The organism is Synechococcus sp. MIT S9504 (assembly GCF_047497135.1).
Classification (GTDB): Bacteria; Cyanobacteriota; Cyanobacteriia; order PCC-6307; family Cyanobiaceae; genus Synechococcus_C.
The window spans coordinates 815,853-869,955 of the sequence record NZ_CP138942.1; the positions used below are offsets into that span (position 1 = coordinate 815,853).

Here is a 54,103-nt window from a genome sequence, read left to right on the forward strand (position 1 = left end):
TGATGGATCTGAGGGACCGACCTCTTTCTGCCCTTTCCGGCGGTCAGCGCAAACGCGCGTTTCTGGCCCGGGCGATTGCTCAGAGAGCATCAGTGCTTCTGCTCGATGAGCCCTTCAACGGCGTTGATGTGCGCACAGAGAAGCTCATGGCGGAATTGTTTCTGCAATTGCGCAACCAGGCTTGCTCAATTCTGATCTCAACCCATGACCTCAGTCATGTCCGTGATTTCTGTGATCTGGTGGTGCTGATCAACAAGACCGTGTTGGCCTATGGGGAAACATCCGAGGTCTTCACCCCAGAAAATCTGTCGCTGGCGTTTGGCGGTCTTCCTCCTGATGTGCTGCGGGGTTCGGAGGGACCGAAGTAACCACACTTCTCTCCAACTCCAATGTCAAAAGAACTGGTTCTGGCCTGCTTCCCGCTGCTCCCGAACCTGCCTGAGCCGCTACGAGCAGCTGCTTTCCGCTCGAAAGGCAGCGCGTGGAATGGCCCTAATCCATTGATTTTTGGCGCATTTTGATCATGAGACAGCCCGCCTGGGTCTGTATGAAACCAGCTCAGCACTGGGAAATGTTTTGTTGAGATCTGCAATGCGGAGCCGTTTGGACTGGCCCCAGGCCTGTCTGGTCTCAGAAGTTTTCTCCTACTCGATTGTCAGGCACTGATCGATGCCACCTCTCATCGGGACTGGTTCAATCCCCATCGCTGAATTCCGCTACCCAACAATGCGAGCCGCTTCAACGAAACGATCAGTGGCTTTGAAGCGTTCTGCCAGTGTCTGGAGGCTGTTGCAATCAGTGCAAAACGCTTGTAGGTCGTGCTCGGGATGTGTTTATAAATTATGGTTTAAGACCAACCGCTTAGGCCAGCACTTCAAGGAGCTGGGCTTTCAACTGACTTTGGAAAATGGATTAGATGCTTACTAAACGCCAAGAGGAGCAGTTATTCAAGCTAGGTGCAGTGATTAGCTTTGTACCTTTTTTTCCACTGGTGGTCCATGCGTATGAACTTGCTTTCGTCAGCAGGTCTCGCCCACACCTGGCGCTGGTCATGTTTTCTTTTTTGCTTGTAATGAATATTTCCCTAAGGCTTCCCTATTTGCGAAGTACAAACAGGCTCGTCTTTGCACAGGTTGCATCTGTATGGGCTATGAATATTTTAATTCTTTTCTTTTACTTGATAGCGTTCTTTATTGATTGAAGGAAAAGCGGTGATGGATATTCTGTCAATATCTCATGTGGATGCTATTGGGAAGAGTTCTCGCGCCTCTGGCGTCAACGTTTCGTTGCGCCGTATGTCTCTATCGTGTTGTTTCTTTTGTCGGCTATACGTTGACTACTTTATTCAGTGTGGACTTCGATTGAACCCTCTAGAAGCCTTTCATAAAAGGTTCGCAGTGAGGCAATGTCTTGGTTCGCAGGGTGTAAATGGAAGTATTTGCTGCAATAAAAAGTGTTCGCCAATCTGCGCCTCCCCAGTGAAAGTTGCCAACATTCTCAGGGGTCTCGATGATGCCCAAAAATTCTCCCAGGTCGTCGAAAATCCAGATCCCGCCCGGCCCCGTGACCCAAACGTTGCCTTGTTCGTCGCATTTCATTCCATCGGGTATTCCCTGTTCGAGTTGGCCGTTGCCGATATTCTTTGCGAAAGATCTTCGTCCTGAGAGACTCCCGTCGGGACTTACGTTGTAGACGTCGATGAGTGCCTGAGTTGAATCATTGATATAAAGCAATGACTCGTCTGGGGAGAAGCAAAGACCGTTAGGTGCTGTGTAGGCATCTGGCTCTACTGCAAGCTGAAGATCTTGGTTGGGGGTGAGTCGGAACACTCCTTGAAAGCCCAGGTCCTGTTCGCGCTCTTTCCCAAATCCAGGCATGCGTCCATAAGGGGGATCTGTGAAATAAATTGATCCGTCCTGCCTAACGCATATGTCATTAGGGCTATTTAATTCTTTGCCTTCAAAGCTGGAGGCCATTACTTTGCGATTTCCATCCTGTTCGATCAGGACCACGCTGGAACTGAGGTGCTCACAAGCTAAGAGGTTTAAATGCTTGTCATAGGTCAGGCCATTGGATTTTTGCGAGGGGTTTCTTGCTTCGCTGATCTGGCCATCTGGTGTCAATTTGCGACAAATATTTGCCGGAATGTCTGAAAAGAGAAGGTGTTGTTCTTTTGGATTCCATATGGGTCCTTCGGTAAAGATGAATCCAGTGGCAATACGTTGAACTTCTACCTCTTTCGATAGAAGATCCCAGACTTTGTCGGATTGAGCTTTGATCAATTCGGACCTTCTTGAGCAGAGCTAATGATTTCGGGCTTTTCGTAGCAACGCTCAGGGCCATGTTGTCTCTGGCTTTTAATCTTCTTTATTTTTTAATGAATTCCAAGGTTCGCCTCGGTCTTTTTAATCTGAAATCCTGGGTTGAATCGTGCCGCTGAGTGGGCTCGCTATTGGTTGCTAACCCTCACTAAGGCTCGTTCGGCGGTAACGATCAATTCGCATTCCCTGGTGTCTGTGAGCCAAGGTGTCATCGCAACGCGCTCGGCGCTCTTTGGTCCCTGGCTCCGGTCGAGTGGATCAGCAGCCTGGCTGGGTTTCTACCACCGCCGTTGCTTAGGTGGAGCGCGCCATCAAGGGCAGCCGGGTTGTGTTTGGTTCAGCCGGATGATGATCACCATGTCGATGCTGCCCTTGCTTGCAGTGGGTTCTGTTCGGGCCAGCCGTGTTGTGCCCCACTGCCAAGATTGATCAATCGCTTGGGATTGCAAGGTTTTGGCTGGCAGCAGCGTTATCAAGTCGCGAGTTGATGCGCGGCAGCCTGCGCCTGCTCTTCGCAACAGATGCCTGCTTGTGCATCCAAAGCAACACGACCCGCCCGTCTTCCTCTGTGCCTCTGTTGTGTTTGGTATGAAAGGTATCGATTGGCCATTTCGTGCTGAGGAGCAGACCCAATGAACGTCGGGGGCTGCTCGATCACTTTTGTGTTGAAAACGCGCACGCATCAGAGGGAGTGCAATTTTGCCTGACTTTTTGCTGGAACCCTTGCGTCATGACTTCATGGTGCGCGCATTGATGATCAGTGCCCTGGTTGGAGGCGTCTGCGGGCTGCTCTCCTGTTACATGACTCTCAAAGGCTGGGCCTTGATGGGTGATGCCGTGTCCCATGCCGTTCTTCCCGGCGTGGTGCTGGCTTATGCCCTGGGTTTGCCTTTTTCCCTGGGAGCCTTCGTGTTCGGTGTGGGCTCGGTGGCGACCATCGGATTTGTGAAGCAGAAGTCGAGAATCAAGGAAGACACCGTGATTGGCCTTGTGTTCACAGGCTTCTTCGCACTTGGTCTGGTGCTGGTCTCGAAGACTCGCAGCAATATCGATCTCACCCAGATCCTGTTCGGCAACGTGCTGGGGATCTCCGCGGCTGATATCCAGCAGACCTGGATGATCTGCCTTGTCGTCGTGGCGCTGCTTCTGTTGTTTCGACGGGATCTTCTGTTGTTCTGCTTCGATCCCACCCACGCCCGCTCGATTGGCATCAACACCGGTTTGCTCCACTACCTGCTGCTGTCGGTGCTATCGCTCGCGGCGGTCGCAGGATTGCAGACCGTCGGCATCATTCTTGTGGTGGCGATGTTGGTGACACCCGGCGCCACGGCTTACCTGCTCACCGACCGCTTTGATCGGATGACCTGGCTGGCCATCGGCAGCAGTGTGATCTCCAGTCTTCTAGGCGTCTATCTCAGTTACTGGACCGACAGTTCAACGGCAGGCTGCATCGTTCTTGTTCAGACCGGTCTTTTCCTGCTGGCATTTCTGCTGGCGCCGCGCCACGGAATCTTGTGCCGCCCCCCGTCATAAGCGTCTGTCCGATTGTTTACGCATTTCAGTGCTTTGGCTAGGCAGAGCTCAGTAACAATCTTTTCCATGTCTCTGATGCATCGTTCCTCAGCTGCTGCTGTCGCTTTGGCAGCTTCATCACTGATATGTGCACAGGCTCAGGCCAAGCCTGCCGTTCAGGTTTTCAGTACTGGCATCACTGAGGCTGAAGTCACTCAGATGCAAAAAGGTTGGTGCGATGCAGTCCTGGCCATCAGTGCCGCCTACCAGAACGGTGGTTACGACGCGGCAAGAACCAAGGCGGCGGCTGTGATTGATTCTGCATACGCCTACGACTATGGGCCTGTGGCGTTCAAGCCCACTTACGCCATCGGTGATGAGACTTTCCGCACCACCCGTGATGGTGCACTCGCCTACTTCGTGGGTCCAGATCCCACCATCCCTGAGTTTAGGAACAAGAAACTGGGATTCGCCACCTATCGCCACTGGGTCAAATGTGAGATCAAGGACTATGTCGTGCAGTTGTTGGGTAACACCGCGAACACCATGGGGATGGTGATCCTCACCGATTCGCAAGGCCAGACCGCTGAACCTGAGAAGACCTGGACCTTTCTTCGCCAAATAGATGGCTCTGTTCGCATCGTGCTGCATCACTCCTCAGCACCATTTGATGCGCGCTAGTTCGTAAAGGGTTTCCATTGGCTGGGCTGATGTTGGAGAATGGGAGAAACACATCTGCGTAGTCCAGCCTGATGCTCCTCTCCAACCGATCCGTCGTTCGGGGTTCCCTGGCCGCACTGGCCGCAATCACGCTCGTGGGAGCACAATCGGCCCGTGCCCACCATGTCCCTGGCGACGATCACACCGGCACCCTTCTTTCAGAAAAGTCCACCAGCACTGCCCAGGGAATGAAATCCATCTTCAGCACCCAGGCTGAAGCTGAGGCCGCTGCCCCGGACTTCAATTGCTCGGGAGCTCACAAGATGGGCAATCAGTGGATGCCTTGTTCATCACATTGACAACGCGCTCACTGATCGGCTGCTCTGCCTCAGGCCTTCACAGCAATGATGGTCTGAGGCGACTTGGTCGGTAACTGAGCAGAAATGTCTGATCCTCGGCCCTGACCGCAGTGATGCAGTCATCTTCTGTGTTCCAGATCCAGATCTGTTGAGGGATCTGATCGGTGTGATTGATTGTCGTGCTGACGGGCGACCCGTAACGGGTTCTGAGCCCTGCCAGTACCTCCGTCATGGCATCGCCGGGAAGGCTGTAAACCAGCTGTTCCAACCCTTGCCGACCGAAGCGCAGATCCAGTTGTTCAACGGGGAGTTCACCGATGTGCTGGTTGCTGACGCGATAAACGGCAGAGGAATCCGCTCTCAGAAATCGGACCGTTTCCAGAGAAATCTCCAGACGCTGTTCAACCGTGGTGCTGTCCATTCCCCACTGGAGACCAGGGACGCAGGCCATGACCTGTGCTGGAGCCGAGAACACGGCGGCTGCAATCAGCAGATGCAGCAGCCATTGCAGCGAATGTCGCACCATGAATTCCAAGACGACATCACCTCCCGGACGTTAGTGGTGATGGTCGCCGCTGTCTGTTGTGCTCCTGTACTGCACTCTCCAGGCAGAGAGGTGTCGACATCCCTGCGGCTGATCCCTACGTTGATTGTCGGACTCATCACGGATGGGCGTGAACTGCCCTGGGCTGAATGACGCGTCTTGCCACAGCCTGGGCCATCTTCCAAGGTCTTCTGATCGAGGCACTTCCCTTTCTGATGCTGGGAGTCACCATTGCCGGCGTCGCCCGCTGGCTGGTTCCCCAGTCAGCCTGGGTGCGTCGTCTGCCAAGTAATCCTCTGCTTGCACCAATCGTGGGGGCCTTACTCGGGTTTGCACTTCCAGCCTGCGAATGCGGCAATGTGCCTGTGGCCCGTCGCCTCCTGGCCAGCGGAGCCCCGCTCGGTACGGGATTTGGTTTTCTTTTTGCTGCGCCGGTGCTCAACCCCATTGTTTTAGCCAGCACCTGGGCGGCATTTCCCGATAAGACCTGGTTGCTCTGGGCGAGGCCTGCAGGGGCTTTTTTGATTGCTCTTGCTCTGAGCGCACTGCTGGGGTTGATTCCTGAATCCCGTCTGCTCCAGGCGGCATTGTTGGAGGAGCGCAGGCTCAGTCAGCCCCTGTCCAGCATCGGGCTGCTGGAACGTCGCACAGGAATGGTCGGAGCAGGCCCTGCCAAGCCTGAAATGCAAGCTCGATCATCGGCGCCTCAGCCGCGTGAACTTCTGTCCCACAGCACCCGGGAATTCCTCAGCCTGCTCACGTTGCTGGTGCTCGGCAGTGCTCTGGCTGCCGTGGTGCAGACCTGGTTGCCACGAAGCTGGCTTCTGGCGCTTGGCAGTGCGCCGACGCTCTCGATCCTTGCGCTGATGGTGCTGGCGCTGGTGGTCTCGGTGTGTTCCAGTGTGGATGCTTTTCTGGCACTCGGATTTGCCGCCCAGGTCACTCCAGGAGCATTGCTGGCTTTTCTGTTGCTGGGGCCGGTGGTTGATCTCAAACTTGCCGGGTTGTTCACCGTTTTGCTGTCTTCGCGAGCCATAGCAATTACAGCGCTTTCTGCGTCACTGATGGTTCTGTTGATTGGCCAGTGGGTGAACCTGATTCAGCTCTGATGTGGTGCCCGCTCCGATGAGATCTCTGCGTTCCCTGCGTCGGGCTGCTGTTCTCCCCCCTCTGGTGGTCACACTCTGGGGATGGGTGCTGGTGTGGAGCAGTCTTTCCTCTCGGTTGGATCTGCTTCTGAATGCGGCCTTTCACCCGGTGGTCGCCGTTGCAGGGGTGGTCCTGATAGTGGTCGGAATGATACAGCTGCGGCTGGCCGGCCGGCGGCGCCTGCCAGTTGCGCCTCTCGGCTGGCTGTCGTCCGCACTTGTGGCGTTGTTGATCCTGTTTCTGCCGCCCCAACCATCCTTCAGCGACCTTGCCGCAAACCGTCCGGACAGTCTTCCGGCGGCACCCACTCTGAGCTTTTTCCTGCCTCCGGAGCAGCGCACCCTGACCGAGTGGGTTCGGCTGCTTCGCAGTCAGCCTGACCCTGAGTTGCACGCTGGAGATCCTGTGCGGATCAGTGGTTTTGTGCTGGATCGACCCGGAGAACCATTGCAGCTGGCCCGGTTGACCGTGCGTTGTTGCCTAGCGGATGCCACGCCAGCCGGCCTGCCTGTGGACTGGCCTGCCGACGCCGATCCGAAGCCGGATCAATGGTTTGAGATCGAGGGAACGATGACTGTGGAGGAGAGGAATGGGGTGCCGGTCAGTGTGGTGAAACCGACCAACGTGACCCTGATCCCAAGGCCTGAGCGCCCGCTCGAACCGTGACCATGTCTGCTTCTTCGCCACGGCCACGTCTGTTGCTCGGCTGTCTTGCGGCTCTGGCTGGACTGGCTGTTGTGCAGCAGCAGATCCTGCTGCGACGACCACCTCGGCTCCAGTCCGTTGCCATTCAGCCGCTGCGTTCCGGAGCCGCTGCGCTGGATGTCATCTTCAGCAGGCCGATGGATCGTGCCACTGTTGCGGCCAGTGCACTGGTTCCGGATCTTCCTCACAGCTGGTTCGGGCGACAGGACCGTCTCCGGCTTCTGGTGGACTCTGGCCGTCCCATTGCGGGACCCCTTCGCCTGCAACTGCTTGGTGAGGATCTGAGGCAGTTGCCCCTGAAAAGCCAGGTGGTCTGGTGGAACCCCAGGCCGCACCTGCTTGCGGTGGTGCCCGGTGAGGATGGAGAACGGTTGCAGCTGCGCTTGCGAGATGGACAATGGCAGTCGCTTGCGCCTGTGCAGCAACGCATCCTGCAGATTGAACCACTGGGGAATGGCAGCGGAGTCGCACTGGTCAGTGATGACAGTGAGGCGCGGCAGCGGGTGCTGCTGCGACAACTGGATCAGCATGCTCTGAGCATCCATGAGCAAGGTCTTGGTGATCCGGGGCTTGGCAGCCTTGAAACGCTGGAGTCCGGAGATTCGGGATCGCTGCTGTTTGCCCATCTGAGCAGCAATCAACTTGGTGAATTGCTGGTTCAGCTCGGAGGGTTTGAGCCAGACAGTGATCGTGTCTGGATTCAGTCCAGAGGCGCAGCGCGACGGCTTCTGGACTTGAAGCCCAGCGGTCCTCTGCGTCTGCTGCCCGATGGCAACGGACTGGTGTTGCCGTCTTACGACGGTCTGGAGTTGCTGCCTCTGAATCCTTCCCTGGATGGAGGGGCTCGACAGTCGCTTCCTGGCAGCCGGGAGGTGAAGGCCTTCTGCTCGGGCTCCGGTCGCGCACTGCTGGTCCGTCACTGGCCTGACTACCGCCGCTCCCTCGAGCTGGTGATTCCGGCCCGGCCTCCACAGCAGGTCTGGCTGGGTGAAGCCGGGGTGATGGCGGCGGCCTGCGATAACGGTGGTGATCGGCTCTGGCTGGTGCTGCGGGAAGCCGGACTGCGCACCGAGGATGTGCTTCTGCAGCTCGACAGTGAGGGGCAAGAGATCCGTCGACGCTCCCTGGGGCCATGGCGATTGAGCTCGGGATCGGAACTCGATTACGACCCGGTGAGTGATCAACTGCTCACGGTGGTGCAGAAGCCTGATGCGGATCATGGACGGATTGCTCTGATTTCCGGCAGCACTCTCAACCTTGAGGTGCTTCAGCAACCGGCAGTGCTGGCGCGTTGGCTGCCGGCAGGAGGGGCATTGACTGACTTTTCTGATCCGTCTCGATAGGTTGACTGAGAATCGTTCTCACTATTCATGAGGGTGGCTCCCCTCGTCGCTCATGGCCTGTCCGTCTCCTACGGCGACCGTGTCGTTGTTGATGATGTTTCGCTGACTCTGGAAGCCGGGACGCTGACGGCATTGGTGGGCGCCAACGGCACAGGCAAATCCACCTTGCTGCATCTGCTGCAGGGCCGGTTGACCCCCTCCGCCGGCAAGGTCGCCTGCGATGGGATGCCGATTCAGAGTTCTCGTGACCGGGTGGTGTTGATGCCGCAGCGGGGCAGGATTGACTGGTCTTTTCCCATCACGGTGCGTGATTTCGTCGCGCTCGGGGAGATCGGTCACCAGTCCTTTGGTTGTTGCGACAGGGAGGCGGCTCTGCAGCGTGTTGGCCTGGAAACGCTGGCCACCCGCCGCCTGGATGCCTTGTCGGGAGGTCAGCAGCAACGGGTATTGCTGGCCAGAACGCTGGTGCAGCCGTCTCGGGTTCTGTTGCTGGATGAACCCTGCGCCGCAATTGATCCTCCGTCCCGGGAGAAGCTGCTTGCCCTGATGCGGCAACTGGCTGATTCAGGTCACACCCTGTTGGTGAGCAACCACGACTGGGGTACGGCTCTTGATCTCTATGACCGGGTGATCGTGCTCGATGGTCGTGTTCTGGCGGATGGACCACCGCAGCAGGTGCGCCGCATGCTCAGCAGCCAGCCTGATCGTCTGGAGCACAGCCATGAGTGAGCTCGATCTCTGGCTGGTGCCATTGCTGATGTCGCTGCTCGTTGGGGTGCTCTGCCCCGTCACCGGCACGCTGCTGGTGACGCAGCGACGAGTGCTGCAGGCGAATCTGATTTCCCATGCCGTTCTGCCAGGCGTCGCCATCGCGGTTGGATTCGGCCTGGACCCAGCCATCGGCGGCGTGATCAGCGGTCTGCTGGGTTCACTGGCGGCTGAGCGCATGCAGCGTGGGCAACCTGCTGGTCAGGAAGCTGTGATCAATACGGTTCTCGCTGGTTTTCTCGGCCTCGGTGTGCTCTTGATTCCAGTGCTCAACATTCGCCTTGATCTGGAGGCGCTTCTGTTCGGCGATTTGCTGATTGTGGACTGGTCAGACCTCTACAAAGTGCTTGTGGCTGCCGCTGCGATGGCGTTGTTGCTGCTGACCCGCTACCGACAGCTCGTGTTTCTGGGTGTTGATCCGGAGGGTGCTGAGGCTTCGGGTTTGCCGATCAGGAGCCTGCAGCTGGTTCAGGCGCTGGTCACCTCCATGGTGATTGTCAGTGCCATGGCTGCTGTGGGAGTGATCCTGGTGATTGGCCTGCTCTGCGCACCGGTGCTTCCGGGTCTCTGGCGCGTCAGCAGTCTGCGTGCCGCGATGTTTCAGTCGTCTCTGGTGGGCCTGGCCCTCAGTGCCGTGGGGTTCCTGTTGGCTCTTGCTCTCAACTTGCCTCCCGGCCCCCTGATCGGTGTTGTCTGCATGGTTTTGCTCTGTATCCCGAGACTGCGACCTGCCAACGCGACATAACTTGCGCTGTCGGTGAGAATGATTATCATTTTCGGAGATATTTTGTCGCATCTTGCCTTTCCCTCTCGTCACGGCAGCAGCAGGAACCCTGCTGGCAGCTGCGTCTTCAGCCCCAACGGTTGTTGCAGTTGACGGCGTTCTTTGCGACATCACCAAGAAGCTGGTGGCTGATCAAGGTCGCGTGATTTGCCTGATCCCGCCGGGTGCAGACCCGCACACCATGGCCCTCAGGCCTGCTGACCGCAGCAATCTCAGCAAAGCCAAGCTTGTGCTGCTGAACGGTTACAACCTCACCCCTGCTCTCAAGGGCGTCAAAGCCGGTGGCCCGGTGGTCTCCGTTGGTGAAATTGCTGTTCCCAGCAATCCCATGAATGATCCGCACCTCTGGCACGACCCTGCGATTGCAGCGTCCATGACCAATGCGGTTGCGGTCAAGCTCAAGCCCGTTTTCAACGGAACGCAGGACGCAGCGATTGATCAACGCAGGGCCGCCATGGATTCAGTGCTCAGTTCACTCGGAACCTGGACGGGCCAGCAGATTCAGACAGTTCCTGCTGAACAGCGGGTTCTGATTACAGGACATCGTGCCTATTCCTTCCTGGCACGTCGGTTCGGCATCCGTGAACTCCCTGTTGTTGACGAATACGCCACCGGAGGACGGATGCGCCCCTCCAGCCTGGGTGCCATCAGCAAGGCGATCAAGAAATCTGGAACCAAGGTGATTTTTCCAGAGGCGCTGCCTCCGTCCAAGACGATGCGCCGGATCAGCAAAGCCAGTGGCGTTCCCCTCGCCAGTAAACCCTTGTTTGCAGACGGCCAGGCTCCAGGGAAAAGTCTTGTTCAGACAGCAACCAGCAACATCTGCACGTTCGTTGTTGCCCAGGGTGGACGTTGTGATGAGAACGGTGCAGCTCAGCTTCAGCAGCGCTGGGCCTCAATCCGCTGATTGATCTGTACACATTTTTGATTTTTTGATCCAATGATTTTTTCTCGTCTTTCGTTCCTGAATGCCGCTGCTGGGCTTGCCTTGTTGTGCGCCGGTGACGCTGCAATTCGAGGCGTGTATGCCCATGGCGGGCATGGTGGCGGTGAACAACTTCCAGATGGTGAATTCCGCGCCACTCCCGTGATCACAATCGAGGGGCATGGTGGTTTTGAGACCAACCTCGATGGCAAGCCTGAGCATTACGCCATCGATGGACAGTTCGGTTACGTCTTCGAGTGGGGTCTTCCCAACAACGGTATTTTTGCCATTGAAGCAACTATCGGACCTTCTGTTGTTTACGGAGAGGCCGAACACTTCTATGGAGTCGTGCATGCTCACGGCGACGATCATGAAGACCACGGTGATCATGACGATCATGGCCACGAAGACCATGACGACCACGATGAGCATGGCCACGAAAACCACGATGACCACGGCCATGAAGATCATGACGAGCACGATGATCATGGCCACGAAGACCATGACGACCACGACGAGCATGGTCATGATGATCACCATGGTCATGCGCATGAATCAGGAGCACCTTTCAAGCGCACCGATGTCAGGGGCTACTTAGCAGCCCGTTATCAACCCAATGAACAATTGGCTTTCCAGGTCTCCTGGATGCCTTACTACGTGACAGGCCCAGGTGAAGAGTTCGGGGAAGGTCTCAAGAATGAAGTGGGCGTCAATGTCACCTACGCCTTCGGTGATGGTGACGTGAACTTTGCGCTCGGCGACGGGCTGGAAGATGTGATTGACGGTGTGTTCATTTCCGTTGAAAATCGTACTGGCTGGGAATCAGACAGCACCTACATCGGTAACTACACCGACGTCTGGCCAGGTTTTGGTTTCAATGTTGACCTGCTGAACATCACACTTTCCGGTGGTCCTCGTTTCTATGTGCCTGGAAGCTACTCAGGCCTTTCATCACGCACCGACTGGGGCGGTGAGCTTGAGCTTGAATATCCCATCACGGACAAAATTGCTCTCTTTGCTCATTGGGAGCCTGTTTACAGCACCGAAGACTGGGGTTCTGAGGGTGGCAAAGGGTGGAACCATCATATCGGCACTGGTGTGACTTTCTCGTTCTGAGCGATAAAAGACTGTCTGCACATCCATTCTGTAGACAGTCTTTTTAAGTTTTTGCCTCTGTTGCTGGAGTGTTGAATTTGTGATGCTTCAGCCTGATGACGCAGCATGCTCGGCATGGTTGTGATCTTGACGTTCGAACAGAACAGATTGGTTCAGTCTTGCAGGTGCAATCAATCTCCATTGAGTTGATGCCTGAACATCAAGAGTATTGATAAGAGTGGCTCGCTTGATTTTTTTTGTGAGTAATTAATCAGCTTAAATAACAATTTTTAAGGGCTGTTGGTTTTGTTCTGTGGTTGTTCTCTTCCGTATTCTTCAGCTGACTTTTCTGATCTGCATCCACATGATTGTGTTGACGTCGATCTTGATCAAGGTCTCCAGGTGTTCCTGCGTTAGTGCTCGTGCATCATTTTCTCGACCCTGAAGTGTCAGCTTGGAGAGTTGACCCATGCACCAGTTCTGTAATGCAGCTGCCTGGGCTCTGCGGCATCCCTGATGGCATTGTTCCGGCAGATCCATTGAGCTGGATTCAGTGCAAGTTGTCTACTTCTCCGAAGCAATGCGTATGGATTCAAGCTCAACATCTGCACGTAGCGAAATGCACCTCATTGTTGTTCCGGTATCAAATGGGTGGATTCGTGCTTTGTTGAATACACGTTCTTTGGTGTTGATGTTGCAAGTTCCTGGCAGTAAATCTGATTGCGGCCACAAGCAATTGGCGGTCAAGAGATCACTGCTTTGATTGATTATTTCGGCCTGTTTCCCGGTGCGGGCTCCTCCTTGTCGATGTCCCGCAGGTGGTGCTGGCCGTGTGATGCCATAAATAGGTTCCACTGCGAAGCTATTACCGAATACCGAACAGCAGCCACTGAACAGCTGCGAGAGCTGATGTCGTTGGGTCCTCTGGTGACAGCTCTTCTGTGAGCAAGCGTCGGGTGTGCTCGCGTTGTGCGGATGGTCGTTTGCCGATGCCTGAGGCTCGTTTGTGAAGAGGTGCTACGGCTGATCGACAGCTTCTGGTACGGACTTGGCCGGTGTTCCCCGTACCCTTCCGTCCGTCGCTTCAACAACGGTTTTTGCAGCTATCCAGTGGGATCTGGTCGGTTGTAATGGTTGCCTTCTGTACCTCCGGGATCACGTCTTGCGGGGTCTTCTGGTAGCAAATGGCTCAAAGGAACCCCCTACTGCTTCTGAGAATCGCTTGCATGAAGGTCAGTTTTGCTTCTAGAGTCGAGATCGATTCTCAATAGCAGGACGTTTTCCGTCCATGACTCTCTCGGCTTACCGGTTTCTTCCCGATGCTCCCGTGGCATTGATGACGATGCCTCGTCACCAGACCGTGTTGATCGACCCGGCTTCTGCTGGCCAAGGCAGCATTCTTGAAGTCCATGAAGGCTTCTGCCGTGTGTATTGCCCCTGCGAGGAGACAGAGGGCATGACTCTGGCTTTCCTTCAGGCTGGCGATCGCCTGAGGACTGATCGCCTTTGCAGCGAAGGCATCTGCGTCGAAGCTCTCACTGACCTTCGTCTTGCTCGCAGCGTTTCATCTGACGATGAAGTCGGCATGGATGCAGTGAATGAATGGACCTTGCAGCTGCTGCGCATTCGTCACCTCGGACAGGCAGAGCAGAGGCTCCATGCTCTCTTCGCGCTGCTGGTCAATCGTCTGGGCAAGCGCTGCAGCGATTGCTTCCAGTTGCCATTCCGCCTGACCCATGATCGTCTTGGTGAGCTGATCGGAGCCACGCGCGTCACCACCACACGTCAGGTCTCCAAGTGGAGAAATGTGGATCAGATGAACTGTTCGGGTGGTGAATTCACCATGAACTTTTCGATCGACATGATCAGCACTGCTCCCCTGACCCATCTCTGATGGCTTTGACCCACCGCCAGGGAAGCAATCTCATGGCAACGCTCTGTCGTGATTCAGAGCGTTGTTCCAGGCGGAGCCTTCAGATCAATCAACAGTGCAATCTGTGTCTGAATCAGACGTTGATCAAGCGATTACGTGCTGAGCAGACTCAGATTGCGTTGCGCCTCAGAGAGCTTCAGAAGCTGATTGCAGGGATGGATCGAGAGCTGCTTGTCGATCCCCTTGCATTGGATTTCGCCGGTGAAGTTGCCCGGCGGGCGCTGGTGAAAATTCGCTCTTCGGTGAATTGATCACTGAAGCTGGGCAGGGTGTGCGACACCTTCTCTCAGTTCGTTGTCAATCACCAGTACGGCAGCAGCCTGTCCATCCGCAAACTTGGTTCGACCGAGCAGATGAGCGGCTTCATGTTCGGCTTTGATCTGTTGCTCCACCATCGGTTCAAGAAACACGGTGCTACGGGAGTCACCGACACGTTCTGCTGCCACCAGCAGCTGTTGGAGTGATGTGGTCACATCCCGTTCAGTCAGAAATGCAGTGCTCATCACGTCGAGAACTGATTCCCAGGATTGATCAGGAGCCTCGAGAGCCTGCAGTTCGGGCGATTGTGCCCTTGCGATCAGGTAGTCCGCAACTTTGGCTGCATGCTCCTGTTCTCCCCTGGCTTCGTCATTGAAGTGTTTGGAGAACCCGCGCAATTCCCGTTCACCCATCCAGATGGCAGCGCCAAAGTAGGTCGCATGGGCCTGTCGCTCCATGTTGAAGTGTGCCTGAAAACCCTCCAGCAAGGCAGGATCCATTGATTCCGCCATGGCTCGACCCGAAGGCCCGACTTGCACCTCAACGTGCTTTGAGGAATCTGACAGCATGAAACCGTGGCGCCTGTGTATCAAATGTACACGGGTTGTCGAGTCTTTCGATGGCTGTTGGCGTCGTGATTGATCTGGGCTGTATAATGAGTTGCATTCTCAGCAGCTTGGGTCGTGCCGGTTCATCAGCCTCAGAAAAAGAAAGGTTGCAAGAAGTCCAAGTGCTCGAAGTGGAAGGGTGGTCAGTGCAAGTGCGGTCGCGGTTGAGCGAAAAGCTCATCCTGTTTGGCCTGCAGCTGCAGAAGGTTCAGTCGCATCGTTTTTGTTGCGACATCCACGTCGATCAGATTCTGGCGTTGCATCCAGCCCAGGTGCCTGCTGATCGTGGGTCTTGTGCTGCTGATGATTTCGCCGATGCGGCGGTGTGACAGGCCTGAAATCAGGGATTGATCAGCTGCAGAATCCTGATTGCCTCTTGTTCTGGCGAGCAGTAACAGCAGTTTGATTAATCGTTCTAGGCTGTCTGCGGGCTGCTTGATTTCGTAGAGGTCGAGAATCCAGTTTTCTAGAAAATTGTTGGTATCGACCGGTTGACCTTTCGGGTTGAATTCAACTTTGGATGGTTCAAGCGCTTCAATCATCAGCCTCCGCTGATTGTTCCAATAAAATGAACTGCTTGTTCCAGCATCAATCAATGCCAATGTGGACTCGGTCGTATTGCTTTGGCATTCATTGACGCAGTAAAGACGAATAAAGCCTTCAATGATGTTCAATTGAAAGCTTCTGTTCTCGCTTTCGTTTGTGATAATTCTATGTTGACTAGATTTCTTCAGTGTGATGACCGATGTAACCAAAGTCGCTTGATTTTTTTCGGCCTGCGTCATGACAGTGACTGGCACAGAGTATCTTTCTGCACCTTCATTTTCAGTCGTTATAACAGTGCAGGCGTGCTTGTGAAGCGTGTTTTTTGATACGACCTTCCCGTGGTTTTGGGTCGTGCAGGCTGGGCTTTGACCGCTCTGAATCAACTGGATCAAATTCTGACCTTGCCCACTTCCGCGCGAAGAGGTGCACGTCCTGTGCCGATCAGAATCGGCTGACGGGTGAAGATCTCGACACGGATTCCACTCCGGGCCACAACGATCAGCGTCCGGCTGATGGCTAACACTGAGATGACAAGGGCGCCTGGCCAGAGCAAGGCCATCAAAAGCGCGGTCAGATCAGCCATGGTCATCCGGTTGGTTCCTGTCCTTGGAATAGCAATTTTGGCCGTGATGCCTGTTTGCTTGGCTGGCTTCACTCACTGAATCTGCGCCGGGGGGTGACGGATTGAGCCAGGTCAGGCACCATGGTCGACCATGTTGAATCTTATGCGTCGCATCGCCTGGCTCCTAGGGGGCTGTCTTCTGTTTGCTCTGCCCGTGTCAGGTGCAGGTTTGATGGAGCTGCTTGACAGCATGAAACCGGCTCGACCTGAACGGTCGACGTTGCAGCTTCCGTCGCTTCCGTTGACGCCAGGCCGTGGCAAGAACTGGGTCGGTGACAGGATGCCCAGGGAGGGAACGTCGATTCTGGTTCTGGCAGGTCACGCCGATTCGCAGCGGATGTATGGATCTGGAACACCAGGCTGGGCGGTCGGTGTCGCTGGAGCCGCTCCGATGCAAGCGGGTATGACGGATGAGCTCTACTGGAACCTGCGTACTGCCAGGGCCGTGGTGGCTGAGGGTAAAAAGCAGGGGTTGAACATCAGCTTCTATGACCCTGGTGTGCGCACCATTCGCAACGTGCAAGATCCACGCACCAACTGGTCCGTCGGTCAGCAACATGCGTCAGAGGGGGGCTATGTCGTGGAAATTCATTACGACGCTTACTCACCCCATGGCATCGGTGCAGGAATCATTCCCGCTGTCGCATTCGGTTTTTCCGTGATGGATGAAGCTCTGGCCAAGGAATTCGGCGCTTACCCCTACGACTATCGCGGCATGTTGGGGGCGCCTCGCAGGGGTGTTTCGATGCTTGAAATCGGCATGCTTGAGGGGGCTCTGGAGCGGGGACTGCGTGATCCACGACAACGCAAGCTGACCCTGGACAGGATTGCCAAGCGTGTCGTTACCGCGCTGCGTGAGGGTCTGGAACAAGGAACGTCCCTGAGGGCTATTTGTGCACCAACAACAGGAATCGCGGCGTACTGCCGTTAACGCGCTTACAGGGTGGTGTTCAGATAGTCCTCAAGCCGATCTGTGGGAATGCGTTGATCTGAGACCGCATCTCCCAAGGGCAGAAACACAGGCATGGTGAGTTGTCCATCGATCACAAGGGGAATCAACGGTTGACGATCCACCCGCATTTCGGCACCGATTTTCTGAACGCAGAGCAGTTCGAGAACCCCATCGTCGTGCTCGCGTTGGTATAAACGTGCATTCTCGATCGTGGCCAGGTTGCAGGGGGCAAAGCCATGATTGGCAACAACATCACTCAGTTTCATCGTTCAGAGCCTCCCTGTCTCAAGGGCACGAGCAGGCCCATGGCCTGTCGGATGCGGGGGGAGATGGATCGAATGGATTGCTCCAGAGCGAGTGCCTGATGCCATTCACCGGCTGCTTGAGCTTCCTCCTGCTGATCCCAGAGTAGAAGGCGTTCGCTGAGCAATTGCAGCAGTGATTCAGAGTCGTTGATCGTGTTTGTTCTGTTGTTGTTTTTCGTATTCTGCATAGTGTCACTTTCCGTCATTGACACCAGATCATCAACTCAATGAAGGGTGTGATTGCCGAGCTGAAATGTTCGGTTCACCGCTTTTGTTCTTGGCCGGAAACTGTCGGACGGCATGCATTCCATGGCTGAGTATGCGAAGGTCAAAATCCTTCAGCAACGATCAGCAGCATGAATCTGATCCTGCTTTATGCCGACGACGTCTGGACTGGAACACGCTGCTTTCTGGCCAATGATCGGCGCACCGAACACATCCGCTCCGTTCTGCGCGCCGTGGTCGGCGACACGCTTCGGGTTGGGTTTTATGGCGGTGCTCAGGGAAAGGCTCGGATTGATGTCATCGACGAAGCGGGTGTGACGCTGTCGGTGCAGTTGACGCAATCACCGCCGCCGAGGCATCGTTACGACATCGTTTTGGCACTGCCCCGGCCAAAAATGCTGCGGCGGATCCTGCGTACTGTCGCGGAATTCGGTGTCAGTAACCTTCATCTGATCAACAGTGCCAGGGTCGATAAGAGTTACTGGCAGTCACCTCTGCTGTCACAGGCCAAGCTCAGAGAAGCCTTGCTTGCTGGGATGGAACGCTCACAAGACACGATCGCCCCGACGGTGCACTGTCATCAACGCTTTCGACCATTTGTCGAGGACCAGCTTCCCCAACTTTGCAACGGTCGCCCCTGTTGGATCACCGACAAGGGAGCGCCGATCGCCCTTTCGCAGACCCCTGCGAGTCCTGCGCTGGTCATGATTGGTCCGGAGGGTGGATTTGTGCCCTTCGAAATCGAGCTTGCGACCACGGTCGCGGCAGATCGGGTCAACTTGGGCGATCGCATCCTCAGTGTTGACACTGCTCTGCCGGCCGTCTTGGCACTGGGTTCGGCGATCGGGGTGTCGCCCAGCTGATGCGGGTTCACGCTTGAACGTTGGGATCAACTCCAGATCAACTCCAGTTGCATCAATGGATCGAGGCTTCGCTTCACAGGGCATTGCTCCGCGACGCGTTGAAGCAGTGAACGCTGTTCGTCGCTGAGGTGCTGAGGAAGTTTCAGATGCAGACGCAGCCTCTCCACTTTGCGGGGACCTGACTCGGTCATGTGTTTATTCACCTCGGCAGTGCTCCCTTCAATCGACCAGTTCCTGCTCTTGGCAGTGATTCCCATGATGGTGAGCATGCAGGTCGCTACGGATGTGGCCAGAAGGTCAGTGGGGGAGAACGCTTGACCTTGTCCAGCGTTGTCGACAGGAGCATCGGTGATCAACACGGCACCGGAGCCATGGTGTGTGGCCCTACAGCGCAGTTCACCGCTATACAGACAGGAAACAGTTGTCATGAGTTCCTTCCAGGTGATTGGTTCAAGTTGGCAGCACAATTCGTGATTGGTTGTTTCTTGATGCTGTGTTCACAATGAGTTCATGTTTTGGTTGCTCATGGGGATGTTGTTGTTCTCTGCATTGAAGTGATTCATCTCCTGATGATGACTGCCGCTTTGATGCGCCTGGGGATTCAATTCATGATTTAATTGTTTCTGGTCTGGGCTTTCGATGATCAAATTATTGTTGGTTGATCGTTGTGATCGAAATATCTTTGTCATCCGATTTGCATTGGGACTATGGATATCATTTCTAGGCATGATGTGGTGCACGAATTCTTTTGGTTCCCAATGATGCTTGGCCAATGTTTCTGTTCTGGCTAGTTTGCAAGAGTCAATACTGAAGGGTTTAACGGGAAGGCGATATGGCTACTGGAGTCACAAGTCTTGGTCATCAACAACGTCTGCTGGTGATGCCTGATGATGGAGAGCAAGCGGTTCTTGATTTGCTGGCGTCGGCGAAAAAGAGCCTGCGTATCAAGCAATTCAAACTGCAGGCTCCTGCGGTGATCAAGGCCATCCAGGATGCCCATGAACGTGGGGTCAAAGTTCAGATCATGTTGAACCCTCATACATCTGGGGGTGATCGATGGAACGACGAGGCTTTTGAGCTGTTTAAGAAATCAGGTGTCGATGTGCGTTGGACGAGTGAATCCTTCCCCGTAACGCATGAAAAATCAATTTGTATTGACAATGAATGTGCGTTGGTTGCCACATTTAATCTGGCTGAAAAATATTTTACTCTGACCAGAGATCATGGGCTTGTGACTTATAATCAAGATGCGGTCAAGCAAGTGATTGCTGGTTTTGAGGCTGATTGGAATAACCTTGAATTTAAGCCTGATCTCACGGTCGGTCTCGTCTGGAGCAATCTGCATAGTCGCGGGCAACTGGCGAAACTGATTGACTCTTCGACAACTCATTTATGGATTCAGCATCCGAAGTTTGTGGATGCTGTCATCCTCGATCGGATTGTTGAAGCCTGTGTCAAGGGTGTCAAGGTTCGCCTGTTGTGTGGTGGTAAGCACGGGATTTCCGACTGGGATATCTACGACACGTTTGGAAATCTGCGTGTGATGTCGCGGTTTGGGGTCAAAATTCGTCGTCAGAAACATCTAAAGCTGCACACCAAGATGATCATTGTTGATAAGAAAGCGGCGGTGATTGGTTCCATGAATATTGATAGAAGCGCTTTCGATATTCGTCGCGAGTTGGGGATGGAGACCGATGCTCCAGAGGTGATTGCACGGTGTTGTGAAAAGTTTGAGTCTGATTGGCATGAAGCCAAGGACTATTTAGCTCCGGATCCTCTTGATCCTTCCTTGCATGATCACGGAGAATTGTCACCGGATCCGAATTTTATTCATGAGTGAAAATACTGGTACCGGGTTGCAGTCAGATGCAGCTGCCAACCCGGATCTGCATGAGCTTTTTGTGTGCATGATGCAAGTTGCTTTCTCTGCTTTTGGTGGAGGAATGTCTCTTTGGAGTCACAGGATCATCGTTGAGCGACGTCATTGGATGACGTCTGAAGCGTTTGTCACGGGATTGACGGTTGCACGTCTTTTCCCAGGCCCGAATCAGATCAATATGTCGGTGTATATCGGCTCAATTTTCAAAGGTGTTCCTGGATCGCTGGCGGCTACGGCTGGAATCATTCTTCTACCTTTTACGTTGTTGATGCTGTTGGGTCTGATCTACTTCCAGGTCAGTGCAATTTCTGAAGTCAATCGTCTTCTTGCTGGTCTGGCCGCTGCAGCTGCAGGGATGGCACTGTCCATGGGATTCAAGATATTGGATGTCTATAAAAAAGATCATCTTGCCCTAGCCATTGCGGTCATTGTTTTTGTCTGTCTTCAGGGGTTCAGGCTCCCCCTGATTCCAGTGGTTCTGGTGGCAGGTGCGATTTCGATGAGTTTGTACTGGCCTCGAGGGCAAAAGCGATGACTGCGATTCAAACCTGGTTGCAGGTGGTGCTCACCTTTCTGAAGCTCTCGTTGTTTTCCATTGGTGGTGGCAACACTCTCCTGCAGGCTTACCACCATGAAGCGGTTGAGACCTTCGGCTGGCTGACAAACCGTCAATTCTCTGATCTTTATGGTCTGGCGGAGGCATCGCCAGGGCCGAGTTCCATGTTTGTGGGTCTTCTCGGTCTCGGAGCGGGCTGGAAGCACGGACCGGTCTGGGCCCTGATCACGGGATACTCCGCAGAGATCGCCATTTTGCTGCCCTCCACAGTGGTCATGCTGATTGCTTCCGTCTACTGGAACCGCTGGCGCGACTCCCCGTGGCGGATGGCTTTTGAACGCGGTCTTGGGCCGGTAACGCTTGGCATTCTGTTCTCAGTGAGCGTCACCATCCTCAAAACAGCCAACCACAGCTTGATCGCCTATGGACTGTCTTTCATGGTCTGCTTCTTCGTTTTGAAGACAAAGATTTCACCGCTTGTGTTTATTGGGATCTGTGGCCTTGCTGGTGTGCTGGGGTTTGTGCGTTGAACTGGTCGAACGGATCTCTCCGTTCCCGTGTCTGATCAATCGTTTCTGCTGCCGTGCGCATTGCAGGAGGCTCTTCTTAGGCCGATATTCAACTCATCTGATGGCTATAACCCTGTTGCACTTCATTGTTAATGCCTGTCCTCCGTGGACAATGACGACATGACAGACAACAGCGAACTTGCCGGACTGCAGGCTCTCGTCGCCGACGTCGGCGGCGGCAATGTGATTGATGCCGAACTGCTTGAAGGATGCACTGTGCAGGCGCATGAGCTTGATGAGATGGATGAGGATCAGGCTGCCCGTGTGGCGGCTCACTGTTTCTCCGTTCTCTTTGATCACAAGGTTGAGCAGCTTGAGGGCACGGCCGCCGATGCTGCGATCGGGGTCTGGAGCGGCAAGGTTGATGGCTTTGCCTTCACGATCAGCCGTGAAGATCTCGGTGACCTGGTGCTTGATTTCAGTGTTCCTGACTGATGACCGTTGACGAGCTGCGTCAGGACCTGTCTCAACGAATCGGTCGGCCTGTTGAACTGCTGCTTACCAGGGATGGTGAAGCTGTTATCGAGCTCGCTGATCTCTACCAACCTTCTCCCGCTGGTTTTGGCGGTCGGTTGCATCTCCGTGATGGAACGGCGATGAGCTGGGAGCTTTGGCTGGAGGATGGTGACAGCTGGAATTTCCACACGGCGTCGTTCACGGAGTAACCGCGGCTCGCCGGTTGACTCCTTAACCAGTTGCGGTTCACACACTGGCCTGCAATGAGAATCATTCTTAGCTTTCGGGTTGATTTGCCGCGTTCGTGTTGCGGGGATGTCGGATCAAGTTCTGAAGTTGGTGATGGTTGCTGTTGTGGTGATCATCTCTCTTGCCACAGGTCGGCCGGCTGTGATGGCCATGCGTTCTGATCGATCTCTGCCTGCTCTTGGGTTTGGTGAAGCCTTTGCAGCTGGAATCTTTTTGGGTGCCGGTTTGATTCACATGCTCGGTGATTCACAGTCGGCGTTCGACGCGGCTCACATCAACTATCCGTTTGCGATGGTGATCTGTGGATCCGTGATGCTCCTGCTTCTGTGGGTTGAACATCTGGCGAATCACGGGATGGGTTCCCCGTCTGGTAACAGCAGGTTTCTGCCGCTTACTGCTGTTGCGATGTTGTCGATTCACTCCCTGCTGATGGGTGCCGCCTTTGGGGTGTCGTCCTCAGTGGCGTTAACGGTGGTGATCTTCATCGCTGTGCTGGCCCATAAAGGCTCTGCCAGTTTTGCGCTCGGCCTGGAACTAGGTCGCTCCGAGTTTTCAAAGCGTTCCGCCTGGAGGCTATTCCTGGTGTTCGTCGTGATGTTCCCTTTCGGCGCGCTTGTTGGCCAGGCGCTGAGTACGGCTTCTGATGCCCATCCTTTGGTTGAGGCATCGATCGGCGCCGCAGCAGCAGGAACATTTCTGTTTTTCGGCACTTTGCATGGACTGGCTTCCTCGCCCATGATCAACCGCTGCTGCAACCAGCGTGAGTTCATCGCTGCAGTTGGAGGCTTCGCAGTGATGGCAGTTGTGGCGATCTGGACCTGAATATCGCCATCTACAGTTGCTTGATGTTGCACAGCGCGCCAGCACGGGCCAGCAGGATGGATATTTGTTGCGATAATTGTTGAGTATTGTGTTTCAATCGTTTGGCCTTGATGAGATTTGTTGTGAGAGTTTTTGTTTGCTGAATTTATTGTTGTGTGCCTGTTTATCTGCCTCATATTGGCAACTTCATTTCTGAGGTGTGCAGGTGGGTGATAGTGCTGGCAACAGTGGTGACTTGCCATTCAAGGAGCCTGTTGATGCATCTGAACTGAATCTCGCCCCTGACCCCACTGGGGGTGATGAGGTTCAAACTGCTGAAATTGCCAAGTCCCCGGCGAGTGTTGTTGAAGCACCATCGTCGATGCAATCAGAAGATCATGGTGATGAACTGTCGGTGTCTCGCCTCATCCAGCAGCTCTCGCTCGGCCTGGATTCACTGAAACAGTTGAATCTCCAGGGTTTCAAGCAGATTTATCCGATCTTTCTTGTTGTCTTCGGTTCCGTCATTCTTGGCTTGTTGTTGTCTTTTGTTGCCGCATTCCTGAGTTCAATGAACCATCTACCGATTTTTGGTGGTTTGTTTCAGGGGGTATCCGAACTGGTCGGTCTGGTCGTGGTTGTGCGGTTTATTACATCGAATTTGTTGCTGCAACATCGACGAGCAGAAGTGTTTGCTCGAATAGCTTTACTGAAGAAAGACCTACTGGGCGGTCAGGAATGATTTGATTTAATCTCTAAGTCTGAGAACTTCCGATCACTCCTCGATCACAAATCCGAAACTTTTAAAAATCTCGTCGTTTGTATGGATGATTTTCCTGGCGCCTGCTTGTTGCTTGACAGCGAAACCTGTCTGAGCAAGACGCCTCATCAGTGCAGCTGTGTCTTCGAATCGTTCAGCCATGTCCTCAAGGGTTCCGCAGTCTGCGGAAAGGGTGGATTCGTTCCAGGTGAAGGAGGCCATGGCGTTTTCTGAAGAGGGTGAACCAGTGCTGCGTCAGTGCAGATTTGACATGATTTTAAGGCTTTTGTCTCAGTAGTGCTGACGCCATTGGCATCGCGGCCATTGTCTGCTTCTCAGCTGGCGCTGATGGTCTGTGCCAGCAGGCGACCGAATTCCTCATGCAATCCCAGCCGTCCATCGATGTCAGAGACACGATCTGCCTTGTCTGCCAGCGTCAACATCTCCTGCTTTGAGCGAGGAGGTGCTTCGTTGGCCAGCACCACGTGCAGAGGGCAGTGCAATTTCTGAGTCTGTGCCAGCCACCAGCGCGAGTCTGAGGCTGCGTCCAGGCCCCCGCTCACGAAAGCGACGCTCGCAAAGCGAGCTCCAGGCTGGCGGCTGATGTTTTGTTGTTCACGCAGACGTTGAGGCGTCAAAAGGTTGCGATTGACCCAGACGTGCCGACGCAGCATCAGTTTCAGGATTGGTCGACTGGTGTTGAGTCGATAGAGAAGCGGTCCCACCAGTGGCAGCTCCACCAGCTGTCTGACCCAGTTGAAGCTCTTCCCTGATCGGCCTGTCATGGTTGGAAGCGGACCACGGAACGTGGGTGCAACCACCACGATCTGCGCCCAGTGCCGTGAGCATTGTTCGGCCAATCCGAGAGCGATGGGAGCACTGTGGCCAGCGGCTACAACATTGATCTTGGCCTGGTCAGCTCGATCAAGGTGTCGAAGAATGGCGGGCAAAACCTGGCGAAGTGCGTTCGCGTCGTAAGCAATCGCCGGACGCTCGCTGTCGCCGAATCCTGGCCAATCAAAGCTCACCAATTGGCAATGTTCATCCATGGCATCGGCAAATTCATGCCACTCGCCTCGGCTCGAAACTGTGCTCAGGGCTGGCAGCAGCAGCCAGAGGTCGCCGTTCTCCGGACCACGACGTTCCAGCGTGATGCGAATGTCGCGGCCGTTCAGGTTGATCTGGAGATTTTCGGGGACACCGCCGATCCGGGAATGAAGGCTCATGGTGACGTCAATGTCATCTGCTGATTGGATGGTTCCAGCTTTGCTCTGCAGCCGGTTACTCCCGATGGATGTTGCAAAGATTTGCCGAACCTCTCTATCCGCGTCTCTGGATCGAAAGGCCCCACAAGGCTGGAGAGGCCGGATCGGTTCCAATGTCGCGCCCAACTTCAGGGTTGAAAGGCTCTTCTCTCCAGGTCGCAGTTTCCGTTAGGAGAAAGCCCCTGACGGCGCATGGCCTGGACTTCCGCTCTTGCGGCTCTCAGATCAGCGCGGAAGACCGGATCGTTGTGCAATTGAGCCACGGTGCCTGAGGCGATCAGCTGGCTTGCCTGCACATCGCTTAACCAGTGCACATTGCAGATATAACGGCTCTTTCCATACTCGATGCCCCTCGTCAGGATTGCATCGCGACGTTCCGGTGCGATCTCGCTGAGAACCAGTGCCCATGCCCATCCGGCAGCGGTGTGACCGGAGGGGTATGAGCCATCACCTCTGAGCAATGTTTCCTGGTCCGGGGTGCAGATCGGCTTGCCGTTGACCATGAATGGCCTTGGGCGTTGATAGTTGATTTTGGCCTTGTAGGTCGCCAGACCGGCATCGCTCAGGGTGCGCCGCAACAGGGTGTACAGCCTTGGTGTTCCTTCCTTGGTGATCGGAACCCCAAGGGTGCAGGAGTAAATCGCTGCAGCTTCAGGGAAATTCAGATCGGCATCAATGGCCGCCACCTCCCAGCGTGGACCTCCCTGGAGCGGAAAGGTCGACTCGGCAGTGGCCACATCGAGGTCGTAGGCCAGGGAACCCTGTTTGGGGTGTGGGGGCAGCAGTTTCAGGGAGTCAGGTACGGAATCGGATGCCAGATAGCCCTCGAGAAGCCCATGCTTGATTGTCTTCAGATTCGCTGGTGAGCCAATATCCGGTTCGCAGTAAGTCGGTGTCTGTGCTCCCGCCGGCAGGCCTGCAAAGCTGATGCCAGCAATCAATCCCACAGCAGCGCAGCTGGACGCGAATCGACTCATTGATGGTTGTTGTTCGTTCGTTAACGGGTTAGCAGTTCTTCAGGATCAGCAACAACAATCCGATCCTGAGGTCTGCACTCAATGGATCAGACGCCTTGAATCAGACGCCTTGAATCTGACCCGAGGAGATGAGACGGGAATGGGGCAGATTTGTCGACAATGGATTGTCAGCCACGTGGCTTGATCAGCAGTGTGACTCCTGAGGCTGTGATCACAACAGTGAGAACTCCCAGCAGCGCAGGATAGAACGACTGCAGGTTCAGCATGCCGAACCTGCCGGTATGGATCTTGAGTAACCAGAACGCATCAATTCCTTGTTCCAGCAGAACGCTGTACAGAGAGCCGCTGATCGCTGTGATGAGTAATGGCGCTGCAGCGATCGGAACGAGCCAGCGGTGAATGCGCCGAGCCTGACGCTGTGGACCAGGGCCGCGCTTCATTGCTTTCGCAGCTGTTGATGCAGTTCACGCTCATCCGCGCAAGGCATCCAACGACCGTTGTTTTTATGAACTGTGTTGCAACCGATCTCTTCAGCGCGTTGGCGTGCTTCGGCTTCTGTTGCGTAGAGGCCCTTGCTGTGGGCCAGTGCAGGGTTCGACATCACCACCACAGATATCGCGACACCAGAGATTCCCACAACTGTTGTGCATGCAATCGCAAGAGCTGAAAAAACCATGATTCGAGTGGAGGCTCAGACCCTCACGCAGAGTGGATCTGACTGGCAGTGAACCAATCTTGCCTTTGCTGAGTGCGCGCTGGTTGTGGTTGAAGTCGCTTTGAGGTCTTTTGTCGCAGCTCGAGCATCAGTCCTTCAGCGCCGAAGCATTCAGGTGTCTAATTGGTGTCACAACGGTGGCAGCTGATAACCATTCTCACCACAATGGAGGCAATCACAAATTGTGCATGCGCGCTTTTGCTTTCACGTGTATCGCTGCGATGGCCGGTATCAGTGCCTTCTACGCGGCTCCAGTGATGGCTCACGCTGGTCATGGCGATGAGTTTGTTCAGACTGGTTCTGTTGGCCAGGTGAAGGCCAACCCCAAGCGCGATCAAATGCTCGGGATCGTTTCTGAAAAGCCCAAGGTCGAGGCCAATGGACAGTTGAGTGTGCCGAACGTTGCCATCGTCAAGGCGAATGGACAGCCCTATGTCTTCGTGTTCAGCGGAACCACTTATGACCCGGTCGTGATCAAGCCAGGTACCGTTTCCGTTGACCGCACGGTGGTTCTCGACGGTGTGACTTCAGACGAGCAGATTGTCGTCTCCGGTGCATTGTCGATCTTCGCTGAATCGCAGAAAAACAAGCGCTGAATTCGGCTCATTCTCAGTCTGACCTTCAGCGATTCCACGGTTCATTGATGTTCAATAATCTGCTGAACAACATTCTGCGTTGGTCGATCACCCGCAGATGGCTCGTGCTGATCAGCTCTTTACTGATCAGTCTCCTCGGCGTGATCAATGTTTTGCAGATGCCGCTGGATGTGTTCCCGCCTTTTGCACCACCTCAGGTTGAGATTCAGACCATCGCGCCCGGTCTGGCGCCCGAGCAGGTCGAGCATCAGATCACTGAGCCGATCGAGGCGGCTGTCAATGGACTGGGAGGGGTTGATCTAGTTCGATCCGCATCCAAGCCAGGCCTGTCGATGGTGCAGGTGGTGTTCCGTGATTCGGCCAGCTTGGAGCGTGCCCGCACGGCCGTGTCGGAACGGTTGCAGCAAGTGCGGACGAAGCTGCCTGAACCGGCGGAAGCTCCTGAAATTTCGCCGTTGCTGTCTCCTCTGGGAACGATTCTTCAATACGCATTCACGCTTCCGGAGAACGCCTCCCGCGAGCAGGCCTTGCAACTTCGCACCCTCGTGCAGCGCACTTATGAACATCCGCTGCTGGCTATTCCCGGTGTGGCACAGGTGACGATCTATGGGGGTGACAGTCCACAGACCCAGCTGCAGCTTGATCTCAGGGCTCTGAAGAATCAGGATGTCTCCTTGAATGAAGTCGTAGAAGCAGCAGGCAACGCTCAGTTCAATGGTCGCGGTGGTGTGCAGATTTCCGGTGGTCAGGAGCGTCTGATCCTCAGCGACCATGCCATCAGCAACGACGACGACATCAGGCGTTCCGTGGTCCGTGCTGGTGATGGTCGTGCCATTCCCCTCGGCTCAATCGCAGAGGTGAGATCCGGGGCTGCGATGCGCCGCGGTGCCGCCAGCCTGAACGGACAACCGGCTGTGGTGTTGATGATCAACAAACAGCCTGATGTGGATACGCCTCAGCTGACGCGCACTGTTGAAGACAGCATGCGTCGGCTTCAGACGTCGCTTCCTGCGGATGTTTCGGTCACTCAGACGTTCCGTCAGGCGAAGTTCATCGAGATCGCCATCCGCAACGTCAGTGAATCACTCCTGCTCGGAGTGGTGATTGTTGCGGTGGTGCTTCTGCTGTTTTTGATGAACTGGCGAACGGCCTTGATTGCCCTCAGTGCCATTCCTCTTTCCTTGCTGGTTGGGCTGTTGCTGATGCGCGGGCTCGGCCTCCAGCTCAACACGATGACCCTTGGCGGTCTGGTGGTGGCAATTGGTTCCGTTGTCGACGATGCCATCGTCGATATGGAGAACTGCTATCGGGGTTTGCGCAGCAACCGGCTTCAGGACAAGCCGTTGAATCCTCTTGATGTGGTGTTCAGAACCTCCGTTGAAGTGCGACAGCCCGTGCTGTTCTCCACCTTGATCATCGTTGTGGTGTTTGCACCGATCTTCACGCTCAGTGGCGTGGAGGGGCGTATTTTCATGCCGATGGGGATCGCCTATGTCCTGTCGATCGTTGCCTCGACAGCAGTTGCGCTCACCTTGTCACCAGCACTCTGCGCCTTGCTTCTGAGTCGTGCTCCCTTGCCGGCTGCCGCGTCATGGGTGGAATCTCATGTACAGGCTGTTTACCAACCCCTGCTCGAGTTTGTCCTGAGGTCACCTCGTCGAGTGCTTGTGCTGGCTGTGTCTGTGGTGATTGCAACCCTGTTGATTCTTCCCAGTCTGGGCAGGGTTTTCCTGCCTGAGTTCCGGGAGCAGTCACTGGTGAACTCCATGGTGCTCTACCCCGGTGTCTCTCTGGAGATGACCAGCCGAGCGGGTCGACTGCTCTCCCAACAGCTCCAGTCCAGCGACGATGTGGAGTGGGTGCAGGTCAGAGCCGGCCGTGCACCGGGCGATGCCGATGGCGCAGGGGTGAACATCGGCCATGTGGATCTGGAATTAAGTGATCAGGCGATGCGAGACCGTCCCGCTGCGATCGCTCGTATCCGCGCAGTTTTTGTTGATCTGCCTGGAGTGGCACCCAACGTGGGTGGATTCATCTCACACCGAATGGACGAGGTTTTGTCAGGCGTGCGCAGTGCTATCGCGATCAAGATCGCCGGCCCCGATCTGCTGGAACTGCGTGATCTTGGCGAGCAGGTCCGCGATGCGGTTGGTGAAGTTTCCGGAGTGGTTGATCTGCAGCTGGAGCCGCAGTTGCCGGTGCCTCAGGTCCAACTGCGGATCGATCGCGAGGCGGCACTGCGCGAGGGAGTCAGCGTCGCCGCACTGGCGCGGGCCGCTGAGGTGGCTCTGCATGGAACGACCGTTGGCCAAGCGCCATCCTCCGGCGTTTCTACGGCCCCTCTTGTTGTGACGCTTCCTGCAGAGCAGCAGGGCGACCTGCAGTCGCTGAGCGAGCTTCCAATCCGAACCGCATCTGGGGCGTTGAAGCCGCTCGGCGATTTCATCACCTTTGAACAGACGACGGGTCCCAACGAGGTCAATCGCGAGGATGTCTCCCGAAGAATCGTCGTATCCGCCAACGTCGCCGGTCGCCCCCTGGGGCCTGTGGTCAATGACATTCGTCGGCGCGTAGAGCAGTCGGTGAAACTGCCTCCCGGCTATACCCTGCGCTATGGGGGGCAGTTTGAGTCTGAACAGCGTGCCACCCGTTCCTTGGTGCTTTACAGCCTGCTTGCTGCTGGAGTGATCGCGGCTGTGATGGTGGTGGCTGTTCGCTCGCTGCCTGCCACGGTTGCCATTCTGCTTAATCTCCCGCTTGCCCTGGTTGGGGGTCTTGTCGCGGTTCTGCTCAGTGGCAGTGTGCTTTCCGTGGCATCACTGATCGGATTCATCACCCTGTTCGGCGTGGCAGTCCGCAATGGCCTTCTGCTGGTTGACAACTACAACCGACGTCATCAGAGAGGTGAGAGCCTGAAGGCGTTGATCCGTGCCGGCACTCTTGATCGTCTCAACGCGATCCTGATGACCGCCCTCACCTCATCGCTGGGGATGTTGCCTTTAGCGCTGGCCTTTGGCGCCGGCAACGAGATTCTGCAGCCGCTGGCGATCGTGGTGCTGGGTGGTTTGATCACGTCGACCCTGCTCACGCTGGTTGTGATTCCGGCCCTGTACGCGCGATTTGGATCCAGGCTTCTTGCTGATGCAACCCTCTGAACATTCAGGAGTCATCCTGATCAACCGTGGCTAGCAAAGGATGCAGCTCATTCATCAGCGACGTCCCACCGCTGATCAATTCTTGCGTCGATAGATATGTCACCACGCCCTCCCGGAGGCAGACCAGCACATGATGCGGCCCAACGCAATCTCAAGGCCTGCCATCTGCGTGCCAAGCGTGCCAGGCAGGGTTGGCGGCCCTGGATATTGTTCGGTATCGCATCGCTCTTCTACTTCTACGAGTTCTTTGCACGGGTCGCTCCGGGCGTGCTGCACTCTGAGCTGATCAAGGTTTCCGGCGCCAGTGAAGGTGTGTTCGGTTTCTCCATGAGTCTGTATTTTCTGGCCTATGCGCCTGCGCAGCTGCTTGTTGGCCGTCTGCTGGATCGCCATGGTGTTCGTGCCGTTGCAGCTCCGGCAGCGGTGCTTGTTGCGCTCGGATGCCTCCTTTTCGCCACAGCAGACAACATTGTCCTGATGGGTCTGGGACGGTTCTTCCAGGGGCTTGGCAGTTCCGTGGCCTATCTGGGAGTGATCTATCTCTCACTGATCTGGCTGCCGCCTCAGCGTCACGGCATGGTTCCGGGGATGGTCACCGGCATCGGCACGCTGGGGGCTGCGACAGCGCAGTTTCCCCTGCTGCTGATTTCAGATCACTTCGGATGGAGGATGCCGCTGTTGATCTGCACCGTGGCCGGCATGATCATCGCCTGCTTGATCTGGCTCTATTTACCGAGACGACCGAGCTGGTTTATCGAGTTGATGCGAGAGGACGGCTTCGATCCGAACAGCCCTGAACCGATGGGGTTTCAGCTCAACAGAATTCTGCACATTCGCAATCTGTGGATTCTTTCGCTCGCCGCCGCGGGTGTTTATCTGCCGGTTTCTGTGATCGGTGATCTCTGGGGTGTGTCCTTCTTCAGTATCGAGGCCGGTCTTCCTGATGATCAAGCCAGTCTGATCACCACCCTGGTGTTCATCGGCTTCGCTATCGGCGGTGTGGTCGCCGGCCACTGGTCCGATCGCATTGGTCGCCGCAAGGTCCTGTTCACATCAGGTGCCGTCAGTGCAGCCTGCTTTGCTCTGCTGCTCTGTTTCACAAGTCGTCTTCCTGTCAGCCTTGTGGCTGTGCTGGTGGCCGCTCTGGGGCTCACCTCGGGAAGTCAGGCTCTGGCCTTTGTGATGGTGGCCGATACCGCCAAGCGTCATACGCGAGCGATCACGCTTGCCTTCCTCAATTTCATCGTGATGTTTTTTCCGGTGATTGTGCAGCCGACCGTGGGTCTGTTTTCCCAATGGGGGCTGCCGGCGGGAACACGACCCTCATCCATGCAGGAGCTGCAGGGATATGCCGTTGTGGTGGTGGGGATGCTGGCCGCGGCTGGCCTGAGTCTTCTTGTGCAGGACACCAAACCGCGAGATGAGGAAGGCCTTCTGTTGAGTCATTGAGAACAGGCAGGTACCAGCAGTGAAGGAGACGCCATCGACCGTTGATGTGCTCGTTGTCGGTGGTAACGGGCGCGTCGGAGCCTCAACAGTGCGCTGGCTCAACCGGCTCTCCCGCCGTGACGCAGAGTGCACGCCTCTCAGGCTTGCCATCGGCGGTCGCAGCCGGGCCAATTTTGTGGCTGTTCGCAAGCGACTCGATCTCCCGGAGCTCGTCTTCAGGCCGGTGGATCTCGAGGCTGGTCTTGAGTCGCTCGTCGCCGTTGTTCGTGGGGTCAAGTTGGTTGTGCATACGGCGGGACCGTTCCAGGGGCGAACGCAACCTGATCTGCTGCGGGCCTGCATCAATGCAGGGGTGCCGTATTGCGATGTCTGTGATGAGTTCAGCCTCAGTCGACATGCCAAGGACCTCTCGGGAGATGCTGTGGCGGCAGGGGTTCCTGCCGTGGTGTCCTGCGGAATCTGGCCTGGAGTCAGTGCACTGATGGCGGCTGAAGCGGTGCAAAAGCTTGGCGGCCCGGAGGTCTGTGAACGCGTGGAGTTCAGCTTTTTCACGGCTGGAACCGGTGGTGCTGGGCCCACCATCGTGAGTGCCACCTTTCTGCTTCTGGCCAGCAGGGTGTTGAACTATGTGAATGGCTGGCTCACGTTCAAAGAGCCATGGACCGAGCGTCGCGTGGTTGACTTCGGTGCAGGCGTGGGTAGCCATGCCTGCTTTCTGCTCGACAATCCGGATGTGCCATCCACCGTTGAAGCGTTGGCCGTTGCCAACTGCGCTTCGCGTTTTGGTACTGCACCGGGAATCTGGAACAGTCTTTTCGCTGCCATGAAACTGCTGCCGAGCGATCTGCTCGTCAATCGCGCTGCGATGCAGGGTCTGGCCCTGTTTTCGATGCCGATCATCCGGGTGGTCGACAAGCTTGTCGGCGCCACCAATGCCATGCGTGTTGATGCGGTCAGCAAGGGTAATTGCGATTCAGGTCTGCCCGCCAAGGTCACGTTGCGTTGCGTGCATGCGGATCTCGAAGATTGCGTCGGTCAGGCCACAGCAGCATTCGCGATCGAGATGCTGCGCGGACGCCCAGGCCTCTCTTCCGCTGAGCAGACCATTCCTGCAGGTGTCTGGTATCCGGCCGAGCTGCAGGCGAAGGCACGGAACAACATCCTCCAAGTGGTCAGTGAGAAGGCTCTGCTCTGGGAGATCTGAGCGACCAGAAACACCGTTGCGTTCAGCAGTTGCGCGAGATGCAGCGGAAGCCGAGGTGACTTGTGCTTTCGCTGGCTTCCTGAGGAGAGCGGGCAGCAGGGCGGAAGCGGAGGCAGTACTGAGGCGAGCAGAGGTGCGAACCACCCTTGATGATTTTCAGGTCGCCTCCGGCTTCGGATCCTGAGCAGCAGCAGTGCACTCCCGGATGGTCCTGCCAGGCGCTTTCTGTCCATTCCCAGACATTGCCTGCCATGTCAAAAAGGCCGTAGCCATTGGCTGGGAAGCACCCGACAGGCGATGTTCCCTTCCATCCATGCGCACCTTGATTGTTAAACGGAAAGTCGCCCTGCCAAGTGTTGGCGAACAGCGTATCTCCCTGATTCGGTTGCTCGCCCCAGGTGTAGGTGGCTCCATCTAGACCTCCGCGTGCGCACCATTCCCACTCCGGCTCATGCGGCAGGGCCAGACCTGCCCAGTTCGCATAGGCGCGGGCGTCGTGCAAGGACACATGCACAACAGGGTGGTCCAGCCGCTGATCCAGGTTTGATTCGGGGCCATGGGGGTGACACCAGTTCGCACCGGGAATCCACGCCCACCACTTGCGCCAGTCATTGAGTGGCACAGGCCCCTCTGTTCCGATGAACACCACGGAACCTTCGCGATCTTTGCGCTCAGCTGTCGTGACGTAACCGCTGTCGGCGACGAAATCCTTGAACTCTGCGTTCGTCACCAGCCTCGACTGGATCAGCACATCATCGACCTTCACCACAACGGTCGGTGACTCTTCGATGTAAAAAGCGGTGGATCCCATTGAAAGTGATCCACCGCGAACGTGAATGAGCCCCTGAGTCTTGGCGTTGTTCAACTGCAATTCACTCGGTTTTGTTAATGGGTAAACGACGTCATGCTGAAGGTCGAGGGATTGGGATGCTCCTTGATGGAGGTTAGATAGTTGCCGACGATTTTCATGTACGGACCCAGAACCCAGGCGCATGTTCCGACCACGTTGAATTCCTCCCTGGGATCCCTCTCGATGTGGAACACCGACGGATATCCCATCCCCTCCACTCGATAGGCACAGACTCCCAGGGAAGATGGATTGGTCTGAGACTGGATCACCTGCTTCGGATAGATGCGCCACTGTTTCCAGCGCACAGCGGCAATTTCACCTCCGATGAAGGTGATCAGATGATCGCGACTCGATCGTTCGCTTTCACCAACGAAGAACTTCCATTGATTGACCCCGTCGTAGGGACGATCGTCGGGAAGGCTGGATCCCAGCATTCCTGCGATGGTGGGCACGAAATCGTGGATCGACACCATTTCATTGCTTTTGCGAGCAGGAATGTTGCCCGGCCATGACACCATGCCCGGGACACGCAGCGATCCTTCGAGAACGTCGCCTACTTCGCCCCGGAAGGGGCCCGGTGAGCTGCCTTTGAAGTCGGTGCTGATTACCTGGTTCTGAACCGGTCCATTGTCAGAAAGGTAGATGATGATCGTGTTGTCTCTGATTCCCGCTGCTTCGACGGCCGCCACAACCTGGCCAACGCGGTGGTCGTGCTCCATGAGCATGTCCCCGTAAGGCCCCGATGAGGATCGATTTTCGAAGTCGCGGTGGGCTCCCTCCGGGTAGTGCACATGAGACCATCCGACATAGAGAAAGAAAGGATCGTCGCCGGCTGACTTCTCCTTGATGAATGACGTTGCCGCATCGGCGATGTCACCTTCAACGTGACGGCGATACGCGAGGTCATAGGGGCGAACGCGGCGCAGGCTGCCGTCATCGTTCGACTCCCAGATGTGCGACTGCGCTGCTTCGATCTGATCTTCGCTCAGGCCCGAGCGACGCATCGTCTGTGGATAGAGAGTGGCATCGGTGGTTTCCAGAATGCCGACGCGGTAGGAGTCAAATCCCTGCCTGGTGGGGATGCTCTGCTCCTCCTCTCCCAGATGCCACTTGCCGACCATCCCTGTGGAGTAGCCGTTCTCCTTGCAAATTTCGGCGAGTGTCAACTCCCCCTCCTGCAGAGTGCTGGGAGTTCCGCCCACGATGATGCTGTTCAGGCCTGAGCGAACGCTGTAACGGCCGGTCATCAGGCCAGCCCGCGAGGGCGTGCAGCCGGGCTCCACAAAGAACTGGGTGAGCATTAGGCTTTTTTCAGCCAGGTCATCGAGATTCGGCGTCGGCATCCCGCGCAGATCGCCGCCGCTGCCGTAGCAGCCGAGGTCACCGAAGCCGATGTTGTCGGCGAGCATCAAAACAATGTTTGGCCGATCTGTGTCGGCCTTCCAGGAAAGGTTCCCAACGGTGCCTGTCATGTTCAGAGAGAGAGGCGTTTGTTGTTCTGATAGCTCGTTTCTTTGTTTCGCTTCTCGCCGCGAAGCTCATCTCGCACAATTGGGATCCAAGCTCCTGAATCCAACCAACGCAAAGCAGTTGGCGTCGTCTGGCGCCTAGCTTTAACTGCCATTGATCTCAGACCGATGATTCCGGGACAGGCCCCGATGCTGCGTGATCGCAGGCCTGAGGTGATGGATCAGCCTGGTCTGGATCCCGCCGAACATGACCGGGCGCTTCGTGGTCTGCGCAGAATCAATGCAGTCAGTCGTTGTGTTCCAGGACTGTTTCGTCATCTGGAAGCGCTTTCGCTTGAGTCTCCTGCAGAGCCTCTGACTGTGCTGGAACTGGCCTGTGGAGGGGCCGACACAGCCATCGAGCTGGCCGCAATGGCACAACGACGACAGCTGAACTGGTCGATCCAGGCCTGCGATCTGAACCCAGAAGCGATTCGCATCGCCCGTCGCAATGCCGCCAGACACAACAGCAGTGTTGGTCTGTTCGTTGCCGACGCGCTGACTCCCCCCGAGTCAGAACAATTCGATGTTGTCTACTGCACCCTTTTCGTACACCACCTGGATCCCGTCGATGTGGTGCGACTGCTGGCTGTGATGGCTGCCCGGGCAAGTCGTCTTGTGCTGGTGGATGATCTGATCCGCAGCCGCCTGGGGTATGCGCTGGCCTGGGCCGGAACCCGCTTGCTGAGCCGATCCTGGGTGGTGCATTACGACGGTCCGCTGTCGGTTCAGGCGGCATACACGCCCTTGGAGATTCTCGAGCTCGCGGCCCAGGCTGGGTTGCACAATCCCGTGTTGGAACGCACCTGGCCTGAGCGATACCGGCTTTGCTGGAGACCCCACTGAAATGCAGAGGAGCTGGGACGTTGTTGTGATCGGAGCAGGAGTCGCTGGTGGCCTGGCCGCCTACGACTGTGCACGTCGCGGTCTGACTGTTCTGCTCGTTGAGAAGCGTTCTTTCCCGCGTTGGAAGGTTTGCGGTTGTTGCTTCAATGCCAATGCCCTGGCTGCCTTGACTGCGGTTGGGCTGCCGGACCTCATCGGTGATCAGGGAGGTGTGGCTCTCGATCAAGTGCGTCTTGGCTGGAACGGCAGTTCGCTGAATTTGGGGTTGCCCGGTGGGTTGGCCCTTTCCCGGGAGAGTTTCGACCAGGCCTTGGTCCATGCAGCTGAAGCGGCAGGAGCCACGCTGAGATTTCAGACCAGTGCCGTTCTTGAGCAGACTTCCGCCGGTGAGCGAGTGGTGCGACTGCGTCCTTCCGGCGGTGCGCCAGCCGAGCGGGTTCGGGCCCGTGTTGTTCTTGTCGCAGCTGGTTTGCAGCATCAGGTTCTGGCGTCGAGCGATGATTCGAGGCCCCGGATCGCCGAGAGATCAAGGGTCGGAGCCGGTTGTCTCATCAACGACGACGATGATGTTTACGCATCCGGTGCGATCCATATGGCTATCGGCCGACATGGATACGTTGGCCTGGTGCGACGTGAGGATGGAGCGCTTAACCTGGCAGCTGCTTTCGACCCCGCTGCACTCAGGTCTGCAGGTGGAGCGTCCTGTGCGGCGGATCTGGTTCTGCGTCGGGCCGGTTTCGCCGTTCCGCGAGCTCTGGAGACATCACGCTGGCAGCTGACTCCGGAGCTGACACGCCGATCCGGTGTGTTTGCCGGTGAACGCTTTTTGCTGCTGGGCGATTCCTCCGGTTATGTGGAACCTTTCACTGGTGAAGGCATGGCCTGGGCTCTCGCTGCCGGAGCGGCGGTGGCTCCTTTCGTGGAGGAGGCCCAGGGAGCATGGAGCGGTGCTCTTGAGCGGCGTTGGCAACAGAAGCTGGAGGAACTAACGGTGAGTCGTCAGCGTCTTTGCCGACTGTTGTCGACATTGTTGCGTCAACCGCTCGCCACCGCCGCCGTATTCAGGTTGGCGTGCCACTGGCCAGAAATACCTGAGCGTGTCATCAGCGCTCTCAATCGGGATGTATCTCATACGGCTTGCCCTGATCCATGCCTCTGACACTCCATGGCATCGGTACTGCAGTGCCCACTCAGAGGCTGAGTCAAGCGGAAGCTGTGGAAGTGGCGCATCGGATCAATGCCGAAAGTCCAGACAAGGCCAGGCTGATGGCTCGGATCTATCAGAAGACCAAGGTGCTCAACCGTGGAAGTGTGCTGCTCGGGAATGATGCAGACCATGCCACCAGCCAGGAGCGTCTCAGCTTTTACGGACCCGACAGTCCTGGCACTGCGGAACGGATGCAAGCCTTCGATGATCATGCCGGCTGGCTTGCCCTGGAGGCTGTCCGTCAGGCGTTAGATGATTCCGGTTTGCCGCCGTCAACGATCACCCATCTGGTGACTGTGAGCTGCACTGGCTTTCAATCCCCTGGGGTCGATCTTTTCCTGATGGACAAGCTTGGATTGTCCGCTGCGGTGCAGAGAACCCATGTTGGATTCATGGGCTGTCATGGAGCGCTTAACGGTTTACGTGTCGCCCATGCTTATGCCGAGATGGATCCCAACGCCGTGGTTCTGCTCTGCGCCGTGGAGCTTTGCAGCCTGCATATGTCGTATGGCTGGCATCCTGAACAAGTGGTGGCCAATGCGTTGTTCGCCGATGGAGCTGCAGCTGTTGTCGGCTCATCTGGCCCACCATCCTCCGATCGGGACCTTGTGCTGCAGAGCAGTGGTTCGATGGTGATTCCCGAAAGTGCTGATCTCATGCACTGGGAGATTGGTGATCACGGCTTTTCCATGGGATTGTCGCCGCTTGTGCCCGAAACAGTGGGGTCAGCACTGCAGCCCTGGTTGCAGGAATGGCTGCAGAATCGTGCCGTCAATCTCTCGGATATATGCAGCTGGGCCGTGCATCCAGGTGGTCCGAGGATTCTTTCGACCTGCGCTGAAGCATTGGCACTGGACACCAAGCTTCTGGAGGAGTCCAGAGTCGTCCTCCAGAATCACGGCAACATGTCGTCGGCAACGATCCTTTTTATTCTCGAACGCCTGCGTCAGCGATCGGTTGCTGGTCCTTGTCTTGCGCTGGCTTTTGGCCCTGGGCTCAGTGCAGAGGTTGCACTTCTCGATCTTCAGGTTGCAGAATGAATGTCTTCAGCGCGTCAACAGTCCGAGCGTTATGGCCGTGTTGTGTTCCACGGAAAGCCTGGAAAAGCAGAGAACAGCATCAGCAAAAGCCCCTGGGCAACAACAATGGTGCTGCAGCCGACCAGGGTCCAGCGCCGAGACGCTGTGGACAACCAGTTGGAGTAGAGGCGGCTCAGCCATGGCACCAGCAAGTAGCCGGTGAGCAACACTGTGATCAAGTTGCTGATCAACATATTGAGCGGCAAAGATAACTTGCCAAGGGTTGATCCCCCGAGCCACATCAGCAACATCACAGAGGGATATAACGCCAGCCAGACAAGCAGATTTACCTTCCAGATCGGTGTTCGCGATGTCCCCTTTGCCTGAATCCACTGGTCAAAGGAGTTTGAATCCAGGCGGAAGCGATATTGATAGCCGATCAGTTTTTCTGCTTGATTGAGCAACTCTCTTCTCTGTGAGCTGTCCAGCCAGAGAAGGCACTGCTCCAGTTCCTCAAAGCGAACATGTGTGGTGACATTCAGTTCTGAACCAGTGCCTGAATTCTCGTAAACAACATCCTGTCCGAGGTAGCCGTTGAAAGCCTGAGCAGCACAATTCATACGCTCCTGAATGTTCTGATAGTCCTCACGCTGTGAGGCATCGATGGAGCTGTGAATCGTGTAAACAAATCGACTTTCGGTTTGCTCAGACATGGCGGATCTGGCTTTTGAGGCTCAATAGCGTGCCCCGTCTGGCAGCTCACGAAACTCATCCCACACGTTGCAAGCCTCGCATTTGAGGATCTGTGTGAGTTTGATCTCACGTTGATCTTTTGGTCTCTGCATGTCGTGATTGATGGCTTCATCAGAAAACAGGTCGTTGTAATCCGACCAGGAGGCCGCGTAGAACACGTTGCGTATGCCAGCCCAGTAGGCCGTGGCGTAACACATCGGACAACATTCACAGCTGGTGTACATCACGCATCCAGACAGATCCCATGTGCCCAGTTTCTTGCAGGCCGCTCGGATCGCGTTCACTTCAGCATGAGCGCTCGGGTCAAGATCCTTGATGACACTGTTGCCTGCCGAGGCCACGATTTCGCCATTCTTGGCAACCACAGCTCCAAAGGGGCCCCCTGATTTATTGACGATCCCTGCTTCACGCATCTGGTGGATCGCTTCACGCATCAAGGCTTCATCGTGTTTTGCTGCCATGGCCAGGAGGAGCACTCTGCTGAATCGTGACGATGACCATCGCCAACGACAACGAAAGGAACCAAAACGACAAGTTTTGGGTAGCCAATCATCAAACACCAGCTTCGATCGCAGCAGCTTCAAGGCGAAGCTGACCAGGGGACGGGTGGTGCCCATCCTGAGTGATGTCATTCGCCTGGCTGGCCTTACTGCAATCACAGTCATGAACCACTGAAGGGCAAGGAGGGGGCGAAGTGAAGCTGGGGCTCAGGTCTTTGGCGCAAGCAACGGCAATACTCCGTCGATCTTGACCCCACCTGACACCCGGACTTGGATAACGCTCTCAAAACAGCATGGTGAGTTGCAGAAGACCACTGACCGAATCATCTTCTGCGTCACGGTCACCCACGAGAGGCAGCACGGTGATCGTTGGCTGGAAATACAGCGAATCGGCGAGGGCGATTTGGGCGTATCCCTGCAACATCAGCTCATTGGGATTGAATTAACTTCCAAAAATGGTTCGCTTCTATTGATTTTTGCCCATGAGAGACCGACCCCGATGCTGTCGTTCGGACGGCTTTCCAGAGGCCCCATTGCCGTCACCCCCGCCGTGACGGACGCACCCATCTGATTGCTGATGGACGGAGACCAGCCGGCACTGAGAAAACCATTGATCCCACTGCTGTCTTGCTCAGGCCGAAAACTGGAAAATCGTTGATTCAGCAGGGCATACACCCCCCATGCACCCAATTCGCTGAAGCAATTCGTGGTGCTGTCGTTTTGGCAGACCACAGATTCGCCCCCTTGCGACCAGGCACCCAATCCAAAGGATCCTGGTTTGAGAGCATTACCCAGGACCCATCCACTCCCGGATTCAGCGATGATGAATAAAAAAGACCTCTCAACCATCATCGCAGGCACCAATCAAGAAACGCTTAATCCCTTGTTTCATGCAGAAGTTCAAACAATCAACAGCTACTACAACTTAAAAAGCGAGCAGCATGTCGACCTCAAGGAGGTTCTTTTCTTGGCCACACATGAACCCTGCACACTCTGTTCATCTGCGATTACATGGGCAGGATTTGACAATTTCTACTGCTTTTTTAGTCACGAAGATTCCCGTGATTCATTCCAGATCGGGCATGACCTCAACATCCTCAAAGAGGTCTTTAAGAATGATCCGGGAGAATATGCACGCATAAACAACTACTGGACGGGCTACAGCATCTGCGATCTGATCGAAAATTGCGATAGCAGTGATCGATATTCGTTCAATCAACGCGCCACATCGCTGCGTGGAACCTACCAGAAACTCTCCAGCCAGTATCAACAAAGCAAAGGGCAATCAAGTGACCCCGCTTATATTTCTCTGAATTAATAAATAACGGCCATCACATCCAACCATCGTGAACACCGGCGTAGGGTCGTTCAATCAATGATTGAACAGGGGGATTGGACTACCCAGGGAGAACAATCGGGATGCATTCGTGATGGCAGGAATCACAGCTCTGAGGGCTCCTCTGCGATCACTCGCCAGCCTGTGATGGTACGTCGAGTGTCGGCAAGATCTGATCTGGATCCCACCGGCGCTTGATCTCGCGCAAAAGCGCAAGATCCTCCGCATAGGCCAGCTGCAATTGACGTCCGTAGCGAATCGTTCCGGGATGGCGTTCCACCAAATAGACGTGGCAACAGATTGGGGCTAGAGCATCGAAAAGGGCATCAGACCATTGCCTCACCAATGGCCCAGCCAGGCTGTCGTCAGGATGCCAGAGACCCGAAATCACAATTGACCATTCGGCATCTCGCCCTTTGTAAGTGGAGCTGTGCATCGCTTGATCACGCACCGCTCCACCGATGTGTTGCAAATCAATCCGACAGAGAGGATTCGGAGCTCGTTGAATCGCTTTGGTCAGAATGCTGGTCAGAGTTTCCGTCTGGCCAGGTTTCACGCTGATGGCATGAATCCAGGATCGAAGTCGCCGTCGCCGATTGGTATCTGCTGCCGGCTCCATCGGAAAGGATCCGTCATGCAGAGGCATGTTGAAGTCCGGTAAGTCCTCCAAGCCCATCACGCGATCCCGCCAGACATCCACGGAATCTGCTTCGCATGGAGACACATCGCTATCCTCTGCGACGTTGACGACGTAGCTCAGTACAGAAGGCTCTTTGCTGTCGGGAGGGACTCCCAGCACAAATGAGCACGACCTGGATCGAGGCATGACCTCCGCCTCCTGGAGATGGTTTTGCAACTTCTCAAGAGCATGCAGGGAACGCATCACATCCAACGATCGTCGTGCGTGGGTCCGAAGCGTGGCCTCCGTGATCACGGCGAGAAAGGGTGCAGCTCCCCGCAGCAACCTCCAGCTCTTGGGATCCTGCGCCTCCCCCTGCAAGACAAACGGTGTGCCGTCGGCTCGAACACCCCGCAACGCCACGATGCTGTCGAGGGTGAGACCCAAGCTGCGGCTGAGATGGCCGATGCCGCCCATCAAGAGCAGACCAAAGCCGGGCGTTGCATGCGTGCCCACAGGGAGCATGCATCGATGGGGTGACAAGGCCTGAAGCAGTGCTCCCATACCGACGCCTGCCTGCACCCGCACCTGATGGTCCTCAAGCTCAATGGCTGTGAAGTGCGCAGAAAGATCAAGCACCAGTGCTCCATCGGCCGCACAGAAGCGGCTATGGCCTCCGCTGCGCACCATCAGAGGCACGCCGGCTTGGCGTGCCTGCAGAACAGCATCAACCACATCCTGTTCGCAGCGAGGCTGAAGGATCATCAGCGGATCGCAAGCTGCAGCGTCACCGTTAAACAGTTCAGCGAGTGCTCGCTCGTAGTCAGCATGCCCTGGATGCAAAGCCATTGACGTCTTTTAAAATAGAGGCGTGTACCGAAGCTGTTCACTCATGCTGGGTGGCGTCTGAACCGTTCGCACCAACAAGCGATAAAGCGCAACAGCGGTTTGCATTACCAGAAACCAGTTCAGCAGCAGGCGCGGAAGTAAGACTGATGCCAATCGACTCATGGCGCGAGGGGATCGTTGTACACGACTCACCCCCCTGGGCTGATCTCGCGAGCTGGCGTGCGAATCAACAGACTCAATGCGGCTGCCATGGCCAATGGAACAATGAAGAAGCTCATGGATTGCTGATAGTTCAGGAATATGAGTTGTGATACCCCTGAGAGGTCCTCTCCGACGAGAGACATCAACAACCCACCACCCACAAACACAAATGTGAGCAGGAGCGGGGTGGCCACAGTGGCTGTCTTCTCGGGAAGCTCCCGACGAACAAATGACAATCCCAGGGGAGCGGCCCCAAGACCAAATCCGAGAACGAACATGGCCAGAAACGCCATAGAGGTGCTTAGCGAGACACTCAACAACCAGGTCATGGTGATCAAGGCAAGTGCTGAAAACACTCTGGACGGAGCCGTTAGTCCTGAACGAGTGGCCCAGAGGCCTCTGATCACTCCGCCACGCGTGAGTCCAGACACGAGCATGGAGTTCATCGAAGCAGCAAGGCCTGAGGTTGCATCAAAAAGATCCACCTGAAAGCGGATATTCCATAGATCCTCGAGAGCCAGGAAACAGGAGAACAGACCGACGAAGTACAACGTCCCAACCCAGAAGCGTGGCGATCTGATGCACAGCACAAGACCGTCCAATTTCGGCCCAGGAAGGGACCCTCTGTCACGGCATTGCTGGCCCCTGCGACTGAGGTGACAACAGCAAAAGCATCAGCAAAGAGAGACCGATTCAAACAACTGTGCTTGCTCCAAATAAACGACTCGGCTTGCTAAACCATGGCAGAAAAGCGAAGACACCGGTTAAAGCTCCCACTCCATTGGCGCAGCTTTGGCTGACATTGAGCATCAGTGGAAAACGGCGCGAATAAACCATCGAAACTACCTCTACAACGCCAACAAAAGCTGTTCCAAAACCAATTCCAAAGAGACACCTTGCCAGAAGCTACTGAGGAAATGAGTTGGCCAATGTCATCACCCAGGCTCCAGAAGCGGCAATCCAAGCTGAACCCACCATCAGCAGACGCATCGGAACGCGTGTCAGCAGAATTCCCAGGAAAAATTGAGAGAAGGAGTAAGCAAAGAAATAAACCCCACCAGCCAAACCAATCTGGGCCTCATTCAGCCCTAACTTTGAAGACAATCCACCAGCTGCGATTGCGTAACCAACAACACAAACCAAATTCATGCAGAAGAAGATCTTCACAACGAGCCATTTCAAGAAACCTGATCGGCCGATCTCCATGACAAATACATTGTGGTCGAACAGTAGCCACCGAAAGCAGCAATGGCATCAATCACTTCAGAGGGGCCATTCAGAATGAAGATAGTAATGATGATCAACAAAGCGAGCACTTTCCGAAGATGGGGAAAAGTTTTCAGTCCAAAGACATTTATGTTTTCAAATGACAATAATATGCTTCATAAACTGACCGTCAAAAGAATGGATCAAAATAAATCAAACTCAGCCTTTCTTCTGGACACCAAGCGCATCCAGGCCACCGATGGCACGGTGGAGGGGAAACCTGCATTCATCCAGGCCAAACCGACCAGACTTGATATAAATTGTGCCGGCAAGGTCGAGCCCACGATTGCATCGTTCATGGCAGCCACCGCTGCAAAGGGTGACCCTGATTGATTGATCACACCGGCTTCACGCATCACGGCTTCATCCTGTTTTGCTGCCATGGTCAGGAGGAGCGCTCTGCTGAATCGTGTTGATGACCATCACCATCACCATCACCATCACCATCACTATCACCAACGCCAACGAAAGGAATGAAAGCGACAAGTTCGCGTTAGCCGGTCATTGATTAGAGGTTCAAGCATCGGTCGACAGAATTCGCAAATGCTGCTCAGCCCCGCCGGACAGCACAAGGTCGGATGATGCTTGGAGACAGGTTGATGCTGCGTCAACTTCAGTTGCTGCAGTGCTTTTCAGGCTTCACCGGAAATTCTTCAAATCTTCTTCCTGTTTCTACCAGGAAATCTATCAGTCATCACCAAGTGCCCAGTGATCTTCAAGTCATCGGGGTTCATTCCCGCCGCTCCTCGCTCTTCCGAACAATGACTGCTCAAACATCATCAGCAAGTATGTCGACATTTCGAGTTGATTGTTTTGATTCCAGGTATGAGGAAATCGATCAGTATTTTGCCTGCATGATTGTGTGTGATAGAGATGATCAAAAATGCCTGAATAATTGTCTTGACAGGCATATGAATTTTGCCAATAATGAAGATTTTTCTTGACCAATTCTTTAATATAGTCAATAATCCTGCTTCTGTTGTTTAGGGCCGAGTCATTGTGCTCATGATCAGCTTTTGGTTCTGTCTCCCTGGCGATACCACCATTGGAGCTCTGCCTGACAAGACCGGGAAGGATGGTGTCTGCAGAGCAGCTGATACCCATGTTTCTGGCACACGCAACAACTCGAAGCTCTAGAAACGTTGAAGGGCGTCACCAACCTTCAGGAGAAACTGAAAGCTGCTCAGTCAGCTGCCGAAGTTGCATCTGTCACTGCAGGACATGCTCATGAATTCAGTGCTGATCATCCAATTTGTCTTGGTGAAGAGGAGTTGTAAGGTGTTTCTGCGGTGTGAATGAAAGCTTTAAATCAAGTTGATGTTAGAAATCTGCGTAGGCTGAGAACCGGGAAACCGATACACGGAATAAGGGGTGTCAGCCTAGTCGTAGTATGAAGCAAAACTTAGGGGTCTCGAAATACAGTTTTTTCAGGGTTTGACCTTCACTTGATGCCTTCATTCCATGAATCACGTAATACTCAGCCCTGGAATCCGCCGACCTGTCTGGAAGACTTGGTTCTCTTATTAACACTGAGGAATTCGACGCGATCGCTAGCAGGGTCATAGAGGGTGTAATTGGCCCCAGATCCAATGCCGATCACGCTGCGTCTGGGCACCGGCTGTTCATGGCACTGTTCACGAACGTGATCTTTCACTCTTGATCGAATCCGCCCTCCTGTGAGCTGCAATCGGAACTGACGTCCACCGCGCGCAGTGAAAAGTCGGTTGACATCCAGTCGAGTGAGGCGGTCGAGGAGGATCAAAGGTGAGGTTGTTTCCTTCAGTTCATCGCTCACATCCGCTGAGCTGCCGTGGATCAGGCCACAGTCCAGTTCAATCAAGCCAAATTGGAGTGATGCCAGCCAGTTGAGGTGCTCTGGGTTCTTTGCCTGTCGTAACCACTGAACTCCGGAGTCTTCGGACTGTCGTTGTAATTTCTCGGCTTTGGCTTCTCCTCGGTAGCCATGCAGGGACAGCAGTTGTTCCTCCAGCCAGCCGTAGATGCAGTGGGGATGGAGATCACTGCGTTGTGGTCGGCGTAAACGCTTCAACAGCGCATCACACTTGGGATTGGGGCCGATCATGTCGCCGAGAACGAACAGATGCGCTGTTCCTCTCCGCATCTGCAGATCGGACTGGATCTGCTCATACAGATCAAGGTCTCCACGAAGACCACTCACCAGTGCCCAGCGTTCCATCAGCGCTAACACATGAAACAAATTATACTTTATGTGAGAATGATTCTCACGGCAACACTTGGAGTTGGCGGCTGTGTTCGGCAGTTGTGTGCCTTTTCGAGCGACGAATATTGACGGCTGTTGTTGCTTGCGTTGTTTCTTCATTCGCTTGTCCATTGTCGGTTGTTCGCCTTGCTCGCTAGCGCTGAAGTACTGCTGCGTAAGGACAGATGCAGGAGGGGCGGCTGATCGACAGCAATGACCACTTGAGCTTGCTCTCGCAAAGAGGCCAGAAGAGTTGGGTGCTAGAGACGTACGTCTTCTTGGATATGGGAAGAGGTATACCCAACGATGAGCATGCTCTGCTCGCCTGAGCGCAAGCGTCCTGAGCTGTTGATCTTTTAGCAGCGTGGTCTGCGTGAAGGCTTCACCGAAGCACTGCAAGACGGTGACCACAGCTTCAACGATGACACGGTATGCGAATTCGTTTTGAAGATCTCTCGACGTAGCATTGGTCTCGACATCAGCTATTCAGTTCTGCCCAAGCCAAGCAAGGTCACTAAGGCAGAGACAAAAGCAATGGCAGAGGTTTGTGAGATGAACGTGACCTCTTTGACTGAGGTCTCCCATTCTTTTATCAAGCCTGCAGCTGCGTTCTCCAAAGATCCCACCGCCAGCGCTGCTGAGCCAGATAGTCTGGAGTTCTGATGACTGGCCGTTTATCGGCCCAACATCAACACTTCTGCCGTCACTGATGTAAGTCCCCTCGACTGATATCGATTCACTGCCCGCCCTTAGACACGTGGTTTTTTTATTGCCTTGAAGTTTGGGTTACACCTAGGCCGATAGTTGCTATGACTGCTGAACAGACCTGATACCCATGTCAGAAGAACAACTCAAAGCCTTTTTAGAGAAGGTCAAAGCAGACAATAGTCTTCAGGAGAAGCTAAAAACAGCAGCTGATGTTGATGCAGTTCTTGGAATTGCAAACGAGGCTGGGTTTGTGATTTCTGCTGATGACGTTCGGACTGAGATTTCAGATAGTGAGCTGGAAGGAGCGGCTGGTGGTGGTTGCTCCTTTGAATATGGTAAAATGGGTAAGGACAAATGTAGCAGATAGAATAAGTTTACTTATAAGAGCTCCTGTAACCGAAGGGGTTTTTTATTGCATCAATTATCCCAAAAAGACCATCAATAAGCTCCCGATATATGGCACCATTGAGCGCGGTTAAGCAGAATTCAGACGGGTGGAAGTGTTGCCAAACTTGGTGGTTTATTGGTTCTGAGCCATACATCAGATTTTCACCACAACCCCTCAGGATCTACACCAAAGCTGTATAGTTGGGTTAACCAGAAGCGCTGTGATCTTGAAGGAGTCGAGGGGGCAAAGCTCCCAACACAACTCACACACTCAACTAACTCACTTTCCCTGATGGGTATTTCTGACTAATCCGTCAGTATCTAACAAATCACAATTGCTCGGGCTCAGGTCAGGCGAAATTTCAGCTGGGGAACTGTTTTATCGTTGGTCTCGCCACTATTGTTGCTTTGAACAGATTCCCAACTCGATCGCAATTGATTGTTCATCATCTTCCATGCGACAAGTTGTCAACTGTTTCTAGTAGTTGCTTTTGGTTTCTTTCTTTTTGGACATTTGTTTGCTTGCAACATCTAATTGAATATCTTCTGATAATCTTGCTGAATCGTTGATTTTGTAGAACTTCATCTGTATATAAACTCTGACGTAAAGTGAGTGCAATTTGCACTAACAAAGGTGCAGGAATTGTTGTCGAGTTGATCAAGCTCAACAGGAAAGGAAAAGTCGCGAAGGTCGTCATCTTCTTTCAGAATGATTAGGAATGGTTCAAGTGGTTAACGGGTCAGTCGTAAATTGCTGACAACTGTTTTTGCAAGGTACGGCAATCCCACCCTCGATTGTCTGTTCTGATTCATAGATTGATTGAGCCACTTTATCTCGTGAAGTTGACTCAAGAGGGACAGTCATCACTTCTCCACTTTTAGCCTCCACGCAAAGAGACCATGCTTTATTCATTAATTGCTTTTGTATGGATTGCAGTATTCTTTGCTATCGCAAGGAATAATGATTAAGCCGTCCTAGAGAGCCTAAGTTTGTCATTTAGTTTTTGACATCCTAAATACTTCATTCGTCCCAGCCAGTAGTTAAACAAACATTAAACCAGAGATATCAACTTTGTCTGTTTCTGTGGTCAGCATTTGTTGTTGTATTCGATTTTGTCTGTTTCTGTGGTCAGCATTTGTTGTTGTATTCGATTGTCTCTTAAGAGCACTGCTGATCCGTTCATTCGTGCTGCTTGTTCGAGTATCAACCGGACTTACCGGGAAGGCGTCTTCCGTTCTGGTGCTTGTCATGTACCTGCCGGTCAGTTTCCAGAGCAATACATGGAACTTGTGTTTGTCAGCCTCTTGAACGAGCAAGCCATCGATCGCATGACCCTAGCCGTTCAAGCGAAGCACGCTGCTCGTCAAGCAGAACTTTTATAGCTTTCAGCTCAGGACCGTCATATGGAACTACCCCTCGGCATTCAGCAAAGGGTCGCAGCTCAGCCAATGCTTGTGGATGCCGTGTGTAAGGAGTGGGTGGCTGAATCCCATACTCCATCAAAACCATCAAGTATCGAATTTCTCTCAGCTCGTAGAGGCGATTTTATTTCATATAATAGTAAGTTTATGCTTGCATATTCTCTCTTTGTGAACTTCAATCGCTTGATCATTATGACTATTGTGGTTGATCCACCTGACAAACTTGGATCAATAAAACGCCTCAGAACGTTATTGGTTTTCTGTCGAGTCTCAGGTGCCGTTACAGCAGCCAATAATGACCCCCCTATTGATTGTATATCGCTGCTCCGAGAATTATAGCTATGCGGCATACATGTCGCTCGACGACGTCATTAAATTCGGTATTCCTTTTAATCTCGTTTTTGATTGGTTGATCTCAAGGAGGTGAACCAACCCATGAGTCTTTTGATCTTGCTGATAAGTTGCTTGTTGCGACCATTTCTGCTGATGGTATGGTGAATGTTTATCAGATATGTTTTAACAGCTGATCCGTTTCAAGCTTGTTTTTTATTTCATACACTTCATGCTTCTACCGTTGGGGCACCAGTACAATATTTCATTGGTGACCAAGGATAAGGCGATATCCGCCAATTTCAATTCTGTGGAAACGTATCATTCCATTGTATTGCCATTGCCAAAGTGGATTTCTACAAAGGTTAGCGGAAGTTCCATGCTAGATGGCATGAGCTGGGCCAACGGCACTTTGCAGGATCACTAGGGTCTCCAGCATTTCCCGATCAAGTGAATCAAGAGCAAGATATCTTCGCGGTGCTTCATTATGTATTAGACCAGCTGCCTGATTAGATCAAGTCAACCAAGTCAGTTCTCTCCCTTCGCTAACATGGGCGAAGTTTTCTATTTCTGCTTCCCCTGTTGAGGCCGGTATCCCCTACCGAATCATTTACGCATCAGGCGTCAGGGTTTTTCATAATTATGCTTTGGCGACACAAAGAAGATGGACTTTCTTCAACGAATGAGAGTAGTCGGTAGTGGATTAATCATTGCTGCATATTTTATTACTCTTCACCTTGATGTTGTGACTGGCGTAGTTGTTCATCTGGTGGCAATGAGTATTTCTGTGCCTTATTTCATTAAATCTAAAGCTTGGGATGTAGTCATCATGATGACTTTCCTCATGACGATTGGATCAGGCCGTCTGATCATGGCCGCTGTTCCATAACTGTGCACAGCTATAGGTATGAGCACCTGCTGGTGCCTCTTCTTTCCCTTTAACCGCACTTACAGCAAGGTCTTTTGCGATACAACAACGAACCGTTACATAGGTTAATATAATTTAAGGTGTTCTTTTGTTATGTCCAAATCCACTATTCAGTCCTTCCCTGATCCCTACAAGTCTTACAGTGAGAAGTTGAATGGCCGCGCAGCAATGCTTGGTCTTGGTATCGGCTTGGCTGTCGAGGCCCTTACAGGGAAAGGCATCGCTGAGCAAGTCGCTACGTTCAACCAAGCCTCCGTGCTCGATCTCTCAGGTGTCAAGGGCTGGATTGGCCTCATGTTCGGCTGTGCTGGAAACCTCGGCTGAGTCGCTCAACGTCACCAACTCAATCAAGACAGGTAGTCCTCGCTTCTTAGGGATGGCATTCTCTTCTCTATCAAGCACTTGTATCGTTCGGTTCTCTTGCCTTGTGGCAATCTCTCATCCGTCCTTTAATAGTCCTGTAGGGTCCTGGAGGTAGGCGGATGATTAATGTTGATTGGACTGGCACACTTGTACTCCTCTCGATAATCACATTGATAACAGTGATTGGATACCAGGAAGGGCACTCAATCCTTTAACCCTCCGCTCTTGCTTGATAGCGGGGGCTTTTACTTGTTCTCCCGTCGCAGATTCAGGCGGCAAGCTCCTCCCTCTGAGTAAGGCTCACGCCTTTAGTAATGTTGTCTTCCGAGTTTGTTCGTACGTGTGTATGGCAGGCCTGAAGGTTTTTTCGTCCATTCAGTCCTGTTGTTACTCCAAATGTTATTCCTGTCAGTCCTGGCCCCTTGATATGACTGATATTGTTGTTATTCGGGGTGGATCAGCGCTCACAAACGTGGCTGGCATCTTGCGCACGTTCGGCGTACTCGAAGCCATGACTCAGGCGCCAGGCGAAAACCTCCGGTAATCCAGCCTCAACAATTGCTCTACAGGTTCTGCTCACGTCGTACTCCACTTCACGGACACTCACCTCTCCGCTGTCGTCGTCGTGGACCACGTACGTCGCCTTGGTTGAGCCATGCCTGGGTTCGCCGACTGAGCCGGCATTGACGATGCGCCGCATCGGCAGGGTGATCTCCTCTTCGCTTTCGGAGTGTTTGCCATTCACCTGCACCGACACGCGGATGGAACCTTCGCTGAGCTCTCGCACATAGGGCTGATGTGTGTGACCGCAAAACAAGGTGTCCGCTCCGGCTGTCGCCACGCGTTCCAGTGCGGCAAAGGCGTTCATGTCTGGAAGCAAGTATTCGTGCTGACTGTTGGGGCTTCCGTGTACAAACAGCAATCGCTCTCTGCGCAGGGTCATGGGCAGGCTTGCCAGGAAGGCCTTGTTGTCTTCAGTGATTCGTTCTGCGGTCCAGCGATGAGCGCGATGACCGCGACGTTCGGCAAGCTGCGAGGGATAGCTGCATTCGCAGGCGTTGAGTCCGTCGATGATGTCTTCATCCCAACAGCCCTGGCAGGTGGGTATGGAGCGTTCGCGCACCAGTTCAATCACTTCATTGGGCTGCGGGCCATAGCCCACCAGGTCGCCCAAACAGGTGATGGAGTCAATGCCTTGTCGGTCGATGTCAGCAAGCACGGCTTCGCACGCGGCGAGGTTGGCGTGCAGGCAAGAAATCACTGCGTGGCTCATGGTTATCCCTTGGCTTGAAAGGAGTGTTGTCTGTTCCTGAGCTGGGCCTGGTGCAGTTCCAGGTCGTCGTCTGTGAGCAGACAGTCGTTGATCGTTGACTGAATGCCGGCAGGGTCAAGGGCTCTGCCTTGCACCACCAGCTGTGACGTGCGATTCGACCTGCCTGCCGGCGGCTCCACCGATTCCAGGGGAAGAATCTGAGAGCTCTGCTGGCTCACTATCCAGTTGCAGAGGAATGAGCGACCATCCGGCAGATTCATCAGTGCTTTGGCCCGATACACGTCGCCGTAGGCGCCATTCACCAGTTCAAACCAAAAGCTGCTGAGGCTGTTGGGATCCCAGACACAGCCTTGAAGGTTGCGATGCCAGGATTCAAGACGCTTGAAGTTCAGAACGTCCTCTTGCGGCAGTTCTGGATCCAGACCGAAATGCAGTGTGCGATCCGGTCGCAGATTGAAGCGCTCCAGCTGCCGAAGCACGTGCGGATCAATGCCGTTCGGGCTGCTGTTGCTCGGTGGCTGAAACTGCTGAACCTCGATGAGCACAAGCCGATGACCTGCTGGCAGCGGAGCAGTCGCGGTTGTCGCAAGATCCAGGAGCTCAGGGATCTGGTCTTGGAGCCAGGCGCTATCGATGCCTGCGTTGTGACCTTGTTCCAGACCTTCCTGATCGGATCCGCACAAGCGGAGATAGGCACAGCTGCCAGGGTGCTTCAGGAAAGAGTCGCGGATCCAATTGGTTTTCCCGCAGCCGGGGGGGCCCGTGATCAACCAGGTGTTCTGCATGGCCAGATGGCGACAGGCTGCGAATGCACGAGCCTGGGAATGGGAATCATTCTCACTATGCATGATCAAATGACGCTTGTCATTGAATCAAGCGTCGAGGCGAGCCATGTCTCCTTGGCGGCCAGCCTCATGCCCGTTTCATGGCCTGGGCTCTGCCTGTTTGTCTGCTAAGCGTGTCTTGCTGGATGCGTGGCTGTGGTGGTTCAGCGCTAGATGCTTCCGATGACGAGCCAATTGTCCAGATCTGCCGCAGCCCATTAGAGGCCTGGATGATGGTCACGCGTGCAGGCCATTGCGCATGAGAAGCGACTTGTCGGTGTCTAGGATTTCGTTGGTTGTTGATTGATGCACATTAAAAGTTCTGCATATGCCTTTGATTTTTCCTCTTGCATTGCTCCCTTTCCTGTTCGGCCATGGAGGTGGTGGAGGTGGTTCTGATTACTCAAAACATGCGTATTCCGTGTGGGCAGAAGAGCACGCTGAGCATCGTTGTGATGCTTACAGGCAGGGCATGTCATGGGACGAAGCCTACTCTTATGCCAAGAATTCATCAAGACAAGCTTGGAGAGCAGTTTTCGTTCCTTATCCTGAAAGAATCAAAGCCTACAACGCAGCAATCAAAAGAGATTGCAATCTTCTCCATGTCGAGACGTGGAATCAAAAAGTAAACTATTGAATGTCGATAGAGTTATGATTATCTCAATTTGTAGATCGATAATCACTTTTTGCAGAAATCCGTTCTGCGATCACAACGTCTAGCTGCTGGTTGGTGGATTAAAGAAGGGATGATTTCATTGCAGCAACTGTTTCTGCCAAAGTTTGCTTTATTGCATCTTGCATGCCACCTCTGCAGTTTTTCTGGCAGCGGATCCTTTAACTGTTGGCTTCCAATCGCTCTTTGATTGATCGTCTCTGATAAAACGGTACATATAGTCACCGCAATTGTATTCGGCTTTACCAATACCTCTGTTGTTGCTCAGGATTACAGTCACGATTGGATCGCTTTTGGAAAGAACTTTCACTCGTACGCATCGTTTTTCGTCGCATCCACCCTGGCACCATCCATCCTTGCAGTCTTGAGCTGGTGCAGTCGCAATTAAAGATCCGGAGGCCACAATTAGTGTCGAGAAAAGGAAGGGTTTCATTGGCTCCAAGGCTCTACCTATCGTAGTCACGATGCACAGAACCAACTGATCGTTTGTGCCAAAATTGTGTAGTATTTGCTCATCATTATGCTTGCTTTTGCCTTGCAGCATTTAGCCAATATCTCTTGAAAATTGGTGTTCGTCGTCAGTCGGGTTTGTGAGGCATTTCGTTGTCAGGCATACCATGCATCTACCACCAGCTGCACTCTCCAGGTCTTTATCTGATGCTGATCCAGCTTTCATCGAGTCGTCAGCAGAAATCATAAACCCAGCTTTTTTGGCAATCATAAGGACTGCATCTGCATCGGCTGCTGCTTTGAGCTTCTCCTGAAGGCTGGTTTCAGCTTTGACTTGTTCAAGGAAGGCTTTGAGTTGCTCTTTTGAAATGGGTTATTTCTGATATCCCAGTAGCAACAATTAGCAAAAAATTTGATTCCTGCTGAGGGGGCTTATGAAGTCGTTGTTATGGTATGGACAAC

Annotated in this window: 64 protein-coding genes (1 of these 64 running past the window's edge); 37 read left to right on the forward strand and 27 right to left on the reverse strand. The window is 54.4% G+C overall.

Annotated features, from left to right (window positions below; translation table 11 throughout):
- Positions 1-368: the final stretch of a metal ABC transporter ATP-binding protein gene (locus SIB58_RS04840; protein ID WP_066909770.1), read on the forward strand. Its footprint begins 379 nt before the window's first position; only the last 368 of its 747 coding nucleotides appear in the window; its start codon lies beyond the left edge, outside the window; it ends in the stop codon at positions 366-368.
- Positions 369-1,370: 1,002 nt separating this feature from the next.
- Here SIB58_RS04840 and SIB58_RS04845 read toward each other — a convergent pair.
- On the reverse strand, positions 1,371-2,282 hold the full coding sequence (locus SIB58_RS04845; protein ID WP_067326614.1) for an SMP-30/gluconolactonase/LRE family protein: 912 nt from the start codon (positions 2,280-2,282) through the stop codon (positions 1,371-1,373).
- A 777-nt stretch (positions 2,283-3,059) separates the two neighbouring features.
- Between SIB58_RS04845 and SIB58_RS04850 the strand changes: the two genes are divergently transcribed.
- The 3 genes from SIB58_RS04850 to SIB58_RS04860 all read left to right on the forward strand — a co-directional run bounded on the left by SIB58_RS04850 (position 3,060) and on the right by SIB58_RS04860 (position 4,852).
- Positions 3,060-3,854, forward strand: coding sequence for a metal ABC transporter permease (locus SIB58_RS04850; protein ID WP_082823386.1), 795 nt, complete (start codon positions 3,060-3,062; stop codon positions 3,852-3,854).
- A gap of 75 nt (positions 3,855-3,929) precedes the next feature.
- Complete coding sequence (locus SIB58_RS04855; protein WP_066909776.1) at positions 3,930-4,514, forward strand: hypothetical protein; 585 nt, start codon at positions 3,930-3,932, stop codon at positions 4,512-4,514.
- A gap of 71 nt (positions 4,515-4,585) precedes the next feature.
- Entirely contained in the window at positions 4,586-4,852 is a 267-nt protein-coding gene (locus tag SIB58_RS04860) for a DUF3721 domain-containing protein (RefSeq protein ID WP_066909547.1), read from the forward strand.
- Between the two features lie 37 nt (positions 4,853-4,889).
- Here SIB58_RS04860 and SIB58_RS04865 read toward each other — a convergent pair whose 3' ends face one another.
- Positions 4,890-5,378 carry a hypothetical protein gene (locus SIB58_RS04865; RefSeq protein WP_066909550.1) on the reverse strand — a complete coding sequence of 163 codons (489 nt, stop codon included), beginning with the start codon at positions 5,376-5,378 and terminating at the stop codon, positions 4,890-4,892.
- On the opposite strand from SIB58_RS04865, the gene SIB58_RS04870 reads away from it, so the two are divergent.
- The 8 genes from SIB58_RS04870 to SIB58_RS04905 are packed head-to-tail and all read left to right on the forward strand — an operon-like array spanning position 5,367 to position 12,186.
- The gene (locus SIB58_RS04870) at positions 5,367-5,549 is read left to right on the forward strand and encodes a hypothetical protein (RefSeq protein ID WP_156486692.1); all 183 of its coding nucleotides are present in this window, start codon (positions 5,367-5,369) and stop codon (positions 5,547-5,549) included. The two genes, SIB58_RS04865 and SIB58_RS04870, sit on opposite strands and share 12 nt — an antisense overlap.
- On the forward strand, positions 5,546-6,505 hold the full coding sequence (locus SIB58_RS04875) for a permease (protein ID WP_066909553.1): 960 nt from the start codon (positions 5,546-5,548) through the stop codon (positions 6,503-6,505). Before SIB58_RS04870 ends, SIB58_RS04875 begins: the two co-directional genes overlap by 4 nt.
- A 16-nt stretch (positions 6,506-6,521) precedes the next feature.
- The gene (locus tag SIB58_RS04880; protein WP_066909779.1) at positions 6,522-7,211 is read left to right on the forward strand and encodes a TIGR03943 family putative permease subunit; all 690 of its coding nucleotides are present in this window, start codon (positions 6,522-6,524) and stop codon (positions 7,209-7,211) included.
- Between the two features lie 2 nt (positions 7,212-7,213).
- A complete protein-coding gene (locus SIB58_RS04885; RefSeq protein ID WP_066909556.1) occupies positions 7,214-8,593 on the forward strand; it encodes a hypothetical protein in 1,380 nt (459 codons plus the stop codon).
- Between the two features lie 27 nt (positions 8,594-8,620).
- Complete coding sequence (locus SIB58_RS04890) at positions 8,621-9,322, forward strand: metal ABC transporter ATP-binding protein (protein ID WP_066909559.1); 702 nt, start codon at positions 8,621-8,623, stop codon at positions 9,320-9,322.
- Complete coding sequence (locus SIB58_RS04895) at positions 9,315-10,106, forward strand: metal ABC transporter permease (RefSeq protein ID WP_066909562.1); 792 nt, start codon at positions 9,315-9,317, stop codon at positions 10,104-10,106. Before SIB58_RS04890 ends, SIB58_RS04895 begins: the two co-directional genes overlap by 8 nt.
- A 52-nt stretch (positions 10,107-10,158) precedes the next feature.
- Complete coding sequence (locus SIB58_RS04900) at positions 10,159-11,052, forward strand: metal ABC transporter substrate-binding protein (protein WP_066909565.1); 894 nt, start codon at positions 10,159-10,161, stop codon at positions 11,050-11,052.
- Between the two features lie 33 nt (positions 11,053-11,085).
- Complete coding sequence (locus SIB58_RS04905) at positions 11,086-12,186, forward strand: hypothetical protein (protein WP_067326622.1); 1,101 nt, start codon at positions 11,086-11,088, stop codon at positions 12,184-12,186.
- Between the two features lie 315 nt (positions 12,187-12,501).
- Here SIB58_RS04905 and SIB58_RS04910 read toward each other — a convergent pair whose 3' ends face one another.
- Positions 12,502-12,705 (reverse strand): hypothetical protein, encoded by a 204-nt coding sequence (locus tag SIB58_RS04910; protein WP_066909571.1) that lies wholly within the window; start codon positions 12,703-12,705, stop codon positions 12,502-12,504.
- Positions 12,706-13,453: 748 nt separating this feature from the next.
- On the opposite strand from SIB58_RS04910, the gene SIB58_RS04915 reads away from it, so the two are divergent.
- Complete coding sequence (locus SIB58_RS04915; protein WP_114992061.1) at positions 13,454-14,059, forward strand: Crp/Fnr family transcriptional regulator; 606 nt, start codon at positions 13,454-13,456, stop codon at positions 14,057-14,059.
- Positions 14,059-14,349 carry a hypothetical protein gene (locus SIB58_RS04920; RefSeq protein WP_066909574.1) on the forward strand — a complete coding sequence of 97 codons (291 nt, stop codon included), beginning with the start codon at positions 14,059-14,061 and terminating at the stop codon, positions 14,347-14,349. Before SIB58_RS04915 ends, SIB58_RS04920 begins: the two co-directional genes overlap by 1 nt.
- Here the strand turns inward: SIB58_RS04920 and SIB58_RS04925 are convergent, their stop codons facing one another.
- The 3 genes from SIB58_RS04925 to SIB58_RS04935 form a co-directional block, all read right to left on the reverse strand.
- The gene (locus SIB58_RS04925; protein ID WP_414494708.1) at positions 14,350-14,868 is read right to left on the reverse strand and encodes a ferritin; all 519 of its coding nucleotides are present in this window, start codon (positions 14,866-14,868) and stop codon (positions 14,350-14,352) included. It abuts the gene before it with no gap.
- A gap of 239 nt (positions 14,869-15,107) precedes the next feature.
- Positions 15,108-15,893, reverse strand: coding sequence for a helix-turn-helix domain-containing protein (locus SIB58_RS04930; RefSeq protein WP_156486693.1), 786 nt, complete (start codon positions 15,891-15,893; stop codon positions 15,108-15,110).
- A 5-nt stretch (positions 15,894-15,898) separates the two neighbouring features.
- Positions 15,899-16,093: a hypothetical protein gene (locus tag SIB58_RS04935; protein ID WP_066909785.1), complete on the reverse strand. Its 195-nt coding sequence runs from the start codon at positions 16,091-16,093 to the stop codon at positions 15,899-15,901.
- 130 nt (positions 16,094-16,223) lie between these two features.
- Here SIB58_RS04935 and SIB58_RS04940 point away from each other — a divergent pair, with 130 nt between their 5' ends.
- Positions 16,224-17,063: a dehydrogenase gene (locus SIB58_RS04940; protein ID WP_231857135.1), complete on the forward strand. Its 840-nt coding sequence runs from the start codon at positions 16,224-16,226 to the stop codon at positions 17,061-17,063.
- Between the two features lie 5 nt (positions 17,064-17,068).
- On the opposite strand, the gene SIB58_RS04945 is transcribed toward SIB58_RS04940, so the two are convergent.
- Positions 17,069-17,350: a hypothetical protein gene (locus tag SIB58_RS04945; protein ID WP_066909583.1), complete on the reverse strand. Its 282-nt coding sequence runs from the start codon at positions 17,348-17,350 to the stop codon at positions 17,069-17,071.
- Positions 17,347-17,595, reverse strand: coding sequence for a hypothetical protein (locus SIB58_RS04950; protein ID WP_156486694.1), 249 nt, complete (start codon positions 17,593-17,595; stop codon positions 17,347-17,349). Before SIB58_RS04950 ends, SIB58_RS04945 begins: the two co-directional genes overlap by 4 nt.
- Positions 17,596-17,745: 150 nt before the next feature.
- On the opposite strand from SIB58_RS04950, the gene SIB58_RS04955 reads away from it, so the two are divergent.
- Positions 17,746-18,477: a 16S rRNA (uracil(1498)-N(3))-methyltransferase gene (locus SIB58_RS04955; protein ID WP_066909589.1), complete on the forward strand. Its 732-nt coding sequence runs from the start codon at positions 17,746-17,748 to the stop codon at positions 18,475-18,477.
- A 26-nt stretch (positions 18,478-18,503) separates the two neighbouring features.
- Here SIB58_RS04955 and SIB58_RS04960 read toward each other — a convergent pair whose 3' ends face one another.
- Entirely contained in the window at positions 18,504-18,905 is a 402-nt protein-coding gene (locus SIB58_RS04960; RefSeq protein ID WP_066909791.1) for an OsmC family protein, read from the reverse strand.
- 404 nt (positions 18,906-19,309) lie between these two features.
- Between SIB58_RS04960 and SIB58_RS04965 the strand changes: the two genes are divergently transcribed.
- The 7 genes from SIB58_RS04965 (at position 19,310) to SIB58_RS04995 (ending at position 23,729) form a co-directional block, all read left to right on the forward strand.
- Positions 19,310-20,317: a phospholipase D-like domain-containing protein gene (locus SIB58_RS04965; RefSeq protein WP_066909592.1), complete on the forward strand. Its 1,008-nt coding sequence runs from the start codon at positions 19,310-19,312 to the stop codon at positions 20,315-20,317.
- Positions 20,271-20,891, forward strand: a complete 621-nt coding sequence (locus tag SIB58_RS04970) for a chromate transporter (protein WP_231857136.1) — start codon at positions 20,271-20,273, stop codon at positions 20,889-20,891. Before SIB58_RS04965 ends, SIB58_RS04970 begins: the two co-directional genes overlap by 47 nt.
- Positions 20,888-21,442 carry a chromate transporter gene (locus SIB58_RS04975; protein ID WP_066909595.1) on the forward strand — a complete coding sequence of 185 codons (555 nt, stop codon included), beginning with the start codon at positions 20,888-20,890 and terminating at the stop codon, positions 21,440-21,442. The genes SIB58_RS04970 and SIB58_RS04975 overlap by 4 nt, the downstream gene beginning before the upstream one ends.
- Before the next feature lie 159 nt (positions 21,443-21,601).
- Positions 21,602-21,916, forward strand: coding sequence for a hypothetical protein (locus SIB58_RS04980; RefSeq protein ID WP_066909796.1), 315 nt, complete (start codon positions 21,602-21,604; stop codon positions 21,914-21,916).
- A complete protein-coding gene (locus SIB58_RS04985; protein WP_066909598.1) occupies positions 21,916-22,146 on the forward strand; it encodes a hypothetical protein in 231 nt (76 codons plus the stop codon). The genes SIB58_RS04980 and SIB58_RS04985 overlap by 1 nt, the downstream gene beginning before the upstream one ends.
- Positions 22,147-22,252: 106 nt before the next feature.
- Positions 22,253-23,008: a ZIP family metal transporter gene (locus SIB58_RS04990; RefSeq protein ID WP_066909601.1), complete on the forward strand. Its 756-nt coding sequence runs from the start codon at positions 22,253-22,255 to the stop codon at positions 23,006-23,008.
- Between the two features lie 205 nt (positions 23,009-23,213).
- Positions 23,214-23,729 (forward strand): CAAD domain-containing protein, encoded by a 516-nt coding sequence (locus SIB58_RS04995; protein WP_156486695.1) that lies wholly within the window; start codon positions 23,214-23,216, stop codon positions 23,727-23,729.
- Positions 23,730-23,762: 33 nt separating this feature from the next.
- On the opposite strand, the gene SIB58_RS05000 is transcribed toward SIB58_RS04995, so the two are convergent.
- The 5 genes from SIB58_RS05000 to SIB58_RS05020 all read right to left on the reverse strand — a co-directional run bounded on the left by SIB58_RS05000 (position 23,763) and on the right by SIB58_RS05020 (position 26,590).
- Complete coding sequence (locus SIB58_RS05000; protein WP_066909607.1) at positions 23,763-23,969, reverse strand: hypothetical protein; 207 nt, start codon at positions 23,967-23,969, stop codon at positions 23,763-23,765.
- Positions 23,970-24,082: 113 nt separating this feature from the next.
- A complete protein-coding gene (locus SIB58_RS05005) occupies positions 24,083-24,973 on the reverse strand; it encodes an alpha/beta hydrolase (protein ID WP_066909799.1) in 891 nt (296 codons plus the stop codon).
- Positions 24,974-25,140: 167 nt separating this feature from the next.
- On the reverse strand, positions 25,141-25,989 hold the full coding sequence (locus SIB58_RS05010) for an acid phosphatase (protein ID WP_066909610.1): 849 nt from the start codon (positions 25,987-25,989) through the stop codon (positions 25,141-25,143).
- A gap of 167 nt (positions 25,990-26,156) precedes the next feature.
- Positions 26,157-26,429, reverse strand: coding sequence for a fumarate reductase (locus SIB58_RS05015; protein ID WP_066909613.1), 273 nt, complete (start codon positions 26,427-26,429; stop codon positions 26,157-26,159).
- The gene (locus tag SIB58_RS05020) at positions 26,426-26,590 is read right to left on the reverse strand and encodes a DUF3721 domain-containing protein (RefSeq protein WP_156486709.1); all 165 of its coding nucleotides are present in this window, start codon (positions 26,588-26,590) and stop codon (positions 26,426-26,428) included. Before SIB58_RS05020 ends, SIB58_RS05015 begins: the two co-directional genes overlap by 4 nt.
- A 302-nt stretch (positions 26,591-26,892) precedes the next feature.
- Between SIB58_RS05020 and SIB58_RS05025 the strand changes: the two genes are divergently transcribed.
- The 4 genes from SIB58_RS05025 to SIB58_RS05040 all read left to right on the forward strand — a co-directional run bounded on the left by SIB58_RS05025 (position 26,893) and on the right by SIB58_RS05040 (position 33,108).
- Positions 26,893-27,300 carry an efflux RND transporter periplasmic adaptor subunit gene (locus tag SIB58_RS05025; RefSeq protein ID WP_156486696.1) on the forward strand — a complete coding sequence of 136 codons (408 nt, stop codon included), beginning with the start codon at positions 26,893-26,895 and terminating at the stop codon, positions 27,298-27,300.
- A 47-nt stretch (positions 27,301-27,347) separates the two neighbouring features.
- A complete protein-coding gene (locus SIB58_RS05030) occupies positions 27,348-30,455 on the forward strand; it encodes an efflux RND transporter permease subunit (protein ID WP_066909622.1) in 3,108 nt (1,035 codons plus the stop codon).
- Positions 30,456-30,551: 96 nt separating this feature from the next.
- Entirely contained in the window at positions 30,552-31,904 is a 1,353-nt protein-coding gene (locus tag SIB58_RS05035; RefSeq protein WP_082823379.1) for an MFS transporter, read from the forward strand.
- A 19-nt stretch (positions 31,905-31,923) separates the two neighbouring features.
- The gene (locus tag SIB58_RS05040; protein WP_066909625.1) at positions 31,924-33,108 is read left to right on the forward strand and encodes a saccharopine dehydrogenase NADP-binding domain-containing protein; all 1,185 of its coding nucleotides are present in this window, start codon (positions 31,924-31,926) and stop codon (positions 33,106-33,108) included.
- Between the two features lie 22 nt (positions 33,109-33,130).
- Here SIB58_RS05040 and SIB58_RS05045 read toward each other — a convergent pair whose 3' ends face one another.
- A complete protein-coding gene (locus SIB58_RS05045; protein WP_082823381.1) occupies positions 33,131-34,102 on the reverse strand; it encodes a formylglycine-generating enzyme family protein in 972 nt (323 codons plus the stop codon).
- Positions 33,994-35,430 carry a sulfatase-like hydrolase/transferase gene (locus SIB58_RS05050; protein WP_067326625.1) on the reverse strand — a complete coding sequence of 479 codons (1,437 nt, stop codon included), beginning with the start codon at positions 35,428-35,430 and terminating at the stop codon, positions 33,994-33,996. The genes SIB58_RS05045 and SIB58_RS05050 overlap by 109 nt, the downstream gene beginning before the upstream one ends.
- A gap of 165 nt (positions 35,431-35,595) precedes the next feature.
- Between SIB58_RS05050 and SIB58_RS05055 the strand changes: the two genes are divergently transcribed.
- From SIB58_RS05055 to SIB58_RS05065, 3 genes are read left to right on the forward strand one after another with little or no spacing between them, the layout of a single operon-like run.
- Positions 35,596-36,312: a class I SAM-dependent methyltransferase gene (locus SIB58_RS05055; RefSeq protein WP_066909635.1), complete on the forward strand. Its 717-nt coding sequence runs from the start codon at positions 35,596-35,598 to the stop codon at positions 36,310-36,312.
- Between the two features lies 1 nt (position 36,313).
- Complete coding sequence (locus tag SIB58_RS05060) at positions 36,314-37,471, forward strand: NAD(P)/FAD-dependent oxidoreductase (protein ID WP_066909638.1); 1,158 nt, start codon at positions 36,314-36,316, stop codon at positions 37,469-37,471.
- Entirely contained in the window at positions 37,462-38,559 is a 1,098-nt protein-coding gene (locus tag SIB58_RS05065) for a type III polyketide synthase (protein ID WP_066909641.1), read from the forward strand. The genes SIB58_RS05060 and SIB58_RS05065 overlap by 10 nt, the downstream gene beginning before the upstream one ends.
- A gap of 29 nt (positions 38,560-38,588) precedes the next feature.
- On the opposite strand, the gene SIB58_RS05070 is transcribed toward SIB58_RS05065, so the two are convergent.
- The 4 genes from SIB58_RS05070 to SIB58_RS05085 all read right to left on the reverse strand — a co-directional run bounded on the left by SIB58_RS05070 (position 38,589) and on the right by SIB58_RS05085 (position 40,523).
- Positions 38,589-39,251 carry a hypothetical protein gene (locus tag SIB58_RS05070; RefSeq protein ID WP_066909644.1) on the reverse strand — a complete coding sequence of 221 codons (663 nt, stop codon included), beginning with the start codon at positions 39,249-39,251 and terminating at the stop codon, positions 38,589-38,591.
- Positions 39,252-39,272: 21 nt separating this feature from the next.
- Positions 39,273-39,923 carry a nucleoside deaminase gene (locus SIB58_RS05075; protein WP_231857137.1) on the reverse strand — a complete coding sequence of 217 codons (651 nt, stop codon included), beginning with the start codon at positions 39,921-39,923 and terminating at the stop codon, positions 39,273-39,275.
- Positions 39,924-40,074: 151 nt separating this feature from the next.
- Positions 40,075-40,215: a hypothetical protein gene (locus SIB58_RS05080; protein ID WP_156486697.1), complete on the reverse strand. Its 141-nt coding sequence runs from the start codon at positions 40,213-40,215 to the stop codon at positions 40,075-40,077.
- Entirely contained in the window at positions 40,215-40,523 is a 309-nt protein-coding gene (locus SIB58_RS05085; protein WP_197461156.1) for a carbohydrate porin, read from the reverse strand. The genes SIB58_RS05080 and SIB58_RS05085 overlap by 1 nt, the downstream gene beginning before the upstream one ends.
- Here SIB58_RS05085 and SIB58_RS05090 point away from each other — a divergent pair.
- The gene (locus SIB58_RS05090) at positions 40,498-41,109 is read left to right on the forward strand and encodes a nucleoside deaminase (protein WP_231857138.1); all 612 of its coding nucleotides are present in this window, start codon (positions 40,498-40,500) and stop codon (positions 41,107-41,109) included. The genes SIB58_RS05085 and SIB58_RS05090 overlap by 26 nt on opposite strands.
- Before the next feature lie 148 nt (positions 41,110-41,257).
- Here SIB58_RS05090 and SIB58_RS05095 read toward each other — a convergent pair whose 3' ends face one another.
- The 3 genes from SIB58_RS05095 to SIB58_RS05105 form a co-directional block, all read right to left on the reverse strand.
- Positions 41,258-42,595, reverse strand: coding sequence for an FAD-binding oxidoreductase (locus SIB58_RS05095; RefSeq protein WP_066909656.1), 1,338 nt, complete (start codon positions 42,593-42,595; stop codon positions 41,258-41,260).
- A 188-nt stretch (positions 42,596-42,783) separates the two neighbouring features.
- Positions 42,784-43,347: a hypothetical protein gene (locus tag SIB58_RS05100; RefSeq protein ID WP_067326628.1), complete on the reverse strand. Its 564-nt coding sequence runs from the start codon at positions 43,345-43,347 to the stop codon at positions 42,784-42,786.
- Between the two features lie 355 nt (positions 43,348-43,702).
- The gene (locus SIB58_RS05105) at positions 43,703-44,002 is read right to left on the reverse strand and encodes a hypothetical protein (RefSeq protein WP_066909662.1); all 300 of its coding nucleotides are present in this window, start codon (positions 44,000-44,002) and stop codon (positions 43,703-43,705) included.
- A 42-nt stretch (positions 44,003-44,044) separates the two neighbouring features.
- On the opposite strand from SIB58_RS05105, the gene SIB58_RS05110 reads away from it, so the two are divergent.
- Together SIB58_RS05110 and SIB58_RS05115 are read left to right on the forward strand one after the other, a co-directional pair.
- Complete coding sequence (locus tag SIB58_RS05110; protein WP_156486700.1) at positions 44,045-44,395, forward strand: hypothetical protein; 351 nt, start codon at positions 44,045-44,047, stop codon at positions 44,393-44,395.
- A gap of 266 nt (positions 44,396-44,661) precedes the next feature.
- Entirely contained in the window at positions 44,662-45,006 is a 345-nt protein-coding gene (locus SIB58_RS05115) for a hypothetical protein (protein WP_156486701.1), read from the forward strand.
- A 533-nt stretch (positions 45,007-45,539) separates the two neighbouring features.
- Here the strand turns inward: SIB58_RS05115 and SIB58_RS05120 are convergent.
- Positions 45,540-46,259, reverse strand: coding sequence for a phosphoesterase (locus SIB58_RS05120; RefSeq protein ID WP_066909668.1), 720 nt, complete (start codon positions 46,257-46,259; stop codon positions 45,540-45,542).
- Between the two features lie 859 nt (positions 46,260-47,118).
- Between SIB58_RS05120 and SIB58_RS05125 the strand changes: the two genes are divergently transcribed.
- From SIB58_RS05125 to SIB58_RS05135, 3 genes are all read left to right on the forward strand, one after another.
- On the forward strand, positions 47,119-47,358 hold the full coding sequence (locus SIB58_RS05125; protein ID WP_067326634.1) for a Nif11-like leader peptide family natural product precursor: 240 nt from the start codon (positions 47,119-47,121) through the stop codon (positions 47,356-47,358).
- A 2,454-nt stretch (positions 47,359-49,812) separates the two neighbouring features.
- Positions 49,813-50,019 (forward strand): hypothetical protein, encoded by a 207-nt coding sequence (locus tag SIB58_RS05130; protein WP_197461551.1) that lies wholly within the window; start codon positions 49,813-49,815, stop codon positions 50,017-50,019.
- A 132-nt stretch (positions 50,020-50,151) separates the two neighbouring features.
- Positions 50,152-50,382 (forward strand): hypothetical protein, encoded by a 231-nt coding sequence (locus tag SIB58_RS05135; RefSeq protein WP_231857139.1) that lies wholly within the window; start codon positions 50,152-50,154, stop codon positions 50,380-50,382.
- A gap of 496 nt (positions 50,383-50,878) precedes the next feature.
- Here the strand turns inward: SIB58_RS05135 and SIB58_RS05140 are convergent, their stop codons facing one another.
- Entirely contained in the window at positions 50,879-51,694 is an 816-nt protein-coding gene (locus SIB58_RS05140; RefSeq protein WP_066909684.1) for a metallophosphoesterase family protein, read from the reverse strand.
- A gap of 2 nt (positions 51,695-51,696) precedes the next feature.
- Positions 51,697-52,479, reverse strand: coding sequence for a GTP-binding protein (locus SIB58_RS05145; protein ID WP_067326685.1), 783 nt, complete (start codon positions 52,477-52,479; stop codon positions 51,697-51,699).
- Positions 52,480-52,846: 367 nt separating this feature from the next.
- Here SIB58_RS05145 and SIB58_RS05150 point away from each other — a divergent pair, with 367 nt between their 5' ends.
- Positions 52,847-53,155: a hypothetical protein gene (locus SIB58_RS05150; protein ID WP_156486702.1), complete on the forward strand. Its 309-nt coding sequence runs from the start codon at positions 52,847-52,849 to the stop codon at positions 53,153-53,155.
- A 580-nt stretch (positions 53,156-53,735) separates the two neighbouring features.
- Here the strand turns inward: SIB58_RS05150 and SIB58_RS05155 are convergent.
- Positions 53,736-54,011: a Nif11-like leader peptide family natural product precursor gene (locus SIB58_RS05155; protein ID WP_082823383.1), complete on the reverse strand. Its 276-nt coding sequence runs from the start codon at positions 54,009-54,011 to the stop codon at positions 53,736-53,738.
- Positions 54,012-54,103: the final 92 nt, after the last annotated feature.

Bases quoted from the DNA above. Each gene is read 5' to 3' on its own strand.
- SIB58_RS04945 (WP_066909583.1), bottom strand. From the start codon at position 17,350: ATGAAACTGAGTGATGTTGTTGCCAATCATGGCTTTGCCCCCTGCAAC.
- SIB58_RS04920 (WP_066909574.1), top strand. From the start codon at position 14,059: ATGGCTTTGACCCACCGCCAGGGAAGCAATCTCATGGCAACGCTCTGT.
- SIB58_RS04875 (WP_066909553.1), top strand. From the start codon at position 5,546: ATGACGCGTCTTGCCACAGCCTGGGCCATCTTCCAAGGTCTTCTGATC.
- SIB58_RS04885 (WP_066909556.1), top strand. From the start codon at position 7,214: ATGTCTGCTTCTTCGCCACGGCCACGTCTGTTGCTCGGCTGTCTTGCG.
- SIB58_RS04955 (WP_066909589.1), top strand. From the start codon at position 17,746: ATGAATCTGATCCTGCTTTATGCCGACGACGTCTGGACTGGAACACGC.
- SIB58_RS05115 (WP_156486701.1), top strand. From the start codon at position 44,662: ATGCTGCGTCAACTTCAGTTGCTGCAGTGCTTTTCAGGCTTCACCGGA.
- SIB58_RS04905 (WP_067326622.1), top strand. From the start codon at position 11,086: ATGATTTTTTCTCGTCTTTCGTTCCTGAATGCCGCTGCTGGGCTTGCC.
- SIB58_RS04890 (WP_066909559.1), top strand. From the start codon at position 8,621: ATGAGGGTGGCTCCCCTCGTCGCTCATGGCCTGTCCGTCTCCTACGGC.
- SIB58_RS05070 (WP_066909644.1), bottom strand. From the start codon at position 39,251: ATGTCTGAGCAAACCGAAAGTCGATTTGTTTACACGATTCACAGCTCC.
- SIB58_RS05005 (WP_066909799.1), bottom strand. From the start codon at position 24,973: ATGAGCCTTCATTCCCGGATCGGCGGTGTCCCCGAAAATCTCCAGATC.
- SIB58_RS04985 (WP_066909598.1), top strand. From the start codon at position 21,916: ATGACCGTTGACGAGCTGCGTCAGGACCTGTCTCAACGAATCGGTCGG.
- SIB58_RS04990 (WP_066909601.1), top strand. From the start codon at position 22,253: ATGTCGGATCAAGTTCTGAAGTTGGTGATGGTTGCTGTTGTGGTGATC.
- SIB58_RS04880 (WP_066909779.1), top strand. From the start codon at position 6,522: ATGAGATCTCTGCGTTCCCTGCGTCGGGCTGCTGTTCTCCCCCCTCTG.
- SIB58_RS04940 (WP_231857135.1), top strand. From the start codon at position 16,224: ATGTTGAATCTTATGCGTCGCATCGCCTGGCTCCTAGGGGGCTGTCTT.
- SIB58_RS05145 (WP_067326685.1), bottom strand. From the start codon at position 52,479: ATGCAGAACACCTGGTTGATCACGGGCCCCCCCGGCTGCGGGAAAACC.
- SIB58_RS04935 (WP_066909785.1), bottom strand. From the start codon at position 16,093: ATGGCTGATCTGACCGCGCTTTTGATGGCCTTGCTCTGGCCAGGCGCC.
- SIB58_RS04895 (WP_066909562.1), top strand. From the start codon at position 9,315: ATGAGTGAGCTCGATCTCTGGCTGGTGCCATTGCTGATGTCGCTGCTC.
- SIB58_RS05105 (WP_066909662.1), bottom strand. From the start codon at position 44,002: ATGGAGATCGGCCGATCAGGTTTCTTGAAATGGCTCGTTGTGAAGATC.
- SIB58_RS05135 (WP_231857139.1), top strand. From the start codon at position 50,152: ATGTCCAAATCCACTATTCAGTCCTTCCCTGATCCCTACAAGTCTTAC.
- SIB58_RS05110 (WP_156486700.1), top strand. From the start codon at position 44,045: ATGGCATCAATCACTTCAGAGGGGCCATTCAGAATGAAGATAGTAATG.
- SIB58_RS05010 (WP_066909610.1), bottom strand. From the start codon at position 25,989: ATGAGTCGATTCGCGTCCAGCTGCGCTGCTGTGGGATTGATTGCTGGC.
- SIB58_RS04965 (WP_066909592.1), top strand. From the start codon at position 19,310: ATGGCTACTGGAGTCACAAGTCTTGGTCATCAACAACGTCTGCTGGTG.
- SIB58_RS04855 (WP_066909776.1), top strand. From the start codon at position 3,930: ATGCATCGTTCCTCAGCTGCTGCTGTCGCTTTGGCAGCTTCATCACTG.
- SIB58_RS04960 (WP_066909791.1), bottom strand. From the start codon at position 18,905: ATGACAACTGTTTCCTGTCTGTATAGCGGTGAACTGCGCTGTAGGGCC.
- SIB58_RS05015 (WP_066909613.1), bottom strand. From the start codon at position 26,429: ATGAAGCGCGGCCCTGGTCCACAGCGTCAGGCTCGGCGCATTCACCGC.
- SIB58_RS04970 (WP_231857136.1), top strand. From the start codon at position 20,271: ATGATCACGGAGAATTGTCACCGGATCCGAATTTTATTCATGAGTGAA.
- SIB58_RS05075 (WP_231857137.1), bottom strand. From the start codon at position 39,923: ATGACATCACTCAGGATGGGCACCACCCGTCCCCTGGTCAGCTTCGCC.
- SIB58_RS04915 (WP_114992061.1), top strand. From the start codon at position 13,454: ATGACTCTCTCGGCTTACCGGTTTCTTCCCGATGCTCCCGTGGCATTG.
- SIB58_RS04980 (WP_066909796.1), top strand. From the start codon at position 21,602: ATGACAGACAACAGCGAACTTGCCGGACTGCAGGCTCTCGTCGCCGAC.
- SIB58_RS05080 (WP_156486697.1), bottom strand. From the start codon at position 40,215: ATGTTGCAGGGATACGCCCAAATCGCCCTCGCCGATTCGCTGTATTTC.
- SIB58_RS05060 (WP_066909638.1), top strand. From the start codon at position 36,314: ATGCAGAGGAGCTGGGACGTTGTTGTGATCGGAGCAGGAGTCGCTGGT.
- SIB58_RS04860 (WP_066909547.1), top strand. From the start codon at position 4,586: ATGCTCCTCTCCAACCGATCCGTCGTTCGGGGTTCCCTGGCCGCACTG.
- SIB58_RS04950 (WP_156486694.1), bottom strand. From the start codon at position 17,595: ATGACGGAAAGTGACACTATGCAGAATACGAAAAACAACAACAGAACA.
- SIB58_RS05140 (WP_066909684.1), bottom strand. From the start codon at position 51,694: ATGAGCCACGCAGTGATTTCTTGCCTGCACGCCAACCTCGCCGCGTGC.
- SIB58_RS05130 (WP_197461551.1), top strand. From the start codon at position 49,813: ATGAGAGTAGTCGGTAGTGGATTAATCATTGCTGCATATTTTATTACT.
- SIB58_RS05055 (WP_066909635.1), top strand. From the start codon at position 35,596: ATGATTCCGGGACAGGCCCCGATGCTGCGTGATCGCAGGCCTGAGGTG.
- SIB58_RS05120 (WP_066909668.1), bottom strand. From the start codon at position 46,259: ATGGAACGCTGGGCACTGGTGAGTGGTCTTCGTGGAGACCTTGATCTG.
- SIB58_RS04865 (WP_066909550.1), bottom strand. From the start codon at position 5,378: ATGGTGCGACATTCGCTGCAATGGCTGCTGCATCTGCTGATTGCAGCC.
- SIB58_RS04870 (WP_156486692.1), top strand. From the start codon at position 5,367: ATGTCGCACCATGAATTCCAAGACGACATCACCTCCCGGACGTTAGTG.
- SIB58_RS05030 (WP_066909622.1), top strand. From the start codon at position 27,348: ATGTTCAATAATCTGCTGAACAACATTCTGCGTTGGTCGATCACCCGC.
- SIB58_RS05095 (WP_066909656.1), bottom strand. From the start codon at position 42,595: ATGGCTTTGCATCCAGGGCATGCTGACTACGAGCGAGCACTCGCTGAA.
- SIB58_RS05020 (WP_156486709.1), bottom strand. From the start codon at position 26,590: ATGTCGAACCCTGCACTGGCCCACAGCAAGGGCCTCTACGCAACAGAA.
- SIB58_RS04925 (WP_414494708.1), bottom strand. From the start codon at position 14,868: ATGGCGGAATCAATGGATCCTGCCTTGCTGGAGGGTTTTCAGGCACAC.
- SIB58_RS04910 (WP_066909571.1), bottom strand. From the start codon at position 12,705: ATGGATCTGCCGGAACAATGCCATCAGGGATGCCGCAGAGCCCAGGCA.
- SIB58_RS05025 (WP_156486696.1), top strand. From the start codon at position 26,893: ATGCGCGCTTTTGCTTTCACGTGTATCGCTGCGATGGCCGGTATCAGT.
- SIB58_RS05150 (WP_156486702.1), top strand. From the start codon at position 52,847: ATGCCTTTGATTTTTCCTCTTGCATTGCTCCCTTTCCTGTTCGGCCAT.
- SIB58_RS05125 (WP_067326634.1), top strand. From the start codon at position 47,119: ATGTCAGAAGAACAACTCAAAGCCTTTTTAGAGAAGGTCAAAGCAGAC.
- SIB58_RS05065 (WP_066909641.1), top strand. From the start codon at position 37,462: ATGCCTCTGACACTCCATGGCATCGGTACTGCAGTGCCCACTCAGAGG.
- SIB58_RS05035 (WP_082823379.1), top strand. From the start codon at position 30,552: ATGTCACCACGCCCTCCCGGAGGCAGACCAGCACATGATGCGGCCCAA.
- SIB58_RS04975 (WP_066909595.1), top strand. From the start codon at position 20,888: ATGACTGCGATTCAAACCTGGTTGCAGGTGGTGCTCACCTTTCTGAAG.
- SIB58_RS05045 (WP_082823381.1), bottom strand. From the start codon at position 34,102: ATGCGCCTGGGTTCTGGGTCCGTACATGAAAATCGTCGGCAACTATCT.
- SIB58_RS05050 (WP_067326625.1), bottom strand. From the start codon at position 35,430: ATGACAGGCACCGTTGGGAACCTTTCCTGGAAGGCCGACACAGATCGG.
- SIB58_RS04850 (WP_082823386.1), top strand. From the start codon at position 3,060: ATGGTGCGCGCATTGATGATCAGTGCCCTGGTTGGAGGCGTCTGCGGG.
- SIB58_RS05000 (WP_066909607.1), bottom strand. From the start codon at position 23,969: ATGGCCTCCTTCACCTGGAACGAATCCACCCTTTCCGCAGACTGCGGA.